General features: G+C 35.9%; 55 protein-coding genes, 2 tRNA genes and 3 rRNA genes (2 of these 60 only partly in view). 32 read left to right on the plus strand and 28 right to left on the minus strand.

Features of this window, described 5'->3' with window-relative positions:
- The 3 genes from CEP47_RS07780 to hslU all read left to right on the plus strand — a co-directional run.
- Positions 1-1,072: the 3' end of a S6 family peptidase gene (locus CEP47_RS07780; protein WP_261920177.1), read on the plus strand. Its footprint begins 8,339 nt before the window's first position; 1,072 of the gene's 9,411 nt are visible here — the last part of the coding sequence; its start codon lies beyond the left edge, outside the window; its stop codon occupies positions 1,070-1,072.
- Positions 1,073-1,158: 86 nt separating this feature from the next.
- Positions 1,159-1,689 (plus strand): ATP-dependent protease subunit HslV, encoded by a 531-nt coding sequence (hslV, locus tag CEP47_RS07785; RefSeq protein ID WP_261920176.1) that lies wholly within the window; start codon positions 1,159-1,161, stop codon positions 1,687-1,689.
- Between the two features lie 9 nt (positions 1,690-1,698).
- Complete coding sequence (gene hslU, locus CEP47_RS07790) at positions 1,699-3,033, plus strand: HslU--HslV peptidase ATPase subunit (RefSeq protein WP_261920175.1); 1,335 nt, start codon at positions 1,699-1,701, stop codon at positions 3,031-3,033.
- A 129-nt stretch (positions 3,034-3,162) separates the two neighbouring features.
- Here hslU and udp read toward each other — a convergent pair whose 3' ends face one another.
- Positions 3,163-3,921 carry a uridine phosphorylase gene (udp, locus tag CEP47_RS07795; RefSeq protein WP_261920174.1) on the minus strand — a complete coding sequence of 253 codons (759 nt, stop codon included), beginning with the start codon at positions 3,919-3,921 and terminating at the stop codon, positions 3,163-3,165.
- Positions 3,922-3,939: 18 nt separating this feature from the next.
- A complete protein-coding gene (gene asnC / locus CEP47_RS07800; protein ID WP_261920173.1) occupies positions 3,940-4,413 on the minus strand; it encodes a transcriptional regulator AsnC in 474 nt (157 codons plus the stop codon).
- Between the two features lie 360 nt (positions 4,414-4,773).
- On the opposite strand from asnC, the gene CEP47_RS07805 reads away from it, so the two are divergent.
- A complete protein-coding gene (locus CEP47_RS07805; protein ID WP_261920172.1) occupies positions 4,774-6,117 on the plus strand; it encodes an ammonium transporter in 1,344 nt (447 codons plus the stop codon).
- Positions 6,118-6,187: 70 nt separating this feature from the next.
- On the opposite strand, the gene slyD is transcribed toward CEP47_RS07805, so the two are convergent.
- Both slyD and CEP47_RS07815 read right to left on the minus strand, forming a co-directional pair.
- Positions 6,188-6,763, minus strand: coding sequence for a peptidylprolyl isomerase (gene slyD / locus CEP47_RS07810; protein ID WP_261920171.1), 576 nt, complete (start codon positions 6,761-6,763; stop codon positions 6,188-6,190).
- 87 nt (positions 6,764-6,850) lie between these two features.
- On the minus strand, positions 6,851-7,549 hold the full coding sequence (locus tag CEP47_RS07815) for an SIMPL domain-containing protein (protein WP_261920170.1): 699 nt from the start codon (positions 7,547-7,549) through the stop codon (positions 6,851-6,853).
- A 104-nt stretch (positions 7,550-7,653) separates the two neighbouring features.
- Here CEP47_RS07815 and rppH point away from each other — a divergent pair, with 104 nt between their 5' ends.
- Genes rppH through CEP47_RS07835 form a run of 4 tightly spaced genes read left to right on the plus strand, consistent with a single transcriptional unit; the run spans position 7,654 to position 10,802 of the window.
- Positions 7,654-8,289: an RNA pyrophosphohydrolase gene (rppH, locus tag CEP47_RS07820; protein WP_373463105.1), complete on the plus strand. Its 636-nt coding sequence runs from the start codon at positions 7,654-7,656 to the stop codon at positions 8,287-8,289.
- A 36-nt stretch (positions 8,290-8,325) separates the two neighbouring features.
- On the plus strand, positions 8,326-9,123 hold the full coding sequence (locus tag CEP47_RS07825) for a sulfite exporter TauE/SafE family protein (protein WP_261920169.1): 798 nt from the start codon (positions 8,326-8,328) through the stop codon (positions 9,121-9,123).
- Between the two features lie 12 nt (positions 9,124-9,135).
- Entirely contained in the window at positions 9,136-9,942 is an 807-nt protein-coding gene (lgt, locus tag CEP47_RS07830; RefSeq protein WP_261920168.1) for a prolipoprotein diacylglyceryl transferase, read from the plus strand.
- An 8-nt stretch (positions 9,943-9,950) separates the two neighbouring features.
- Positions 9,951-10,802 (plus strand): thymidylate synthase, encoded by an 852-nt coding sequence (locus tag CEP47_RS07835; RefSeq protein ID WP_261920167.1) that lies wholly within the window; start codon positions 9,951-9,953, stop codon positions 10,800-10,802.
- Positions 10,803-10,895: 93 nt separating this feature from the next.
- Here CEP47_RS07835 and CEP47_RS07840 read toward each other — a convergent pair whose 3' ends face one another.
- Complete coding sequence (locus CEP47_RS07840) at positions 10,896-11,690, minus strand: TatD family hydrolase (protein WP_261920166.1); 795 nt, start codon at positions 11,688-11,690, stop codon at positions 10,896-10,898.
- 78 nt (positions 11,691-11,768) lie between these two features.
- Positions 11,769-13,313, minus strand: a complete 1,545-nt coding sequence (locus CEP47_RS07845; RefSeq protein WP_261920165.1) for a carbon starvation CstA family protein — start codon at positions 13,311-13,313, stop codon at positions 11,769-11,771.
- A gap of 353 nt (positions 13,314-13,666) precedes the next feature.
- Between CEP47_RS07845 and tig the strand changes: the two genes are divergently transcribed.
- The 3 genes from tig (at position 13,667) to clpX (ending at position 16,940) form a co-directional block, all read left to right on the plus strand.
- Positions 13,667-14,965, plus strand: coding sequence for a trigger factor (gene tig, locus CEP47_RS07850; protein ID WP_261920164.1), 1,299 nt, complete (start codon positions 13,667-13,669; stop codon positions 14,963-14,965).
- 137 nt (positions 14,966-15,102) lie between these two features.
- Positions 15,103-15,699 carry an ATP-dependent Clp endopeptidase proteolytic subunit ClpP gene (gene clpP / locus CEP47_RS07855; RefSeq protein WP_261920163.1) on the plus strand — a complete coding sequence of 199 codons (597 nt, stop codon included), beginning with the start codon at positions 15,103-15,105 and terminating at the stop codon, positions 15,697-15,699.
- Positions 15,700-15,701: 2 nt separating this feature from the next.
- A complete protein-coding gene (gene clpX, locus CEP47_RS07860) occupies positions 15,702-16,940 on the plus strand; it encodes an ATP-dependent protease ATP-binding subunit ClpX (protein ID WP_261920162.1) in 1,239 nt (412 codons plus the stop codon).
- A gap of 34 nt (positions 16,941-16,974) precedes the next feature.
- On the opposite strand, the gene aroE is transcribed toward clpX, so the two are convergent.
- The 4 genes from aroE to rraB are packed head-to-tail and all read right to left on the minus strand — an operon-like array spanning position 16,975 to position 19,330.
- Positions 16,975-17,781, minus strand: coding sequence for a shikimate dehydrogenase (aroE, locus tag CEP47_RS07865; RefSeq protein WP_261921039.1), 807 nt, complete (start codon positions 17,779-17,781; stop codon positions 16,975-16,977).
- Positions 17,782-17,793: 12 nt separating this feature from the next.
- Complete coding sequence (locus tag CEP47_RS07870) at positions 17,794-18,348, minus strand: Sua5/YciO/YrdC/YwlC family protein (RefSeq protein WP_261920161.1); 555 nt, start codon at positions 18,346-18,348, stop codon at positions 17,794-17,796.
- Entirely contained in the window at positions 18,341-18,892 is a 552-nt protein-coding gene (locus tag CEP47_RS07875) for a DNA topoisomerase family protein (RefSeq protein WP_261920160.1), read from the minus strand. The genes CEP47_RS07870 and CEP47_RS07875 overlap by 8 nt, the downstream gene beginning before the upstream one ends.
- Before the next feature lie 42 nt (positions 18,893-18,934).
- Positions 18,935-19,330: a ribonuclease E inhibitor RraB gene (gene rraB / locus CEP47_RS07880; RefSeq protein ID WP_261920159.1), complete on the minus strand. Its 396-nt coding sequence runs from the start codon at positions 19,328-19,330 to the stop codon at positions 18,935-18,937.
- Between the two features lie 259 nt (positions 19,331-19,589).
- Between rraB and recA the strand changes: the two genes are divergently transcribed.
- Together recA and infA are read left to right on the plus strand one after the other, a co-directional pair.
- A complete protein-coding gene (gene recA, locus CEP47_RS07885; RefSeq protein ID WP_261920158.1) occupies positions 19,590-20,678 on the plus strand; it encodes a recombinase RecA in 1,089 nt (362 codons plus the stop codon).
- A gap of 288 nt (positions 20,679-20,966) precedes the next feature.
- A complete protein-coding gene (gene infA / locus CEP47_RS07890) occupies positions 20,967-21,185 on the plus strand; it encodes a translation initiation factor IF-1 (RefSeq protein WP_005627617.1) in 219 nt (72 codons plus the stop codon).
- Positions 21,186-21,259: 74 nt separating this feature from the next.
- Here infA and lnt read toward each other — a convergent pair whose 3' ends face one another.
- From lnt to mioC, 16 genes are all read right to left on the minus strand, one after another.
- Entirely contained in the window at positions 21,260-22,822 is a 1,563-nt protein-coding gene (gene lnt, locus CEP47_RS07895) for an apolipoprotein N-acyltransferase (protein WP_261920157.1), read from the minus strand.
- Between the two features lie 66 nt (positions 22,823-22,888).
- Positions 22,889-23,797 (minus strand): CNNM family magnesium/cobalt transport protein CorC, encoded by a 909-nt coding sequence (corC, locus tag CEP47_RS07900; protein WP_261921038.1) that lies wholly within the window; start codon positions 23,795-23,797, stop codon positions 22,889-22,891.
- 131 nt (positions 23,798-23,928) lie between these two features.
- Positions 23,929-25,236, minus strand: a complete 1,308-nt coding sequence (locus tag CEP47_RS07905; RefSeq protein ID WP_261920156.1) for an anaerobic C4-dicarboxylate transporter — start codon at positions 25,234-25,236, stop codon at positions 23,929-23,931.
- Positions 25,237-25,366: 130 nt separating this feature from the next.
- On the minus strand, positions 25,367-25,756 hold the full coding sequence (locus tag CEP47_RS07910) for a YbaN family protein (RefSeq protein ID WP_261920155.1): 390 nt from the start codon (positions 25,754-25,756) through the stop codon (positions 25,367-25,369).
- A gap of 125 nt (positions 25,757-25,881) precedes the next feature.
- Positions 25,882-26,307: a F0F1 ATP synthase subunit epsilon gene (locus tag CEP47_RS07915; RefSeq protein WP_261920154.1), complete on the minus strand. Its 426-nt coding sequence runs from the start codon at positions 26,305-26,307 to the stop codon at positions 25,882-25,884.
- A 35-nt stretch (positions 26,308-26,342) separates the two neighbouring features.
- Positions 26,343-27,716 (minus strand): F0F1 ATP synthase subunit beta, encoded by a 1,374-nt coding sequence (gene atpD, locus CEP47_RS07920; protein WP_261920153.1) that lies wholly within the window; start codon positions 27,714-27,716, stop codon positions 26,343-26,345.
- Positions 27,717-27,733: 17 nt separating this feature from the next.
- Positions 27,734-28,597 carry a F0F1 ATP synthase subunit gamma gene (atpG, locus tag CEP47_RS07925; protein WP_261920152.1) on the minus strand — a complete coding sequence of 288 codons (864 nt, stop codon included), beginning with the start codon at positions 28,595-28,597 and terminating at the stop codon, positions 27,734-27,736.
- Between the two features lie 26 nt (positions 28,598-28,623).
- Complete coding sequence (atpA, locus tag CEP47_RS07930; RefSeq protein ID WP_261920151.1) at positions 28,624-30,165, minus strand: F0F1 ATP synthase subunit alpha; 1,542 nt, start codon at positions 30,163-30,165, stop codon at positions 28,624-28,626.
- A 13-nt stretch (positions 30,166-30,178) separates the two neighbouring features.
- Positions 30,179-30,712, minus strand: coding sequence for a F0F1 ATP synthase subunit delta (atpH, locus tag CEP47_RS07935; RefSeq protein ID WP_261920150.1), 534 nt, complete (start codon positions 30,710-30,712; stop codon positions 30,179-30,181).
- A gap of 13 nt (positions 30,713-30,725) precedes the next feature.
- Positions 30,726-31,196, minus strand: a complete 471-nt coding sequence (gene atpF, locus CEP47_RS07940) for a F0F1 ATP synthase subunit B (protein ID WP_261920149.1) — start codon at positions 31,194-31,196, stop codon at positions 30,726-30,728.
- A 64-nt stretch (positions 31,197-31,260) separates the two neighbouring features.
- A complete protein-coding gene (atpE, locus tag CEP47_RS07945) occupies positions 31,261-31,515 on the minus strand; it encodes a F0F1 ATP synthase subunit C (RefSeq protein ID WP_261920148.1) in 255 nt (84 codons plus the stop codon).
- 49 nt (positions 31,516-31,564) lie between these two features.
- Positions 31,565-32,374, minus strand: a complete 810-nt coding sequence (atpB, locus tag CEP47_RS07950; RefSeq protein WP_261920147.1) for a F0F1 ATP synthase subunit A — start codon at positions 32,372-32,374, stop codon at positions 31,565-31,567.
- A 34-nt stretch (positions 32,375-32,408) separates the two neighbouring features.
- The gene (locus CEP47_RS07955) at positions 32,409-32,801 is read right to left on the minus strand and encodes an ATP synthase subunit I (protein WP_261920146.1); all 393 of its coding nucleotides are present in this window, start codon (positions 32,799-32,801) and stop codon (positions 32,409-32,411) included.
- A 156-nt stretch (positions 32,802-32,957) separates the two neighbouring features.
- On the minus strand, positions 32,958-33,602 hold the full coding sequence (gene rsmG / locus CEP47_RS07960; RefSeq protein ID WP_261920145.1) for a 16S rRNA (guanine(527)-N(7))-methyltransferase RsmG: 645 nt from the start codon (positions 33,600-33,602) through the stop codon (positions 32,958-32,960).
- Positions 33,599-35,488 carry a tRNA uridine-5-carboxymethylaminomethyl(34) synthesis enzyme MnmG gene (mnmG, locus tag CEP47_RS07965; protein ID WP_261920144.1) on the minus strand — a complete coding sequence of 630 codons (1,890 nt, stop codon included), beginning with the start codon at positions 35,486-35,488 and terminating at the stop codon, positions 33,599-33,601. Before mnmG ends, rsmG begins: the two co-directional genes overlap by 4 nt.
- Before the next feature lie 409 nt (positions 35,489-35,897).
- Entirely contained in the window at positions 35,898-36,347 is a 450-nt protein-coding gene (gene mioC, locus CEP47_RS07970; RefSeq protein WP_261920143.1) for an FMN-binding protein MioC, read from the minus strand.
- 116 nt (positions 36,348-36,463) lie between these two features.
- On the opposite strand from mioC, the gene CEP47_RS07975 reads away from it, so the two are divergent.
- The 16 genes from CEP47_RS07975 to CEP47_RS08050 all read left to right on the plus strand — a co-directional run bounded on the left by CEP47_RS07975 (position 36,464) and on the right by CEP47_RS08050 (position 52,206).
- Positions 36,464-36,781 (plus strand): BolA family protein, encoded by a 318-nt coding sequence (locus CEP47_RS07975; protein WP_261920142.1) that lies wholly within the window; start codon positions 36,464-36,466, stop codon positions 36,779-36,781.
- A gap of 339 nt (positions 36,782-37,120) precedes the next feature.
- A complete protein-coding gene (locus CEP47_RS07980) occupies positions 37,121-38,464 on the plus strand; it encodes a Na(+)-translocating NADH-quinone reductase subunit A (RefSeq protein ID WP_261920141.1) in 1,344 nt (447 codons plus the stop codon).
- Between the two features lie 2 nt (positions 38,465-38,466).
- Complete coding sequence (locus CEP47_RS07985; RefSeq protein WP_261920140.1) at positions 38,467-39,708, plus strand: NADH:ubiquinone reductase (Na(+)-transporting) subunit B; 1,242 nt, start codon at positions 38,467-38,469, stop codon at positions 39,706-39,708.
- Positions 39,701-40,468: a Na(+)-translocating NADH-quinone reductase subunit C gene (locus CEP47_RS07990; RefSeq protein ID WP_261920139.1), complete on the plus strand. Its 768-nt coding sequence runs from the start codon at positions 39,701-39,703 to the stop codon at positions 40,466-40,468. Before CEP47_RS07985 ends, CEP47_RS07990 begins: the two co-directional genes overlap by 8 nt.
- Positions 40,461-41,090, plus strand: coding sequence for an NADH:ubiquinone reductase (Na(+)-transporting) subunit D (locus CEP47_RS07995; protein WP_261920138.1), 630 nt, complete (start codon positions 40,461-40,463; stop codon positions 41,088-41,090). Before CEP47_RS07990 ends, CEP47_RS07995 begins: the two co-directional genes overlap by 8 nt.
- A 4-nt stretch (positions 41,091-41,094) precedes the next feature.
- Entirely contained in the window at positions 41,095-41,691 is a 597-nt protein-coding gene (gene nqrE / locus CEP47_RS08000; RefSeq protein ID WP_261920137.1) for an NADH:ubiquinone reductase (Na(+)-transporting) subunit E, read from the plus strand.
- A 12-nt stretch (positions 41,692-41,703) separates the two neighbouring features.
- Positions 41,704-42,927 carry an NADH:ubiquinone reductase (Na(+)-transporting) subunit F gene (gene nqrF / locus CEP47_RS08005; protein WP_261920136.1) on the plus strand — a complete coding sequence of 408 codons (1,224 nt, stop codon included), beginning with the start codon at positions 41,704-41,706 and terminating at the stop codon, positions 42,925-42,927.
- Positions 42,928-42,957: 30 nt separating this feature from the next.
- Positions 42,958-44,001, plus strand: coding sequence for an FAD:protein FMN transferase (locus CEP47_RS08010; RefSeq protein WP_261920135.1), 1,044 nt, complete (start codon positions 42,958-42,960; stop codon positions 43,999-44,001).
- A 9-nt stretch (positions 44,002-44,010) separates the two neighbouring features.
- Entirely contained in the window at positions 44,011-44,238 is a 228-nt protein-coding gene (gene nqrM / locus CEP47_RS08015) for a (Na+)-NQR maturation NqrM (RefSeq protein WP_261920134.1), read from the plus strand.
- Positions 44,239-44,288: 50 nt separating this feature from the next.
- Positions 44,289-45,443 (plus strand): tRNA 2-thiouridine(34) synthase MnmA, encoded by a 1,155-nt coding sequence (gene mnmA, locus CEP47_RS08020; protein WP_261920133.1) that lies wholly within the window; start codon positions 44,289-44,291, stop codon positions 45,441-45,443.
- A gap of 468 nt (positions 45,444-45,911) precedes the next feature.
- Positions 45,912-47,449 (plus strand): 16S ribosomal RNA (locus CEP47_RS08025).
- A 71-nt stretch (positions 47,450-47,520) separates the two neighbouring features.
- Positions 47,521-47,597: transfer RNA gene (locus CEP47_RS08030), tRNA-Ile, on the plus strand.
- A 34-nt stretch (positions 47,598-47,631) separates the two neighbouring features.
- Positions 47,632-47,707 (plus strand) — tRNA-Ala (locus tag CEP47_RS08035).
- Between the two features lie 338 nt (positions 47,708-48,045).
- Positions 48,046-50,945 (plus strand): 23S ribosomal RNA (locus tag CEP47_RS08040).
- A gap of 191 nt (positions 50,946-51,136) precedes the next feature.
- Positions 51,137-51,252: ribosomal RNA gene (rrf, locus tag CEP47_RS08045) — 5S ribosomal RNA — on the plus strand.
- The 16S, 23S and 5S rRNA genes sit together here with 2 tRNA genes alongside, the layout of an rRNA operon.
- Before the next feature lie 318 nt (positions 51,253-51,570).
- Entirely contained in the window at positions 51,571-52,206 is a 636-nt protein-coding gene (locus tag CEP47_RS08050; protein WP_261920132.1) for a TfoX/Sxy family protein, read from the plus strand.
- 70 nt (positions 52,207-52,276) lie between these two features.
- On the opposite strand, the gene narL is transcribed toward CEP47_RS08050, so the two are convergent.
- Positions 52,277-52,909 (minus strand): two-component system response regulator NarL, encoded by a 633-nt coding sequence (narL, locus tag CEP47_RS08055; protein ID WP_261920131.1) that lies wholly within the window; start codon positions 52,907-52,909, stop codon positions 52,277-52,279.
- A gap of 108 nt (positions 52,910-53,017) precedes the next feature.
- Positions 53,018-55,483, minus strand: coding sequence for a class I adenylate cyclase (locus tag CEP47_RS08060; RefSeq protein ID WP_261920130.1), 2,466 nt, complete (start codon positions 55,481-55,483; stop codon positions 53,018-53,020).
- A 161-nt stretch (positions 55,484-55,644) separates the two neighbouring features.
- Here CEP47_RS08060 and hemC point away from each other — a divergent pair, with 161 nt between their 5' ends.
- The 3 genes in view from hemC to CEP47_RS08075 are tightly spaced (at most 18 nt apart) and all read left to right on the plus strand, a layout consistent with a single transcriptional unit that may run on beyond the window.
- Positions 55,645-56,571, plus strand: a complete 927-nt coding sequence (gene hemC / locus CEP47_RS08065; protein ID WP_261920129.1) for a hydroxymethylbilane synthase — start codon at positions 55,645-55,647, stop codon at positions 56,569-56,571.
- Between the two features lie 9 nt (positions 56,572-56,580).
- Positions 56,581-57,339 carry a uroporphyrinogen-III synthase gene (locus CEP47_RS08070; protein WP_261920128.1) on the plus strand — a complete coding sequence of 253 codons (759 nt, stop codon included), beginning with the start codon at positions 56,581-56,583 and terminating at the stop codon, positions 57,337-57,339.
- 18 nt (positions 57,340-57,357) lie between these two features.
- On the plus strand, positions 57,358-57,671 hold the beginning of the coding sequence (locus tag CEP47_RS08075; protein WP_265482648.1) for a uroporphyrinogen-III C-methyltransferase. The gene runs 1,057 nt beyond the window's last position; 314 of the gene's 1,371 nt are visible here — the first part of the coding sequence; it begins with the start codon at positions 57,358-57,360; the stop codon falls past the right edge of the window.

Consider the following 57,671-nt stretch of genomic DNA (forward strand, 5'->3'; position numbering starts at 1 on the left):
GCACGGGAAAATTATCATTGCCTTAAATGATAAAACTAACCAAGTGCTTAACATTAAGAAAACCGATAAAAATGTTGATGTCGAGTTAGTTGCTACAAAAGAAACCTTAACCTATTTAGCTAGCAATGGGATTAAAATCGCTAATCTCCCTACTCAACTTAATATCTTAAATGAAGAGCAGCTCACTAAAGGCAACTATGACTTAACCAATGTAAATGGCATGATTAAGTTATTATTAGCCCCTAACTTGATGTCTAAAATCTTGCGTTTAACTGAAATTCATCAGTTAAATCAGTTACACACCAATGAACCGTTTATTGAGGGCGTAACCGTTAAAGCAAATTATAGTAATGGGAAAATCAAAGAAAAATTCTTAAAAGACTACCGTAATACCCTCTTTAAATCTCAAGCCAATACCTCAGGGATTACCATTAATCTGGGCAAAACTTATGGTCGCTTCACTGGAAAATTAACCCTAAAAGCCCTGAATACCGATTTCCAATCTGAGGTTAATCATAAAACTCAGCAGGATAAATTAAAAACCCTTGCCGCAGAAACTGGTATCAAAGTAGAGTATAAACCTGGCTATGGTGCAACACTCTCTGCGGGTATACTCCAATCTTCTTTCAAGCAAGGGAAATATGCCTTACTCAATGGCAACCTCAGCCTGTATGCCAACCCTCGCTATCCGATTGGTAAGGGTGTATTAACCTTAGAAAATGAACTCTCTGTCAGATATACCCCTATCCTCTCGCAAGCATTACCAGCGGATGAAATGGCTAAATTAACCAATCCATTCGCTTACGCCCATCGCTTAGGGCTCAATTATCAGTATCAGAAGTTTGATTTTAACTTGGCAACAAAAGTGACTTTTGATAACACCCAACTGACCTATATCCGAAAAGAGGCGCAAGTTAACAGTGATTTAATTAAAGGGCTGAGTTATCAACTGTCTGCTGGAGTGAAATACCACTTCACCCAAAAACTGAACCTCTCACTCACCTCAGACACCACGTTTAGTAAAAACAGCTCCCAATTTGGGGCTAAAATAGGGGTGACTTATAACTTTTAGTGGAGGCTTTTGGTTTAAAACTTGAAAGAGTGATACTTGCCCCCATTTGATGGATACACTGATAAAAACTATTGAAGGAAAAAGATATGACTACAATTGTAAGTGTCCGTCGTGATGGTAAAGTAGTAGTTGGTGGTGATGGCCAAGTATCACTGGGTAATACCGTAATGAAAGGCAATGCTCGTAAGGTACGCCGTTTATACAGAGACAAAGTCTTAGCAGGATTTGCTGGTGGTACGGCTGATGCTTTCACTTTATTTGAATTATTTGAACAAAAATTAGAAATGCATCAAGGTCATTTACTCAAAAGTGCGGTTGAATTAGCCAAAGAGTGGCGTACTGATCGTGCATTACGCAAATTAGAAGCAATGTTAATTGTTGCTGATGAAAATGAATCTTTAATTATCAGTGGGTTAGGTGATGTTATTCAACCTGAAGAAGATCAAATCTTAGCGATTGGTTCTGGTGGTAACTATGCACTTTCTGCAGCCCGAGCTTTAGTAGAGAATACGCAACTTTCAGCACGTGAAATCGTTGAAAAATCATTAAAAATTGCTGGTAATATTTGTGTTTATACCAACACTAACTTCACTATTGAGCAATTACCGAATAAATAAGGAAATATTATGTCTGGAATGACACCTCGTGAAATCGTATCTGAATTAGATCGCCATATTATAGGTCAAGCCGATGCCAAACGTGCGGTAGCCATTGCATTAAGAAACCGTTGGCGAAGAATGCAATTAGCTGAACCATTACGCCACGAAGTTACCCCTAAAAATATTTTAATGATCGGGCCAACTGGTGTGGGTAAAACTGAAATTGCACGCCGATTAGCAAAATTAGCAAATGCTCCTTTTATTAAAGTAGAAGCAACAAAATTTACCGAAGTAGGTTATGTTGGTAAAGAAGTAGATTCCATTATTCGTGATCTCACTGATGTTGCGATGAAATTAGTTCGCCAAACAGAAGTGGAAAAAAATCGTTACCGTGCAGAAGAAGCGGCGGAAGAACGAATTTTAGATGCCTTACTACCACCAGCCAAAGATCAATGGGGTAATACTGAAAATAGTGATACTCAGAGTAATACACGTCAAATCTTCCGTAAAAAATTGCGTGAAGGTCAACTTGATGAGAAAGAAATAGAAGTTGATGTTTCTGCTGGTGCCTCCGTTGGTGTTGAAATTATGGCACCACCGGGTATGGAAGAAATGACAAATCAACTGCAATCAATGTTCCAAAATCTTTCTAGTGGACAGACTAAAAAACGCAAAATGAAAATCAAAGATGCGATGAAAGCATTAACTGAAGATGAAGCAGCAAAACTAGTCAATCCAGAAGAATTAAAACAGAAAGCGATTGAAGCGGTTGAACAAAATGGAATTGTGTTCATTGATGAAATTGACAAAATTTGTAAACGTGGCAATAGTTCTGGACCAGATGTCTCAAGAGAAGGGGTACAACGTGATCTCTTACCATTAGTTGAAGGTTCAACCATCAACACCAAACACGGTATGGTAAAAACAGATCATATTCTATTTATTGCCTCTGGTGCATTCCAAATCGCTCGTCCATCTGATTTAATCCCCGAATTACAAGGACGCTTACCAATTCGTGTCGAGTTAGGTGCTTTAAGTGCAAAAGATTTTGAACAAATTCTTACTGAACCTAAAGCCTCTTTAACTGAACAATATCAAGCACTAATGAAAACTGAAGGGGTTGATATTGAATTTACGCAAGATGCAATTGCAAAAATTGCAGAAGCGGCATTTAAGGTAAATGAAAAAACAGAAAATATCGGTGCAAGAAGGCTGCACACCGTGTTAGAACGTTTAATGGATAAAATCTCTTTTGATGCTTCAGAAATGAGTGGTCAGAAAGTTATTATCGATGAAAACTATGTGAAAAATGCGTTAGGTGAAGTGGTTGAAAATGAAAATTTAAGCCGTTTCATTTTATAAACAAAAAATTGATTGAAAAAAGGCTGATCTTCAAAATTTTGAATTCAGCCTTTTTTATTTGTAGTGGTTTATTCTGTGCTTGTCTGTTAAATGAAAAATACCAGCTAAAATTCTATCAGCGGTCAAAAATTATAATAAATAACCTGCTGCCTTAACCACAATCTTCACTGCATTTTCTTCAATTGCTTTCATCGTTGTTTCATTTGGAATCTCTTGCTGAGTACGGTTTACAATCGCACCAGCGATCATTCCAGCCCGCAAACCTAATGCAGAACACATTGTAAATAGGGTTGCTGATTCCATTTCAAAATTCATAACATTTAGCTCTTGCCACTGTTTTAAAGAACCTTGATAATGCCGCCAAACCTTACCTGAATAGGTATCATAACGCTCTTGCCCCGGATAAAAAGTATCGGAAGAAGCAGTAATACCAACATAGGTATTATTTGGATTAATTTCGGTTGCTGCTTTATATAAAGCATTCGTACATTCAAAATTTGCTACAGCAGGATATTCTAACGGTGCAAAATGCAAGCTCGCACCATCTAAGCGTACTGCACCTGTTGTCAGCAGAATATCTCCAACATTAATATGGGGTTGAATTGCACCAGTTGTACCAATACGCAGAAAAGTACGCACGCCTAATTGAGCCAATTCTTCAACCGCAATAGAAACCGATGGTCCACCAATCCCAGTTGAACAAACAACAACTGCTTTATCTCCGATATAACCTAACCAAGAAGTAAACTCTCGTGTAGATGCCAAAAATTTGGGGCGATCTAATAGTTTTGCAATAACCTCTACTCGCTCTGGTGCTCCGGGTACAATTGCCAAAGTCGCACCTGCTAAATCTGTTTTTTTAAGCCCTAAATGAAATACATCAGACATACATAACTCCTGTTATTTCTATGGTTTAATATCACGCAGAATTGGATTCTGCATTGAAATCAACGTTTCTGTTGATTGAATCTCATCAATTAACTGAATTTTAGTTGCCAATACATGGTGCAATTCTTCGATAGTATGAGTCATTACTTTGATAAAAATCGAGTAATTCCCCGTGGTGTAGTAGGCTTCTACCACCTCATCAAACTCTCTCAATCGATTAATTACTTTTTCATAATCTTTTGCACTTTTCAGAATAATGCCAATAAAACAACAAACATCAAAGCCTAATTTCCGTTCATTAATTCGCACTTTCGTCCCTTCTATAATCCCTGACTGCCGCATTTTTTCAACCCGAACATGGATCGTTCCGGGGCTTACCCCAAAATTTTTTGCCATTTCCGCATAGGGGGTTCGAGCATCTTGAGTAAGGACACGTAAAATTTCTTGATCAAGATGATCGATATTCACTGTTTGTGCTATGACTTGTTGCATTTCTTCCCCTTTTTAACACCATTTTTAAATAATATTTAAACTAAAGAAATATTATTTATTTTTTATTTAAAAAAAGTGTTTATTTGTTTGACGTTATAAAAAATATTCTGTTATATTTTATATACTATTAAAAATAAGCTTTATTTTTTAATAAAACATCACTTTTTTAGGATTAATTTTTAAAAAAATTTAGTGTTTTAATTAAAAAAATAGATAAGTTCTAATGCTAATAGTAAGTTACTTAAGATCGGGTTTCAAGTTAATATTAATAACGCCCCTCAAAGATAAGAATAGAATATGAGCAAGATCACAACTTTTCTTGCTGTAATAACATAAACACAACAGTTTGGTAGCAATATTATGACAATAAACAACTTCCGAAGTAACCTCTATCAAAAAACAATAAACAGCATTTCTTTCCTCACTCTACTTGTATTCTATCCACTTAATGCTTCAGCAACAGAGCTACAAAGTTGGATTAAGCCAATATCAGAACTCGATTCTGGCGATACCGCTTGGGTAATGATTTCGACTATTTTAGTACTTTTTATGACTATTCCGGGATTAGCCTTATTCTATGCTGGTATGGTACGCAAGAAAAGTGTGTTAGCAACGATGGTACAAAGTTTTGCAATTTGTGCGATGGTTGCAGTAATTTGGGTTATCTGCGGATATAGTCTGGCATTTACCCCTAATAATCCATTTATCGGAGGAACAGAACGTTTTTTCCTACAAGGTATGAATGTATTCACAAATCAACAATTATTAACCATCTATCCGGGTGCACCTACCATTCCCGAAGCTGTCTTTATGCTCTTTCAAATGGCATTTGCTATTATCGCTGGTGCAATTATTACCGGTGCTTTCGCAGAAAGAATGAAATTTAGTTCAATGTTACTTTTTATCGCTTGTTGGGAATTACTCGTTTATGTGCCAACCGCACACTGGGTTTGGAGTGATGGTGGCTGGCTAGCAAAAGATGGGGTACTTGATTATGCTGGTGGTACGGTTATTCATATCAATGCTGGTATTGCTGGGTTAGTTGCAGCCATTATCATTGGTAAACGTATTGGATATGGGAAAGAAGTAATAGTACCTCATAACCTTGTACTCACTTTAATCGGTACTGCAATGTTATGGATCGGTTGGTTTGGTTTTAATGCAGGTTCAGCATTGGCAGCAGATGCAAGAGCTGGTATGGCATTGGCTACAACCCAAGTTGCTGCAACAGCAGGTGCTTTAACTTGGATTCTAATTGAAGTACTGCGTAAACATAAACCATCTGCATTAGGGTTAGTCTCTGGTGCATTAGCAGGATTAGTAGGCATTACTCCAGCTGCTGGTTATGTTGATGTTCAAGGTGCATTATGGATTGGTTTACTCTCATCAATGATCTGCTTTTGGAGTGCCACCCATTTAAAATACCGCTTCGGTTATGATGATTCACTTGATGCTTTTGGTATTCATGGGATTGGAGGAATTATTGGGGCAATATTAACTGGTATCTTTGTTTCTGATGATATTGCTGATACAAGTACTACCCTCTGGATTCAACTGGAAAGTGTGCTTATTACCATCGCTTATAGTGGGATATGCAGTATCATTATTCTTTGGGTTATTGAGAAAACCCTTGGTTTACGAGTTGCTAAAGATGAAGAAAGACAAGGTTTAGACCTCGTACTTCACGGTGAACGGATTGAATAACTATGATGAGAGATGAAAAGGCGTAACCTCAAAGATACGCCTTTTACTTGTGTTATTTAAATTGAAAAAATTAATGTTTATGTCCGCAGCAGCCTTCGTGCTTGTCGCCGTGATCGTGATGACCACCACAGCAACATTGATGCCCTTCTTCTTCGTGATGATGGCCACAACCGCAACCACCTGCGTGATGTAAATGCCCGTGTGCAATTTCTTCTGCGGTCGCTTCACGGATAGAAATCACTTCAACCGTGAAATGCAACTCTTGTCCCGCTAACATATGATTACCATCTACCACAACTTCTTCTGCTTCAACTTTGGTAATAATCACTGGAAGTGGACCTGCATCAGTGTCTGCAATAAATCTCATTCCTTCGACTAATTCATCGACCCCAACAAAAATATCTTTTGGTACTCGTTGTACTAAATTCTCATTATACTCGCCATAACCTTCTTCAGGTTGAACACGGACTTCAAATTTTTCGCCTACTTCTTTACCTTCTAATGCTTTTTCTAAACCACTAATCAAGTTGTTATGTCCTTGTAAAAACTCTAACGGCTGATTAGCTGGTGCTTCATCGACTAAAACCCCATCTTGATTACGAACTTGATATGCAATACCTACTACTGTATTTTTTGCTACTTTCATCTGCTTTCCCTTCTTTGAGTGATAAAATAGCTTACTCCCAACACGGAAGTAAGCCTAAAGTTAACTGCTAATATTGTATAGAATTTACTACTTATCTGATAGCTCAACTGTTGCAAAAATAGATAAATTCAACAATCTTGTACCAGCAACTGGAGCAGTTTGTTCTTCTGCCACCTCATTTGCTCTTGCCGAATATGCAGCCAATACCCTCGGTTGAATATTCTCATTCGGTTGCTGAATTTCAATTTTTTGTAAACGATAATATTGACGCTGTAAATTTTTTTGAATTAAAGCCGCTTTCGCTTCTGTTTTTTCTAAAGCTGTTTTAAGTAATTCATCACCAATTTGTTGGCGTAGTTTATCTGAAATACTAAAACTCAAAGAGTTGACTGCAACATTACCACCAATTTTATCCAAAAATTGCTGCATTGCTGCAAAATCAGTGCTACTAAGATGGATATTCACCCCACTTTTCCAACCTGAAAACTTCCCATCTTTATCCGTTTTCATATACTCATAACGTTGATTTTCAAGCAAACGGATAGTTGGATATTGAGCTAAGCGAGCTAAAAGCTTCTCAACTTTTTGATCTAGTTGTTGCTTCAATTTGGCTAAATCCTTACCTTGCACTTGGGCAACCAAACGAGCATTTAGGGTATCCTGCACTACTGGTTTTTGTGCTGACACCTCAAAATTAACAACAGTATTATTACTATTTTCTGCAGCATAAAGCGGTAAACTGAATAATGCAGTAGATAATAGCAACATTTTACTTAATTTTCGCATAATCTCCTCCTAAAAAGATCTGCTATTGAGAAAAACACCAGAGTGTGAAACAATCGCTATTATTACACTGAATTGACAAAATTTAAAATTTTTAAGGTGACCAAGTGATCGATTTCGATGGTTATCGCCCAAATGTAGGTATCGTAATCTGTAATCAACACGGACAAGTGTTATGGGCAAAACGTTTTGGACAAAACTCTTGGCAATTTCCACAAGGTGGGGTTAATCCTGAGGAAACGCCAGAACAAGCTATGTATCGAGAACTTTTTGAAGAAGTAGGACTAGCAAAACAGGACGTAAAAATTCTACACGCCACTAAGCATTGGTTAAAATACAAATTACCAAAACGTTTAATCCGTTTTGAGTCCAAACCAGTTTGTATCGGACAAAAACAACGCTGGTTTTTACTCCAACTTCTAACAGATGAAAGCAAAGTGAATATGCAATCGGGATCTTCTCCTGAATTCGATGGTTGGCGATGGGTCAGTTTTTGGTATCCAGTTCGTCAAGTTGTTGCCTTCAAACGTGATGTCTATCGTAAAGTGATGAAAGAATTTGCTAGCGTACTTGCAGAGATGCCTCCATTATCATCTACAACGGTTGATATTTCCGAAAAACAGCACTGCCGACCATATACAACAAAGGAAGAAACGAAAACCATTGCTTATCGTCCCAAAAAACCTTATAAGTCAGGACATCGAGTGGGACGAAAATTCTATCCCAACACTAAAAAACGGTAGTATTTACAAAATACTTCTAACATTCACGAGGTCTATATGCTCAGCTTTTTAATATCGTGCCTATTGCTTGGTGCAATAGCTGGTTTTTTCGCTGGTTTATTTGGTATTGGTGGTGGCATAATTATTGTTCCTACCCTCACTTATTTATTACCGCACATTGGCGTTCCTTCCCAAGCTGTTATACCAACAGCACTTGGAACCTCACTAGCAACCATTATTATTACAGGATTTTCTTCTGCACAAAGGCACCATAAATTAGGCAATATCGTTTGGCCAGTTTTAACAACATTTATACCTAGTCTAATGGTAAGTATCTTTATTGCTGGATTATTTGTTAGCCACTTACCTCGTAATATTTCAAGCAAAATCTTTGCTTGTATTATGATCTACCTTTCGATCAAAATGTTCTTATCCATTAAGCCTAAGAATATCATTCAAAAAAAACTAACTAAACTCTCGTCAATAGTAGGTGGAATAATAATTGGAGCAATATCCAGTGCATCTGGTATTGGAGGAGGAAGCTTTATCGTTGCTTTTTTAAATAGTCGAGGTGTTGAAATGAAAAAAGCAATTGGTACATCCTCCGTCTGTGCTATGTTTTTAGGTATTTCAGGTACAATTAGTTATGCACTAGCAGGCCTAAGTAATAGTAATATGCCAGATTATTCTTTCGGCTATATCTATCTACCTGCAGTAATTGGCATTACACTCACTTCTTTTGTTACATCAAAACTTGGAGCTTCAACAACCAATAGGCTACCAGTAGCAACACTAAAAAAAGCCTTTTCAGTTTTGTTAGCACTTATTGTATTAAAAATGATGTTCGTAAGCTAAAAAAGGAAAGTTATGACCACAGAATTTATCCCCTATCCACAGATTGATCCCGTTATTTTTTCCATCGGACCACTTTCTCTCCGTTGGTATGGTTTAATGTATCTCCTTGGTTTTCTTTTTGCACGTTGGTTAGCTGTAAAACGTGCTAATCGCCCTAACAGTGGTTGGACGGTGAATCAAGTTGATGATTTACTCTTTAATGGTTTTCTTGGAGTATTCTTAGGTGGAAGAATAGGTTATGTTCTCTTTTATCAATTTGAACTCTTTCGCCACGATCCCTTCTATCTCTTTAAAGTGTGGGAAGGTGGAATGTCTTTCCACGGTGGATTAATCGGTGTCATTATTGCAATGTGGCTTACCTCTCGTAAACAACAACGCCAATTTTTTGCGACAGCTGATTTTGTCGCACCGCTTATTCCTTTTGGTTTAGGCATTGGGCGTCTAGGAAATTTTATTAATGACGAACTTTGGGGGCGAGTAACCGACGTGCCTTGGGCTGTACTATTCCCATCAGGAGGATATATTCCTCGCCACCCTTCACAACTTTATGAAGCTTTTTTAGAAGGGATAGTGCTATTTACCATTCTCAATCTATATATCCGTAAACCACGCCCTCTTGGCTCAGTATCAGGTATGTTTCTACTCTTCTATGGATTATTCCGTTTTCTAGTCGAATTCTTCCGAGAACCTGATCCACAACTAGGCTTATATTTTGGGCAAGAAATTTCAATGGGGCAAATCTTATCTACCCCAATGATCATCATTGGTGCAATGATGATCTGGTATAGTTATAAAAAACCACTGAAAAAGAATCTATAAGGAATATTATGCGACAGTATCTCGACTTATGTCAGCGGATTATTGAACAAGGTCAATGGGTTGAAAATCAACGCACTGGCAAACGCTGTTTAACCCTCATTAATGCAGATCTCACCTATGATGTTGCTAACCAACAATTCCCTCTGATTACCACTCGTAAAAGTTTTTGGAAAGCAGCTATCGCTGAACTACTAGGTTATTTACGAGGCTATGATAATGCTGCTGACTTTAGAAAATTAGGCACTAAAACGTGGGATGCTAACGCAAATGACAATACCGCTTGGCTAAACAATCCCGCTCGCAAAGGTACTGATGATATGGGGCGAGTTTATGGCGTGCAAGGCAGACGTTGGCAAAAACCAAATGGTGAAACCGTTGATCAACTAAGAAAGATTGTGGATAACTTAAGCAAAGGTATTGATGATCGAGGTGAAATTTTAACCTTTTATAATCCGGGTGAAATTGAGCTAGGTTGCCTACGTCCTTGTATGCATACACACACGTTTTCACTGCTAAACGATACACTCTATCTCACTAGTTACCAACGCTCTTGTGATGTCCCTCTAGGCTTAAACTTCAACCAATTACAGGTCTATACATTACTTGCCTTAATTGCCCAAATTACAGGTAAAAAAGCAGGGCAAGCCTACCATAAAATCGTTAATGCCCATATCTATGAAGACCAGTTGGATTTAATGCAAAATGTTCAATTAAAACGAGAACCATTGCCACTTCCAACTTTAGAAATTAATCCTGATATAAAATCTTTAGAAGATCTTGAAACTTGGGTAACTACTAATGATTTTAAAGTACATAACTATCAATCCCACCCAGCAATTAAATACCCATTTTCAGTTTAATCTCTATTGTAAACGCTTGATAAATTCAAGCGTTTTTCAATCTAATCTTTCGTTCCTTTAACAAACTAGAAAAACAAGAGAAATAAAAAAAGATCATTCCGATTGATTAAAAATCAAATTTGAATTTTGCCATAATATTTCCCACGCTTTTTCCCAATTCAGTTGTTTCAATTCCACTAAATGCTGATAGATCAATAAAACATTGGCTGGGTGATTTTTCTTACCTTGAAAACCAGAAGGTGGCATATCTCGACTATCAGTTTCTAAAACAAGATCTGTTATTGATAATTTAGCAATAGCTTGGCGAGTTTTATTCGCTCGCTGATAGGTAATTATTCCACCCACACCAATTTTATAACCAAGATCAACAAAACGTTTTGCTTGTTGATAACTACCTGAAAAAGCATGAACAACCCCTGTTTTAGGAAGTTGAACCTGTTTTAAACATTTCGCCAATATATCGTGGCTTTGGCGAGAATGTAAACTAACGGGTAGCTGATATTTTCTGGCTAATTCAAGTTGTGCAAGCAAGAAATCAAGCTGTTTTTGCCAAATTTTATCTACTATTAGTTCTGGGTAAAAACGATCTAATCCTATTTCGGCTATTGCTCGGCATTGCGGGTTATATTCACTAAGATGCTGTTCTAGCAAATCGAGATCTTGTAAGTGGTGGTATTGAATATAAAGCGGATGTAAACCAACACCATAAAAAAGATTACTTGATGCTTCCGCCAACTGAGGAAGTGTTACTAAACTATTTTTATCCACCCCAACACTAAGCATTTTGGTTACTTTTGCCTGTGCCACTTCGAATAAAATCTCAGCAAGAGGCATTTGAGTTTCTGTGGTTAAGTTATCAAGGTGAACGTGTGTATCAAAAAATTGCATATCCTTTTTCAATACCTTCGCTTAAAATTAAAGCGAGCCGTAACTCGCTTTAATAATTTTAACAAATGGATTAGTTAACTACACCTGTGTTACTTCTGATTCAGGATCACCATTGGCTATCGGTTTAAGCATAGTAAAGAAACATACCACTGCAATTACAGTTAATCCTGTTCCCACCCAAACTGAAAGATTATAATCCAAGCCAAAACCAATCTTCGCATAAGCTAAATAGGTTGCTGATACCATCGTCATAAAGATCGCAGGAAGAGTACAAATCCAGTGGAATTTATGATAACGGTATAAGTAAGCCGCCGCTGTCCATAACATTACCATTGCAGTAGTTTGGTTCGCCCAGCCAAAATAACGCCAGATAACTTGGAAATCAACTTTGGTAATAATAAAGCCGATGACAAAAAGTGGAATAGCAATGAAAAGACGTTTAACTAAATGGCGTTGATCAATTTTAAAGAATTCAGCGATGATTAAACGTGCTGCACGGAATGAAGTATCTCCTGAAGTAATAGGCAATATCACCACCCCTAAAACTGCCAAGATCCCACCAAAGAAACCAAGCATATGTGTAGCAGAATCATAGACCACTTTCGCCGGTGTACCAGCCTGAATTGCTGCATTCATATCTGCTGGACTATTATAGAAAGTTAAACCAACCATACACCAAATTAATGCGATTACCCCTTCACCAATCATTGCACCATAGAAAATAAAACGACCTTCTTTTTCATTTTCCATACAACGTGCCATTAATGGGGATTGTGTTGCGTGAAAACCCGATACTGCACCACAAGCAATGGTAACAAAAAGTAACGGCCAAATAGGTAAACCTGTTGGTGATAAATTCTCAAAGAATTTACTAATATTCATTTCACCAATTGAATGGAATAACGGTTTTCCTTCGAATAATAACGCAAATAACATTCCAAAGGACATAAAGAGTAATAATGCACCAAAGAGTGGGTAAACTCGTCCAATGATTTTATCAATAGGTACTAAAGTTGCGATGATATAATAAATAAAAATAACCGATGTCCAAGCAGTGAGAATGGTTGCACGATCCATATTATGTAACCACGCAAACATACCTTGATTAGCTGAATTTGCAATCTCTGCTGATGATGTTGATAAGGTACCTACCATATCTTGAGTAATATTGGTTAATAAGGCAGCTGGGCTCACCACAAACACAACACCGACTAAAATCAATAGCACTAAAGCTAATAAATTCATAAAGTGCTTAACAGGTTGCCCCAAATATTTACCAGATAAATTAGGTACTGAAGCACCGCTATTACGGACACTCAACATACCACAAAAATAATCGTGAACTGCACCTGCAAAAATACAACCAAAAACGATCCAAAGCATCGCAACAGGTCCATATAATGCACCTAAAATAGGACCAAAAATAGGACCTGTTCCAGCAATATTCAATAATTGAATTAACCAGATTTTTTTCTTCGACATTGGCACATAATCGACGCCATCTTTTAAAGCGTGTGCTGGTGTTGCACGCTGTGGATTAATTTTAAAAATCTTCTCAACAATGCTGCCATAAATAAAATAACCAGCAAGAAGAAGTACAATAGAAAATAGAAAGTATATCATAGAGATACCCTAGGCTTGATTAAAAGTGTCGCTATTCTAACAGGATAATATTATCTGTAAATGTTACTATCTATTTTCTGCAACAGATTTGTGATATTAGCCACAAATTAGCTGTTTTTTTATTCCAATTAACATAGATTTTATTGCTTTTTCACCTCTTTTTTAAATTTAAAAGTCTATTTTTTAAACAAATATGGTTTTTTATTCGTCATATTCTCGACTAAATCTGTTTTCTTGAGATATAATTCAGCGTTCTTTCATATTTATATCATTATTTTTAACAAATAATGATGGTTGAGTGTTCGGTACGATACGCGGTTCCGAGTACAACTAACTTATTTTGAGGTAGCATAATGCAATTTTCAGTAGAAACAACTCAAGGTTTAGAACGCCGTATCAATATTAGTGTGCCGGCTGAAACAATTGAAAAAAATATCAATCAAGAATTAAAAAAAGTAGCAAAAAATGCTCGTATTGATGGTTTCCGTAAAGGAAAAGTACCTGCCACAATTATTAAACAACGTTTTGGTGCGTCTGTATTACAAGATGTTTTAGGTGAAACAATGCAACGTGCATTTTTTGATGCCGTTATGCAAGAAAAATTGAACTTAGCAGGCCGCCCTACTTTCACACCAGAAAGTTATAACGAACAAGAAGCTTTCAAATTCTCCGCAACCTTTGAAGTATATCCAGAAGTAGAATTAAAAGGTTTAGAAAATATTAAAGTAGAAAAACCAGTTGTTGAAATTACTGATGCTGATATCGATAAAATGATCGATATATTACGTAAACAACAAGCGACTTGGATCGTGAGTGAAGAAGCAACTCAAGCTGACTCTCGTATTACTATCGACTTTACAGGTTCAGTTGATGGTGAAGTATTTGAAGGTGGTAAAGCAACAGATTTTGTTCTTCTTATGGGACAAGGTCGTATGATCCCTGGCTTTGAAGAAGGTATTGTAGGTCATAAAGCAGGTGAAGAATTTAGTATTGATGTGACTTTCCCTGAAGACTATCATGCAGAAAATTTAAAAGGTAAAGCAGCTAAATTCGATATCATATTGAAAAAAGTTGAAGCAATGCAATTACCTGAATTAACAGATGAATTTGCGGCTAAATTCGGCCCTAACAGCAACACTGTTGCTCAATTACGGACTGAAATTGCCAAAAATATGCAACGTGAATTAAATAATGCTGTTACTGCGAATATTAAAGCACAAGTCATTGATGGTTTATTAGCTGAAAATGAGATTGAAGTTCCTGCTGCAGCAGTTGAACAAGAAATTGATGTTTTACGCCAACAAGCCGCTCAACGTTTTGGTGCAAACCAAAAACAAGCTCTTGAATTACCGAAAGAATTATTCGAAGAACAAGCAAAACGTCGTGTAAGAGTTGGTTTATTATTAGGCGAAGTGATCACTTCTAATGAATTAAAAGTTGATGAAGAGCGTGTTAAATCAATGATTGCTAACATTGCATCTGCTTATGAGCAACCAGATGAAGTTATCGAATATTATAGTAAAAACAAAGAGTTATCTAATAATATCCGCAATGTCGTTTTAGAAGAAGAAGCAGTTGAAGCTGTATTAAATAAAGCACAAGTTTCTGATGTGAAAAAATCTTTTGATGAAATTATGAATCCACAAGCATAATTTTGCTAAAAAGATTAAAAAACGATAAATTAGCTTACTTTTAGTAAAAGTAAAACTTTAAGAAGTGCGGTTTAAACACTATGATTAAACCGCACTTTTACTATTTTTAGCTATAACGAAATAAAAAGGAAAGATATATGGCATTAGTTCCAATGGTTGTAGAACAAACTTCTCGTGGGGAACGTTCTTATGATATTTATTCTCGTCTTTTAAAAGAACGCTTAATTTTCTTAAGTGGAGAAGTCGAAGATAATATGGCGAACCTCATTGTTGCACAACTCCTATTCCTTGAATCAGAAAATCCAGATCAAGATATTTATATCTATATTAATTCACCCGGTGGTTCAGTCACTGCTGGTATGGCAATTTACGATACTATGCAATTTATTAAACCAGATATTCGTACAGTATGTATTGGACAAGCCTGTTCAATGGGTGCATTTTTATTAGCAGGCGGTACGCCCGGAAAACGTTTTGCATTGCCAAATGCTCGAGTAATGATTCACCAACCTTTAGGTGGTTTCCGTGGTCAAGCTTCAGATATTCAAATTCACGCTCAAGAGATCTTAAAAATTAAGCAGACCTTAAATGAACGCCTAGCATTCCACACTGGACAACCTATTGAGGTTATAGAAAAAGATACCGACAGAGATAACTTTATGTCGGCAGAACAAGCTAAGGCTTATGGCTTAATCGATCAGGTTTATACTAAACGTACATTGGAAACTATTTAGTGATGACAGATAACAAAGATGATGTTGTTTGCTCTTTTTGTGGCAAACCAGAAAACAAAACCAAAAAACTGATTGCTGGTGTCAAAGGATATATTTGCGATGAATGTATCCATTTATGCCAAGATTTACTCAAGCAAGAAGAAACTACTCCTGAAGAAAATCCACCAAAAACGGCTGAATCAGAAGAAAAATTACCAACCCCACATGAAATTAGACAAAATCTTGATGATTATGTTATTGGGCAAGATCAAGCTAAAAAAGTATTATCTGTTGCCGTATATAACCATTACAAACGTTTACGTAATGACAAAGTAGATGACGTTGAGTTAGGTAAAAGTAATATTCTATTAATTGGACCAACAGGAAGCGGAAAAACATTATTAGCACAATCTTTAGCTCGCCGTTTAAATGTTCCTTTTGCTATTGCTGATGCTACAACCTTGACTGAAGCGGGCTATGTTGGAGAAGATGTAGAAACTATTCTACAACGTTTATTACAAAATTGTGATTATGATCCAGCTAAGGCTGAAAAAGGCATTATCTATGTTGATGAAATAGATAAAATAACCCGTAAGTCAGATAATCCTTCATTAACACGTGATGTTTCAGGCGAAGGTGTACAGCAAGCACTCTTAAAATTAATTGAAGGGACAGTTGCTTCCGTACCACCTCAAGGCGGACGCAAACATCCACAACAAGAATTCTTACAAATTGATACATCAAAAATTCTCTTTATCTGTGGTGGAGCTTTTGCAGGTTTAGATAAAGTGATTGAACGCCGAACACATAAAAGCAGTGGTATTGGCTTTGGTGCTGAAGTAAGAAGTGAACAAGATAAAGCATCTGTTAGTGAATTATTCGCACAAGTTGAAACTGAAGATCTAGTTAAATACGGTTTAATCCCTGAATTTATTGGTCGTTTACCTGTTGTTGCATCATTAAATGAACTTGATGAAGAGGCACTGATTCAGATTTTAACTGAACCTAAAAATGCGTTAGTAAAACAATATCAAGCCCTATTTAAATTAGAAAAAGTAGAACTTGAATTTACAACTGATGCCTTAAAAGCAATTGCTAAAAAAGCACTTATCAGAAAAACTGGGGCAAGGGGATTGCGTTCTATCGTGGAAGCCGCATTGTTAGATACAATGTATGATCTACCATCATTAACTGGATTGAAAAAAGTGATTATCAATGCCGAAGTAATAGATCAAAATAGCCCTCCTGTTTTAGAATATTAACCATTCCAAAACCGTGTGATTACACGGTTTTGTTTTATTCCGCCAAGCTTTGCAAAACAGGGGTAATATCAGGCATCACGCCTTCCCATAAATGAAAAGAATGTGCCGCTTGTGCGACTAACATTCCTAGACCATCTTGACAACGTTGAATACCATACTGCTTACACAATTGGAGAAAAGGCGTATCTTGCTTACTATATTGCATATCATACGCCGCATAGCAGTGCTGTAACACTATCGGATCAATGGTAACAACCTGTCCGTGTAAACCACTTGAAGTGGCATTAATCACAACATCAAAGGATTCTACTGGAATACAATCTAAGGCTACGGCTTTAATCTCGCCATAATCAGAAAAGACTTCCGCTAAACATTCAGCATTTGCTAGTGTTCGGTTTGCTAAAGTAATTTGTTGTTGGGCTTGTAAAAGAGGTAACAGAACCCCTCGGGTTGCACCACCAGCACCTAAAATTAAAATCTTCTGCTGGGGTTTTAACCAGCCCAAACGAGCTAAGTCGGTAACCAAACCTATACCATCAGTATTATCAGCATAAAGAGAACCATCATCTAAACACTTCAAGGTATTACAAGCTTCTGCCATTAAGCACGCTTGGCTATGTTGATCTGCAAGTTGAAAAGCACGTTGTTTAAAAGGAGCAGTAATATTACAACCAATCCCACCTTGCCGAAAAAATGTTTTTAATTCCAATTCAAACTGATCCAAGCTTCCTAATTTCGCTTCATATGCAATCTTTTTTGCTGTTTGTTGAGCAAAAAGTTGATGGATAATCGGTGATTTACTTTGCTTAATAGGATTACCCCAAACTGCATAATGTCTCATTTTCTGCATAAGTTACCCCTGTCGAATAACCTGATTAGTAAAAATATCACGAATTTCCGATGGTTTTGTCGCTAAACCAACCTTGCCTTTTAAGATCGGAAACGTTTCTCCAAATTGTTGTTGTACTTCCACAACTGTTCGACAAGGCTCTAACCCTGTTAAATTAGCACTGGTAGAAGTTAAAGCAAAGCCTGTTTGTTGGCATAGTTGTCTTACTAAAGGGTGAGAACATAACCGAATCGCTATACTATTAAACTGTCCACACAAAAGGGTAGAAACATTTTCTTTAACAGGTACCACCCAAGTGGTAGGTTGAGCATAAACTTGTTCTATTTGCTTTAAATGGTGAGGTAAAAGTCGGGAAAAATCGACAAAATCCGTAAAATAAGATAATTCAGGTGCAATCAAAATTAACCCTTTTTCAATCGGTCGCTGTTTCAAAGATAACAAATTTTTTATTGCTATCTCACTGTTTGGATTACAGCCTAAACCAAAAACAGCTTCTGTTGGATAAGCGACAACCTGATCTTGTTGTAAAGCTCTCACAATTTCAATTATGTTATTCATCACTAAACTCATAACAACAACGCTTATTGGCACACTGATAAAAAGAAGTATCTGATAATTTTTTCTTTAATACTACAACTGGAAAATGGCATTTAGGACAACTTTTTGCTAAAGGAGGGCGATCCAAAGTAAAACGACATTGTGGGAAATGATCACAACCATAGAAAGTTTTACCTCTTTGCCCACGACGTGCAAGCAATTTGCCTTTACCACAACTAGGGCAAGTAACTGTTTCCTGTTCGGTATCCGTTGCTTGTAAATTATGAACAATATACTCACATTCAGGATAGTTACCACAACCAATAAACATACCAAATTGTCCTTGCCGTAATACAAGATTTGTTCCACATTCAGGGCAATTTTGTGGTAATACCTTCAATACCTGTCCTACCATCGTATTTTTTAAAGGTTTTAAATAATCGCAATTAGGGTAAGCACTACAACCTAAAAATAAGCCCTGTTTCCCACGTTTAAGTTGTAAAGGTGCATTACACTGTGGGCAATATTGTTCTATTTTCTGCTGAGTAAATAATTGTTGTGACACTATTTTTCCTATCAATATCGTTTTTATTGATTATCAGAACCTTTAATCTTCATCAAAAAATTGACCATCTTCACCATATTCATCATCTTGCGCATTAGGATCTTCAAAATAAGTTCCCCAACCATCATAAAAACCACCATTTTTTTCTACTAATGGTAATAATTCCTTCTGCTGAGCATCAATTAATTCAGCTTTTAAAGGAATTTCACTAATAATATCAAAGCAGTAAAGATCTTTACCATCAAGATCTATTTCTTCTGCTTCAGATACTTCATACCCCAATTTAAAGGCATCTAACGCAATTTTTTCTAATTTATCAAAATTCGTATGTGAAATATGATGCTCAACAATATACAATCCATTTGGATCGCTACCATCATTCAATAAATCTTCAATAATTTGACGTGTTTCCGTTTGATATTCAGTTAAATTGTGCATATTATCCTTCTTTTTAAATTATTTTTAGTTAGAATAACCCTCTCTTATTGTAGGCTTTAAGCTATTATTCTACAAGTAACACTATTCTTTAATATCTATTGATTTTTTCCTTTAAAACAACCACCTATTTAAAGAAAAGCGTCTGCTTACCAATCAATATAAAAATTAAAAAGAGTAAAAAATCCACTTGATACTGTATGATTATACAGTATAATATTTCAAAAATTGACTGACACCTATCCTTAACGAGGTTTGCACTATGAAAGAATCAAAAAAAGAAAACATTAATTCAGATGACAAACAAAAAGCTTTAGCTGCGGCTCTTGGACAAATCGAAAAACAATTTGGTAAAGGCTCTATTATGAAACTCGGTGATAACCGAGCGATGGATGTAGAAACCATTTCAACGGGTTCATTAGCATTAGACCTCGCCTTAGGCGCTGGTGGCTTACCTATGGGACGAATTGTAGAAATTTTTGGCCCTGAATCCTCTGGAAAAACAACCTTAACCTTAGAAGTTATTGCTTCAGCTCAACGTGAAGGGAAAACTTGCGCCTTTATTGATGCAGAACACGCCCTTGATCCGATTTATGCAAAAAAATTAGGGGTAGATATAGATCAACTTTTAGTTTCTCAACCCGATACTGGTGAACAAGCACTCGAAATTGCTGATGCACTAGCTCGCTCTGGTGCTGTCGATATTTTAGTTATTGATTCTGTGGCGGCATTAACACCAAAAGCTGAAATCGAAGGTGATATGGGCGATTCTCATATGGGGTTACAAGCGAGAATGTTATCGCAAGCAATGCGTAAACTAACAGGAAACCTAAAACAATCAAACTGTATGGCTATCTTCATTAACCAAATTCGTATGAAAATTGGTGTAATGTTCGGTAACCCCGAAACCACGACCGGTGGTAACGCTCTTAAATTCTATGCTTCAGTTCGTCTTGATATTCGCCGTACAGGTTCAGTTAAAAATGGTGAAGAAGTAATAGGTAATGAAACTCGTATCAAGGTGGTAAAAAATAAAATAGCAGCTCCATTTAAACAAGCAGATACTCAAATTCTTTATGGACAAGGCTTTAATCGAAATGGTGAATTAATTGATTTAGGTGTAAAACATAAATTAATTGAAAAAGCGGGTGCTTGGTATAGTTATCAAGGTGAAAAAATAGGACAAGGCAAAACCAATGTTTCTAAATTCTTAACAGATCACCCTGAAAAAGCACAGGAAATTGAGAAAAACTTACGAGAGTTACTACTTAATCCACAAACTATGGATAATATTGATTTTAATATTACTGAAGAACCAAGTATTGAATCAATTGAAGACGAAAACTTTTAATTATTAATTGATAAAAAGATAAGATCGTAAACTATTTTATTTTGAGTTTACGATCTCTCCAAATAAATTAATTCTATTTTGATTTTAGCAATGAAAATTATTAATCCGAAATATTTATCACGTTTTAATAAAAACGAGATTAAATTTGTATAAATTCCATTCAAATTTCATTCATAGATCAAAAAACTTGCCATTATTATTTGCCCTAGTATAATCTTTGGACTTTGAAGAAAAACATAGGGAAAAATTTTCACCTATTATATATATTTAAAATTATTTAGAGGATATATGGCAAAAGAAGATTGCATTGAGATGCAAGGCACTATTTTAGAAACCTTGCCAAATACAATGTTTCGTGTTGAATTAGAAAATGGACACGTTGTTACCGCCCACATTTCAGGTAAAATGCGAAAAAATTATATTCGTATCTTAACTGGTGATAAAGTTACTGTCGAAATGACTCCATATGATTTAAGCAAAGGTAGAATTATTTTCCGCAGTCGTTAACATTAAAAAACGGGTTAACTAACCCGTTTTTTCCTCTCCTATATTCCAAAATTCCAAAAAATTCTCTGATCCATCTATTTTTCATCTAACTTTGCTTGGCTAACAAGTAAAATCTTATATTTCAACCAAGTAGTTACTAAATGAAACAGAGTAAATAAAACAATAAGAATATATAAAGGGTAATTACCAAATACAGAATAGGGGGTTCTACCTACTACTGGGTAAATTTTAGCAGTTAAGGTTGTCGCTTTAAATTGTGGTGCTTGTGCAATTATCTCTCCATTTGTATCAATAAAAGCAGTTACGCCCGTATTAGTCGCACGAATTACAGGTTTTCCTAGTTCTAACGCTCGCATTTGGGCTATTTGCAAATGTTGCCATGGACCTATACTTTGTCCAAACCAAGCATCATTAGATAAGGTTAAGATAAAATGACTTTTTTTAGTCAGATTTTCTCTTATCTGCTCCCCAAAAGCAATTTCATAACAAATTGCTGGTGTTAATACAATGTCATTTGCTTTTAATCCTGATTGAAGATATTTTCCTGCCGTCATACCTGAAAATGGTAAATTAAAAATTGCACCGAGAGGACGTAATAAATTGCTTAATGGTACATATTCACCAAATGGCACTAAATGGTGTTTCAAATAACGTTGTGGATTAACTAAAGGATTTTGCTTATTAGGATCTAAGACTAAAACAGAATTATAAATATTATCATTTTGTTCATTTCTAAACACAGATCCTAACATAATTGTACTTCCACTTTCTTTCGCAAAATCTGCAAGACCAGAAATATATGGTATTAAATTATTTTCTAATGCGGGTAAACTAGATTCTGGAAGGATAATTAAATTACTTTTTCCTAAATGTGGTTTAATTAATTGTTCATAGCGATCTAAAGAATAAACTAAAAAATTAGGATCCCATTTTATTTGTTGTTCAATATTTCCCTGAATTAAAGTGATTATTTGTGGCATTTTAGTTTTATCTGTTTTAACAAAAATGGCTTTTTCAGTTAATGCTGCAATTAAAAGTAATATCAACAATAAAGCACTTTGACTAATCCAAATGAGTTTTTTTCTTTTCTGTTGTATAGAACGCAAAATAGTAACAACTAAACCACAACTCCAAATCATAAAAAAGCTAATGCCTTGTACACCAAATAATGGTGCTATTCCTTTAAAAGGCGAATTAATCTGGCTATAACCAAGCTCCAACCAAGGAAAACCAGTAAATAAATGAGCACGAAGATATTCTGTTAATGTCCAAACACAAGCAAATATCACACCACTTTGAATCTGAAATTTAGTGATAATCCAACCAAATAACAACGGATAACAAGCAAGATAAGCAGATAATAGAAAAACAAGTAAATAGCCAAAAACTAATGGTGTACCACCAAATTGGTTAATGCTGATGTTAATCCAATTTATCCCAATAAGAAAAAACGATATCCCCCATAAAAATGCTGATGTTAATGCGATTTTCTTAATCGGATTAGTTACTCCCCATAATAAAATAAAGACGGAAAGATAAGCTATCCACCACTGTTCATAAGGTGAAAAAGCAAAAACGGCTATCCCCCCTCCAATACAGGCAAGGATATAAAAAATAGGCAGTTGCAATAATTTCATATTATTTACCATAAAAAAATAGGCGTATTACTACGCCTTGTTTATCCTAAAAAAATACACATTAAATTATATATTTTCATCAACAACTTGTTGCTGTTTGTCAATTAATAACAACTGTTCGTCAGATAAACATACTCTCAACTGGATTAAACGTCGGCTATCTGCTGCTGTTACTTTAAATTCTATACCATCTAGCAGAATACTTTCACCCCGTTTTGGTAAATATCCAAAAGCTTGCATAATCAAGCCACCAATAGTATCAACTTCTTCTTCATCAAAAGTAGTTGCAAAACGCTGATTAAAATCTTCTATACCAGTTAATGCTCTTACTGCATAAGTATGTTTTGATAATTGACTAATATCAGCGATCTCATCTTCATCAAATTCATCTTCAATATCGCCAACAATCTGTTCCAGAATATCTTCAATGGTGATAAGCCCTGAAACAGCTCCAAATTCATCTACAACAATCGCCATATGAAAACGTTCTGAACGAAATTCTTTTAACATACGATCAACTCTTTTACTTTCAGGTACTATTACAGCAGGTCGTAGAATCTTTTCAATATCAAACTGTTCTGAATTAGATCGTAAAAATTTCAATAAGTCTTTGGCTAACAATAAACCAGCAATATTATCTCGTTCATCAGTAATGACAGGAAAACGGGAATGGGCTGAATCAATAATAATATCTAGACATTCATCAAGGCTACGCTCAATATCAATAAAAACAATCTGTGAACGAGGGATCATTAAATCTCTGACTCTCAATTCAGAAATTTCTATTACTCCTTCAATCATTGCTCGAGTTTCTTGATTGATAATATCATTTTGTTCTGAATCTCGAATCGTTTCAACAAGGTCTTCCCTATTTTTAGGTTCTGTAGGAAAAAGACCACCCAAAAGGCTATGGAAAAAACGTTTTTTAGTAGGTGTTTCTGCTTGATTCGTATCCGAATGTTCTTCGTTCATAATTTAATTTTGTTTGTGTCTTTATACTTATGTGAATAAAATTTGAAAATGATTATATTAAACTAACTCTCGCTAGTTATCCACTTCAAATAATCCTTCTACTTAAAAAGCAGAAGGATTATTTAATCTATTCATTAAATTGATAATACTATACCACCCCAAAGAAAACCTAATCCAACTGATAACACAATTGCAATTAATCCGGGTAGGATAAATGAATGGTTGAATACAAATTTACCAATTCGGGTAGAGCCTGTATCGTCCATTTCAACCGCAGCAAGTAAAGTTGGATAAGTTGGTAATACAAATAATGCTGATACCGCTGCAAAAGCAGCAATAGCTGAAAGTGGAGAAACACCTAATGCGATTGCTGCTGGATAAAGTGCTTTTGCTGTTGCAGCTTGAGAGTAAAGCAACGTACTAGCAAAGAATAAAACAACCGCTAACATCCAAGGGTAATCATTTAATAATGTTGATGATGCTTGTTTTATTTCTTCAATATGCCCACCAACGAATGTGTTACCTAACCAAGCAACCCCCATGACACAAATTGAAGCTGACATACCTGATTTAAATGTAGCAGCAGATGTAATTTGATCAACATCGACCTTACAGAAAACAACGATTACAGCGGCGGCTGCAAGCATAAAGCTAATAATAGCTTCATTTCTAGGTAATACAGGATGCTCAATTAATCCCACTGTTTTACTTATTAAGGTGGCATAAAACATCACAATAATGACGGTTAAAAGAAATATACCAACCGAACGTTTTGCATATGGTTTAATCTCAATTTGAGTCTGACCACGAAGTTTAATTAATCCTTCTGATAAACGGCGTTGATATTCAGGATCGTCTTTCAATTCTTTACCTAAGAAATTACAGATAAACGCTGTAATCATACAAGCTACAAATGTTGTAGGAATCCAAATAGCCAATAATTGGAGATAACCAATACCGAAATTTTTCTCTAATTCTCCCGCTAGATAAACAACAGCAGCAGAAATTGGTGAAGCAGTAATCGCAATCTGAGAGGCAATTGTGGTAATAGATAGAGGACGTGAAGGACGAACACCTTGCTCTTTAGCGACTTCTGCAATTACAGGCAATATTGAAAATGCAGTATGGCCTGTTCCTGCACACAAAGTCATAAAATAACCGACTGTTGGTGCTAAATAAGTAATATACTTCGGATGTTTTCTTAATAAATTTTCTGCCCATCTAACCAGAAAATCCATTCCACCAGCAACTTGCATAGCTGAAATAGCCATAATAACTGCCATAATAATGGAAATAACATCAAAAGGAATTGATCCCGGCGCTAAACCAAATAAGGCTAAAACAACAACTCCCAGCCCTCCAGCAAAACCAATACCAATACCTCCTAATCTAGTACCTAAAAAAATAAAGACTAATACAATAAAAAAATGTAACCAAATCATAAGTTATCCTTTTATCAGCAAGTAGTTGATACAACAATTTTATTAAGAAAATCAAATACAGTCTAAGCAGTAATACCAGTAAAAATATTGAGCTAAAACAAAAATATCAATTTTATTCCTAGAAATATTGTTATTTTTCCTCATCAACCTCGTTTACTTCTTCAGGTATTGTTTTAATCCAAAAGAAGAAAAACCAATATTCAATTAATAAGAGAACAATAATTGCAACTCTACCAATAACGCTAGGTGAAAAATAGAAAGATATCCCCATCATTATGCTAGATAATGTTAAAATTGATAGTTTAGATTGCTTAGTTAATGCTCTTTGTTCATTAAAACTTTTTAAATATTTGTGATATATCTTGGTGTTAATAAACCAATTATGTAGGCGTGATGAGCTTTTACCAAAAAAGAATAAAGTACAAAGTAAAAAAGGGGTTGTAGGTAAAATAGGTAAAAAAGCACCTAAGATCCCTAGACCTAGAAATAAAAAACCAAGAAAGATATAAAAATATCGCATAAAGTATTCAATATTCTGAAAAAATAATCGTTTTTCATAGTATCAACTATATGATGAAAATCAAACTTTTTTCAAAAAAAGAAAGGCTGAATAAATATCAGCCTTTCTAATCGCAAAGTTTTATTTTAACGCTTTGTTTTTACCAGTTTCTCAGTAAGTTCATAAGCACGTAATTTCGCTAACTCTTTCTCTAATTTCGCAGCCATTACCGTATAATCCTCATCTTTATGATGATTTTTAATGTTCTCTTCTGCTTGACGTTTTGCCGCTAAAATACGTTCTTGATCTAATTCAGCCCCTCGAATCGCTGTATCAGCCAATACTGTAACAATATTTGGCTGTACTTCAAGAAAACCACCAGAAACATAAATAACTTCTTCTTGGTTATCACTAACAATTTTTACAATTCCCGGTTTTATGGCTGTTAGTAATGGCGTATGCCCAGCTAAAATCCCTAATTCACCATCAATACCAGAAACTTGGATACTGCTAACTTTTCCAGAAAAAAGTTTCTTTTCTGCACTCACAACCGTTAAATCAAATGTTTTCATCTCATCTCCTTGGGTTTCGTTGCCTTAGGAGCAAATTACATTTTCTTCGCTTTTTCTAATACTTCATCTATTGAACCAACCATATAGAACGCCTGTTCAGGAATATGATCGTATTCACCATCTAAAATACCTTTAAAGCCACGAATTGTTTCTTTCAATGGAACATATTTACCAGGAGATCCCGTAAAGACTTCTGCCACAAAGAATGGTTGTGATAAGAAACGTTCAATCTTACGAGCACGTGCAACCACTAATTTATCTTCTTCAGAAAGTTCATCCATACCAAGGATAGCGATAATATCTTTCAATTCTTTATAGCGTTGTAAAATAGATTGTACACCACGAGCAACATCATAATGTTCTTGACCTACAACTTGTGGATCTAATTGACGAGACGTGGAATCTAACGGATCTACTGCAGGATAAATCCCTAATGAAGCAATCTGACGACTTAATACGACTGTTGCATCTAAATGCGCAAAAGTTGTTGCTGGAGATGGGTCGGTTAAGTCATCTGCTGGAACATATACCGCTTGAATAGAAGTAATCGAGCCAGTTTTAGTTGAAGTAATACGCTCTTGTAATACCCCCATCTCTTCTGCTAATGTTGGTTGATACCCTACTGCTGATGGCATCCGACCTAATAAAGCAGAGACTTCGGTACCAGCTAAAGTATAACGGTAAATATTATCCACGAAGAAAAGAACATCACGACCTTCATCACGGAATTTTTCCGCCATAGTTAAACCTGTTAAAGCAACACGTAAACGGTTACCTGGTGGTTCATTCATTTGTCCATACACAAGTGATACTTTATCAAGTACATTTGATTCTTGCATCTCATGGTAAAAATCATTTCCTTCACGGGTACGTTCACCTACCCCAGCAAAAACAGAATACCCCGAATGCTCAATCGCAATGTTACGGATTAATTCCATCATATTTACTGTTTTACCTACACCAGCACCACCGAATAAACCGACTTTTCCTCCTTTTGCAAAAGGGCAAACTAAGTCAATAACTTTAATACCAGTTTCAAGTAATTCTGTGCTATTAGCTTGTTCTTCATAGCTAGGTGGAGCACGATGGATAGACCAAAGTTCATCAGCACCAATAGGACCACGTTCATCAATTGGTTCACCTAATACATTCATAATACGTCCTAAGGTTTTTGTTCCGACTGGAACAGAAATAGGATTCTGTGTATTAGTGACAGATAAACCTCGCTTTAAACCATCGGAAGAGCCCATTGCTATACAACGTACAACTCCACCACCTAATTGTTGTTGAACTTCTAAAACTAACCCTGTTTCCACATTTAAAGCATCATAAACTTTTGGTACTTCATTCTGTGGAAATTCAACATCAATGACAGCTCCAATGATTTGTACAATTTTTCCAGTTGCCATTATCGATCCTCTTATCTTTAAATTGCTGCAGCACCAGCAACAATTTCATTTAGTTCATTTGTAATACTTGTTTGACGTGCTTTATTATATACAAGCTGTAAATCAGCAATTAAATTACCTGCATTGTCTGTGGCAGCTTTCATTGCAACCATTCTAGCGGCTTGTTCAGACGCTAAATTTTCTACCGTAGCCTGATATATTTGCGACTCTAAATAACGCACTAACAAACTATCTAATAAAAACTTAGGATCTGGTTCATAGATATAATCCCAAATTCCTGTTTGTAAATGATCATTTTCCATCTCAGGTAAAGGTAATAACCTATCAATAACTGGTTTTTGTGACATAGTATTAATAAATTTATTAAAGACTAAGTACACTTCATCTATTTCTCCATTACGATAAGCATCAATCATTGTATTGACTGAACCAATTAATTGTTCAACAGAGGGTGTATAGCCAATTCCAGTTTTTTGAGAAATTACCTCCATTCCTAAAGAATGGAAAAAATTTGTCGCTTTTGAGCCGATCAAACTAAGTTGAATACCAACCCCTTTTTCTTTGAAGTTTTTCATTTCCTGTAGGACAGATTTAAACAAATTAATATTTAATCCACCACATAACCCTCTATCCGTAGAGATTATGATATATCCGACATTTTTAACTTCTCGTTGTACTAAAAAAGGGTGTCTATATCCAATATTACCTTTTGATACATGGCTAATTACGTTGCGTATTGTTTCAGAATACGGACGTGAAGAAGACATAAGGTCTTGCGTTTTACGCATTTTTGAGGTTGCAACCATTTCCATCGCTTTAGTAATTTTTTGTGTACTTTGTACACTTGCGATCTTGGTTCTTATCTCTTTAGCACCTGCCATTTCATCTCTCCGTTAATATGCAATAATTACCATGCACCGTTTTTCTTAAAGGTATCTAAAATCGTTTTAAAAGTATCTTTTACGGTATCGTTATAATCACCCGTAGCCGTTAACTCTTGCATAAAGTCTGCATAATTATTTTTTACAAAATCTAATAATGCCGCTTCAAAAGCCCCGATCTTTTCTAATACAATATCGTCAAGATAACCAAACTCAACCGCAAATAAAATTAAAGATTGTTGTCCAACTGACATTGGTGAGTATTGCTTTTGTTTCAACAATTCCGTTACTTTTTGCCCATGAGATAATTGTTTGCGTGTAGCATCATCAAGATCTGAAGCAAATTGAGCAAAAGCAGCTAATTCACGATATTGAGCAAGGGCTGTACGAATACCACCTGATAATTTTTTCATTACTTTCGTTTGTGCTGCACCACCGACTCGAGATACGGAAATACCCGGGTTAACAGCAGGACGAATACCAGAATTAAATAAATTCGATTCTAAGAAAATTTGTCCATCAGTAATTGAAATTACGTTAGTAGGAACAAACGCTGAAACATCACCAGCCTGTGTTTCAATAATAGGTAATGCTGTTAATGAACCTGTTTGACCTTTTACCTCACCATTGGTAAAACGTTCAACATATTCAGCATTTACTCGAGCTGCACGTTCTAATAAACGAGAATGTAAATAGAACACATCACCAGGGAAAGCTTCACGACCAGGCGGACGGCGTAATAATAATGAAATTTGGCGATACGCTACGGCTTGTTTCGAAAGATCATCATACACAATTAACGCATCTTCCCCACGATCACGGAAATATTCTCCCATTGCACACCCAGCATAAGGTGCTAAGTATTGCAACGCAGCAGACTCTGATGCAGAAGCGACAACCACGATAGTATTAGCTAAAGCACCATGTTCTTCTAATTTACGCACAACATTGGCGATGGTAGAAGCTTTCTGACCAATGGCTACATAAACACACTTAATACCTGATTCTTTTTGATTAATAATAGTATCAATAGCTAAAGCAGTTTTACCTGTTTGGCGATCGCCGATAATCAACTCACGTTGACCTCGTCCGATTGGAATCATTGAATCTACTGCCTTATAACCAGTTTGAACAGGCTGATCAACAGATTTACGATCAATAACACCTGGCGCAATAACTTCTACTGGTGAGAAACCATCATGCTTAATCTCACCTTTACCATCTATCGGTTGCCCTAGAGTATTGACAACACGACCTAATAAACCACGACCAACAGGCACTTCTAAAATACGGCCTGTACATTGAACTTCCATACCTTCTGCTAGATCGGTATAAGGCCCCATTACTACGGCACCTACCGAATCTCGTTCTAAGTTCAATGCGATAGCATACTTATTACCCGGTAATGCTATCATTTCGCCTTGCATAACATCAGTTAAACCGCTAATACGAATAATTCCATCACTAACAGAAACAATGGTACCAGTATTATGCGCTTCACTAACCACATTAAAATTTGCAATTCGTTTTTTAATTAAATCACTAATTTCAGTAGAATTTAGTTGCATATTTTATTCCTCGTTACAGTTGTAATTCATTCGCTAAACGTGCTAATTGCCCTCGGCTACTACCATCAATGACAAACTCATCAGTACGAATAATTACACCCGCAATTAATGTGCTATCCACACTACAATTTAATTTCACTTTACGGGAGAGTTTCCGTTCCATTGCAACAGAAATTTTCTCTTGCTGGCTATCTTTTAAAGGGAATGCTGAAATCACCTTTACTTCAACCATTTCTTTATATTCATTTACATATTCAGCAAACAGTTGAAGTACAGTAGGCAATAGATGTAAACGTTTATTTTCAGCCATTAAACGGATTAAATTCTGCCCATATTGATCAAGTTGATCACCACAAATAGTAATCACCATCTCAGCAATTTTTGAAGATGATAAAGAACTTGTTAAATAATTTTGTACCGTATTGTCTTCAACAACAGCAGTAGCAAAAGTTAACATTTCTTGCCATTGTTCAAGCTGTTGATGCTCGATGGAAAAATCAAATGCGGCTTTAGCATAGGGGCGAGCTATAGTTGTATATTCAGACATAAGCCCCACCTACCTATAATTCAGCAACTAATTTATCAATAATTTCATTGTTCGCCGCTTCATCTATCGTACGACTAACAATTTTTTCAGCACCAGCAATTGCTAATCCTGCAACTTTAAGACGTAATTCAGCTTGAACACGTTTGCGTTCTGCTTCAACTTCAGCATAACCTTGTTCAATAATTTTAGCTTTAACAGACTCAGCCTCCGCCTGTACTTCAGCTAAAATTTCATTACGGCGTTTATTCGCCGCATCAATGATTGCTTGAGCTTGTGTTTTTGCTGCATTAATTTCTTTTTCAGCCAACACTTTAATATCAGCTTGCTCTTTTTTAGCTGTCTCAGCAGCAGCTAACGCATCTGCTATCTGTTGTTGACGGGTTTCAATAGCATTGATAATTGGTGGCCAAACATATTTAACACAAAACCATACAAAAAGGATAAATGCTATTGTTTGTCCGATTAATGTTGCGTTGATATTCACAACGAACCTCCTCTAGTAAGTCGGTTAATTACTCTAATCTAAACCGTAGAGTAACCGCTGTGTCTTAACCTAATAATGAAATAAATGGATTTGCAAAAGTGAAGTACAAACTAATACCTACTGCAATCATAGCAATCGCATCTAAAAGACCTGCAACAATGAACATTTTGGTCATTAATGAATTCGCTAATTCAGGTTGACGAGCAGCTGATTCAAGGTATTTACCACCTAAAATAGCAAAACCAATAGCGGTACCTAAAGTTGCAAAAGAGAACATAATTGCAACAGCAATGATAGTTGTACTAATAATAGTTTCCATAGTTTTCTCCAAGTTAATAAAAAAACAGCAAAAGCTGGGTTAAGAAAAATTAATGTTCAGATTTATTATAAGCTAAGCTTAAATAAACCACGGTTAACATCATAAAAATAAAAGCTTGTAAGGTAACCACTAATATATGAAATATCGCCCAAATAAGATGTAACGATATACCAAAAGCGGCAATTAAATGATCGGCCGAATACATTAAAGCAATCAAAATAAAAATTAATTCCCCTGCATACATATTACCGAACAACCGTAATGCTAAAGAAACAGGTTTAGCCATTAAAGTAACAGTTTCTAAAATAAAGTTAACAGGAATTAAAGCCCAATGATTAAAAGGATGTAGTGTATATTCTTTAACTAAACCTTTAACCCCTTTTGACTTAATTGTAAAAAATAAAATCAAGAAAAAGACGCCAAGCGCTAATGAAAAGGTAATATTAACGTCCGTAGTAGGTACCGCTCGAAGATAAATATGATCATCACCAGATAAAATTGCGGCTAATTTGGGCAAATAATCAACAGGGATTAAATCAATGGTATTCATTAAAAATACCCATACAAAAATACTTAAAGCCAGTGGAGCAACAACATTTCTATTCCCTTGAAAATTTTCAACAACAATCCCATTAATCCACTCGACCAGTATTTCAACAGCGGCTTGTAATTTGGTTGGTACGCCAGTTGTAACACGTTGTGCAACTTTATAAAACACATATAAAAAAGCGACACCACATAATACTGAGAAGAATAGAGAATCAAAATGGACTGTCCAAAAACCATTACCTATTGTTAAATTACCTAGGTGATGATTAATGTAATCCGTAGAAGTAAGAGGTAGATCTTGAGCAGACATTTTTTTTCCTACTATAAATGAATGATAAACTTTATTAAATCAGTCTATTTAACCGACTGAAAAAAAATGGCAATGTAGAATTACATACTATTGCTATTAAGTAACCAACAAAAAAAACTATAGGTTGAGTTGGTTTAAACCATAAAAAAAGCAAAGCAAATAAAAAAATATTTAATCCTATTTTCAATGCTTCACTTTGATATAAAAGTTTTACTCTATCTTGAATGCTCTTTTTTTCAACAAAATAGAAAATGTATCCTATAAATCCAAGTTGAGAAATAAATGCAACCAAAAAACCTAAGAAAAAAGGCAATGCAAATTTATAATTAAATAAAACTATCCCAACATAAAAAATAATTAAAATTAAACTTTCTGCTAAAATTGCTCGTTGATAAATTTTTTTTGAATGCCGAATAACTCTAGACATAGATTAACCAATTACAAAAAATGTTGTTCTTCGGTAAAACAATACCAAATTATATGTAGGTTCAAATTTAATGCAATAGTTTATAACAATAAAACAGCAATATATTTAACATTTATGTAAAAATTTTAACATTTTAAAAGAAACACCTAAAAATAGTTACATAATCCCATCTTCTTTAATTTTCATTAAACACAATAAATGACGTTCTCCAACTAAATTAGGTACATTTAATTTAACCGTTTTTGTTAAAGTAAAACGTTGTGCTAACGCATCAATTTCAGATTGATGATATCCACCTTTTAAAGCGTAAAAAATTCCTTGTTTATTAGGTAAATGCTCACACCACTGTGTCATATCTGTCAAAGAAGCAAAAGCACGACTTAAGACACCATCAAATTTTAAATCTGGGGTATATTCTTCTACTCGACTTAACACAGGTTCAACGTTTTCTAATCCTAATTCTCTGATCGCATTTCGAATAAAGCTGATCCTTTTTCCTAAACTGTCTAATAAAACAAAATGTTTATCAGGATTAACAATTGCTAGAGGTAACCCGGGTAATCCGGGACCTGTACCAACATCAATAAAATGTTTTCCAACTAAATAAGGACTGACAACAATGCTATCCATAATATGTTTTACTAACATTTCTTGCGGATCTCTGACTGAAGTGAGGTTATATGCTTTATTCCATTTGCTTAATAACCCAACTAATTTTACCAGTTGAGATTTTTGCTGATCAGTCAACAAAAGCGTAGTTTGCTTTAATAAATCATTTAATTTACTGATTAACTCCATCATTCACCACGCTTTAACATACCTTGTTTTTTTAAATAAACGAGCAAAATAGAAATAGCCGCTGGTGTAATGCCTGAAATTCTTGATGCTTGTCCAATAGAAACGGGGCGGTGTTGCTCCAATTTCGTTCTTACTTCATTAGAAAAACCTGATACCTTTGAATAATCAAAATCAACTGGAATTAATGTATTTTCGTGCCGTTTGTGTCGTTCTATTTCCTGTAATTGATGATGAATATATCCTTGATATTTAATTGAAATTTCAACTTGTTCAACAGCTTCTTGATCCTCCATCGCTGGTTTAAATGGTGTTAATTTAGTCAAACTTTGATAATCCATATCAGGACGACGTAATAGATCTTCACCACTTGCTTCTCGGCTCAAAGGTGATGATAAAGCTGCATTAACTTCTGTTAAATATTCAGATTTAGGGTGAATCCAAATTTGTCTCAAACGTTGGCGTTCTTTTTCAATATTTTCTAATTTTTGATTAAACCTTGCCCAGCGCTGATCATTAACTAAACCGTATTTTCGACCAATTTCTGTTAATCGAATATCTGCATTATCCTCTCTGAGTAATAATCGATATTCTGCTCGAGAAGTAAACACTCGATAAGGTTCTTTTGTTCCCAAAGTACAAAGATCATCTACTAACACACCAATATATGCTTGATCTCGACGAGGATACCAAGCTTCTTTTTCTTGAACATATAATCCTGCATTTAACCCAGCAAGTAAGCCCTGTGCAGCAGCTTCTTCATACCCAGTAGTACCATTGATCTGTCCTGCAAAAAATAATCCATTAATAGCTTTAGTTTCTAAAGAAGGCTTGAGATCTCTAGGATCAAAATAGTCATATTCAATCGCATAACCCGGTTTAATAATTCTCGCTTTCTCTAACCCTTTCATAGAATTAACAATCCCCATTTGAACATCAAAAGGCAGACTTGTAGATATACCATTAGGGTAGATTTCATTACTAGTTAATCCTTCTGGTTCTAGGAATATTTGATGTCCATTGCGATCTCCAAATCGCATTACTTTATCTTCAATAGATGGGCAGTAACGAGGTCCAACACCTTCAATAATTCCTGTGTACATCGGGCTACGATCTAAATTATTACGAATGAGATCATGAGTGTGTTGATTGGTATGAGTTATATAACAAGGCACTTGTTTTGGGTGATCATTAACAGATCCCATAAAGGAAAAAACAGGTAAATTTTCATCTCCGTATTGAGGTTGTAATACAGAAAAATCTATTGTTCTAGCATCTAAGCGAGGTGGTGTACCTGTTTTTAAACGATCTACTCGTAGGTTTAGATCCCTTAATTTACTAGCTAATGAAGTAGCAGCAGGATCTCCAGCACGTCCCCCTTCATAATTTTCCAAACCTATGTGGATCTTTCCTGCTAAAAAAGTACCAGCAGTTAAAACCACAGCACTTGCTTTAAAAACTAATCCCATTTTAGTTACAACACCGCAAGCACGATTATTTTCAATTAAAATATCAATAACTTCTTGTTGAAATATATCTAAATTTTCTTGATTTTCTAATGCAACTCTTACAGTTTGACGATATAAAACTCTATCTGCTTGTGCTCTTGTTGCTCTTACTGCAGGACCTTTACTGCTATTTAAAGTGCGAAATTGAATACCTGCTTTATCTGCTGCATGAGCCATTAAACCACCAAGTGCATCAACTTCTTTAACTAAATGCCCTTTTCCTATCCCACCTATGGCAGGATTACATGACATTTGACCTAAAGTATCTACGTTATGCGTTAATAGTAGTGTTTTTAGTCCCATTCTAGCTGGTGCTAATGCGGCTTCAGTTCCAGCGTGCCCTCCGCCTACAACGATAACATCATATTTCTCTGTATAAAACATGGTTGAACCTAGAAGATCTTTTTAAATTAATAATAAAAATAGCGGATATTCTACCTAAAATTGATCTTTAGGTAAAAGCCTATTTCAAGCTAAGTAAGTTTTGGATCTTAAAAAATCATGTGGCTAATAAAAAAAGATCTTTATATAGATCTAAAGATCTTATTTTTACTATTAGATCCTAAGATCTTTGTGGATACTTTAAAAAAATAAATAGATCTCAATTAATTAGGATCTTTTTTTCTTGTTAAAAAATTCTTTTATTGTTTAAATTTTAGTGTGGATAAAAGTGGTTTTTATCCACAAAAGATTTTCTTAATGAATTTATACCGATCTATATACATAAGACTAAAGATCTTTTAACCTTTTTATCCACAGGCAAAGGGGAATGAATATTTGTAGATCTCTAAGATCAATTGAGTTGTTGTAAGAAAGTAGGCAACCAATTTTCAGAGACTTGTTCAGGATCTAGGTGTTCTAATATATTGATCTTTAGGTTATTACAGATCTGTTTAGCACCAAGAGATTGCATTTGCTGATGAATTAGATCTACAGCACCACAAAAAGTATCATAATCAGAATTGCCTAATCCGATGATCGCATATTGAATAGTCGTGAGATCTGGTTTTTTTTCAGCTAGCTGTTGAAAAATAGTATGTAAATTCTCTGGAAGATCTCCTGCACCATATGTCGAAGTAACAAATAACCAAATTTTTTGTTGTAGCAATGGATTGAAATCAATAGGTCCGTGAAAAAGGTGGGTTTTTATATTTTGCTGTTGGAATAACGTTTCTAAATGTTCGGCAACATATTCAGCTGTGCCTAATGTACTACCACTAATAATATTAATAGCTGTATTCATAAATGCTCCCATAATTATTTTTAAATTGAACACCATTATATTGTGCTATAGGTTAAGTTAAATCGTTTATAATCAAATTACTATAGCTTATGCTAAATTTGACAAAAGGAAATAGTATGAATAGTAATAAAAAGAAATATTTAGTTGAGTTACTTACTAAACATTTAAATCCTTTTTATTTAGATGTTATTAATGAAAGTCATTTACATGCGTCTAATAAAGGAAATAATTCTCATTTTAAATTAATAATTGTGAGCGAAAAATTTAAAGGAATGCAATTAATTCAGCGACATAGGTTAATTTACCAGCTTTTATCAGAAGAATTATCTACTTTTATTCATGCTTTAGCTTTACATCTTTATACCTTGGAAGAATGGAAAGCTTGTAATGAAAAAGCACCTTTATCTCCTAATTGTGGTGGTGTAGGGAAGTGATATTAACGTTAAGAAAGTAATAAAAGATTAAAATTTTTTGATTAATGTCTAAATTTTAAAAGTTTTTTAAAAAAAATTTAAAAAAAAACCGGTTAAGGTAGAAATTTTATCTTAATTTTAGTTAGAATAAGCCGTTTTTTTATAGCGAATTATTCCCTTTTTGTTGCGAATTTATTATGCAAAACGACATTTTATGTTATCTGGATTATTCTGGAAATATAAGGGAAAACAGAATTTGAGTCTTAAATATTAAGTAGTTAATACAAACTACTGCTCAAAAAACGAGATTATGACTTTATGTCATAATTATAATATTAATCAACCAACAGTAGAAACGATATGATTACATTAAAAAAAGGCTTGGATCTCCCTATTGCAGGGCAACCAGCACAAGTAATCCATGATGGTCCAACTATCACTGAAGTTGCTATGCTTGGCGAAGAGTATATCGGTATGCGTCCTTCTATGCGTGTACGTGAAGGTGATGTTGTAAAAAAAGGACAAATTCTTTTTGAAGATAAAAAGAATCCAGGAGTATTTTTTACAGCACCAGCAGCCGGTACTATTACTGCGATTAACCGTGGAGCTAAACGGGTTTTACAATCTGTAGTAATTAAGGTTGAGGGAAATGAACAAGAAACATTTGCTAAGTATAATGTTGAAGAACTCAATCAGCTAAGTGTAGATAAAATTAAACAAAATTTACTTTATTCTGGATTATGGACAGCGTTACGTTCTCGTCCATTTAGTAAAATTCCTTCACCTGAAGATAAGCCTTCTTCTATTTTTGTCAATGCAATGGATACTAATCCATTAGCGGCTGATCCTGCATTAATTATTAAAGAAAAAGCAGATGCTTTTCAGCATGGTTTAACCGTATTAAGTCGTTTAAATGAAGGAAATTTATTTGTCTGTAAAGCTGCTGGTGCAGATATACCTGTTTCAAAGGCAAGTAATATAGTTGTCGAAGAATTTTCAGGCCCGCATCCTGCAGGATTAAGTGGTACACATATTCATTTCTTAGATCCTGTTAGCATTAATAAATCAGTATGGTATATCAATTATCAAGATGTAATTGCAATTGGTTTATTGTTTACTACTGGTGAATTGAACACAGACAGAGTAATTGCTGTTGCGGGACCACAAGTAAAAAATCCTCGTTTAGTCAGAACTTGTCTTGGTGCAAGTTTAGTTGAATTAACTGCAGGTGAATTAGCTGAGGGAGAAAACAGAATTATTTCAGGTTCTGTTTTAAGTGGTACAAAAATCAATGATGCCATTGCTTATTTAGGGCGTTATCACCTTCAAGTAAGTGTTTTATTAGAGGGACGTGAGAAAGAACTGTTTGGCTGGATTGCACCAGGGAAAAATAAATATTCTATCACTCGAACAACAATTGGATATTTCTTAAAAAATAAATTATTCAATTTTACAACAACGACTAATGGTAGCGAGCGGGCAATGGTGCCAATAGGCACTTATGAAAGAGTAATGCCGTTAGATATTTTGCCAACAATGTTATTACGTGATTTAGTTTCAGGGGACACAGATAGTGCACAAGCTCTAGGCTGTTTAGAGTTAGATGAAGAAGATCTGGCTTTATGTACTTATGTTTGTCCGGGAAAATATGAATACGGTCCTATCTTGCGTAATGCTCTCACCAAGATTGAAAAGGATGGTTAAAAATGGGTTTAAAACATTTATTTGAAAAAATGGAACCTGCATTTTTACCGGGTGGTAAATATGAAAAATTCTTTGCTATCTATGAAGCTACAGCAACAATTTTTTATACACCTGGCAGTGTAACAAAAAATGCGTCTCATATTAGAGATGCAATTGATTTAAAAAGAATGATGATCATTGTTTGGTTAGCCGTTTTTCCAGCTATGTTCTGGGGTATGTACAATGTAGGCAGCCAATCAATTGATGCTTTACACCATATGTATTCAGGTGATGCATTACAAAAAATTATTGCAGGTAATTGGCATTACACGCTTGCTCAATATCTAGGTGGGAGTTTAGCTATTGATGCGGGTTGGGGAAGTAAAATGTTGTTAGGTGCAACTTTCTTCTTACCTATTTATTTAACCGTATTTGCAGTTGGTGCTTTCTGGGAAGTTTTATTTGCAATGGTAAGAGGACATGAAATCAATGAAGGCTTCTTTGTTACCTCTATTTTATTTGCTTTAATTGTTCCACCAACCTTACCTTTATGGCAAGCAGCACTAGGAATAACCTTTGGTGTTGTGGTCGCAAAAGAAATTTTTGGCGGAACGGGTAAAAATTTCTTAAACCCTGCATTAGCTGGTCGTGCCTTTTTATTCTTTGCTTATCCTGCGCAAATTTCTGGGGATATGGTTTGGACGGCAGCTGATGGTTTTTCAGGTGCTACTGCACTATCTCAATGGAGTGCAGAAGGACAAAATGGGTTGATACATATTGCAACTAATACACCTATTACTTGGATGGATGCCTTTATAGGAAATATTCCGGGTTCAATTGGTGAAGTATCTACTTTAATGTTATTGATCGGTGGGATTATTATAGTTGGTGCCAGAATTGCTTCTTGGCGAATTATTGCTGGTGTAATGATTGGTATGATCCTAACTTCATCTTTACTAAATTTAGTAGGTTCTAGTTCTAATCCAATGTTCTCAATGCCTTGGTATTGGCACTTAGTTTTAGGTGGCTTTGCTTTTGGTATGATTTTTATGGCAACAGATCCTGTTTCAGCTTCTTTTACTAACAAAGGGAAATGGTGGTACGGCGGTTTAATTGGGGTGATGAGTGTTTTAATCCGTGTTGTAAACCCAGCTTATCCAGAAGGTATGATGTTAGCCATCTTATTTGCAAACTTATTTGCTCCATTGTTTGATTACATTGTCGTACAAGCAAATATTAAACGTAGGAGATCAAGAAATGTTTAAGAAAGATAGCGTTGGTGGAACATTACTTGTTGTTGTTTTACTAAGTTTGATCTGTTCTGTAATTGTTGCTGGTTCTGCAGTTATCTTAAAACCTTATCAGCAAGAACAAAAAGTGTTAGATAAACAAAAAAATATTTTAAGTGTTGCTGGACTTTTACATCAAGGTGAAAATGTTAAAGCTGCTTTTAATAAATATATTGAACCGCGTCTTGTAGATTTAAATAGCGGGGATTTTATTACATCTAATACTGAATTTGATGCGGCTAAAGCAGTAAAAGATCCTAACGAAAGTATTGCTTTAAGTGCAGAAGATGATGTTGCTAAAATTCGTCGCCGAGCAAATTTTGCTGAAGTTTATTTAGTAAAAAAAGATGGCAAAGTAACACAGGTTATTTTACCTATCTATGGTACTGGATTGTGGTCGATGATGTACGGTTTTATTGCTATTCAACCTGATGGAAATACTATTGATGGTATTACTTATTATGATCAGGGGGAAACACCGGGATTAGGTGGTGAAATTGAAAATCCTAAATGGCAAGCTCAGTTTGTCGGTAAAACCATTTTTGATAGTAATAATAAATTTGCATTACATGTTAGCAAAGGCGGTAGTGCAGATAAAGGACATGGTATCGATGCTTTATCGGGTGCGACTTTAACCAGTAAAGGGGTACAAAATACCTTTAAATTCTGGTTTGGTCCTAAAGGATTTGGTCCTTTCTTAGAAAAACTCAAAGAAGGAGAGCTAAATAATGGCTAAGAATTTAAGTAAAAAGGATCTATTAACATCGCCAATAGTTCATAATAACCCTATTGCTCTCCAAATTTTAGGTATTTGTTCAGCATTAGCTGTAACAACTAAAATGGAAACAGCAATTGTAATGGGAATTTCAGTGAGTTTAGTTACTGCGTTCTCAAGTTTTTTCATCTCTTGTATCCGTAACTATATCCCAAATAGCGTACGTATTATTGCACAAATGGTTATCATTGCCTCGTTAGTAATTCTTGTTGACCAAGTTTTAAGAGCTTTTGCGTATGGTATTTCAAAACAGTTATCTGTTTTTGTCGGGTTAATCATTACTAACTGTATCGTAATGGGACGTGCGGAAGCGTTTGCTATGAAAGAGAAACCATTAGATAGTTTTCTTGATGGAATTGGTAATGGTTTAGGTTATGGTGCAATTCTTATTGCGGTTGCGTTTTTAAGAGAGCTGATTGGTTCAGGTAAATTATTTGGAATAACTGTATTACAACCAATACAAGATGGTGGTTGGTACTTACCTAACGGTTTATTTTTACTTGCACCAAGTGCCTTTTTTATTATCGGTTTTATTATTTGGGGTCTTAGAACCTTAAAACCAGAACAGGTAGAGAAGGATTAATACAATGGAACATTATATCAGTTTATTTGTAAAATCCATATTTATTGAAAATATGGCACTTTCCTTCTTTTTAGGAATGTGTACGTTTCTAGCAGTATCGAAAAAAGTATCTACTGCTATTGGTTTAGGGATTGCTGTTACTGTAATTTTAGGTATTTCTGTTCCAGTAAATAATGTTGTTTATAACTTAATTTTAAAAGATGGTGCTTTAGTTGCAGGTGTTGATTTAAGTTTCTTGAACTTTATTACCTTCATTGGTGTTATTGCCGCTTTAGTTCAAATCTTAGAAATGGTTTTAGATAAGTTTTTCCCTTCTCTTTATAACGCTTTAGGGATCTTTTTACCATTAATTACCGTAAACTGTGCGATTTTTGGTGGTGTTTCATTTATGGTTCAACGTGATTATAACTTTAGTGAGTCGATTGTTTATGGCGTTGGTGCTGGTCTCGGGTGGATGTTAGCAATAGTTGCACTTGCAGGCATTACTGAAAAAATGAAATATTCAGATGTTCCTAAAGGCTTAAAAGGTTTAGGAATAACATTTATTACAGTCGGTTTAATGGCACTTGGATTTATGTCATTTTCTGGAATTCAATTGTAAAGGGGACAGGCAATGGAAATTACGCTAGGTATAGCGATGTTCACCGTGATCATTTTAGTTTTAGCTGTTTTAATTCTTTTTGCTAAATATAAATTGGTTAATACGGGTGATATCACTATTACAATTAATGATGATCCAGCAAAATCAATTGAATTACCAGCTGGAGGTAAATTATTAGGTGCACTTGCAAGCAAAGGGATCTTTGTGTCATCAGCTTGTGGTGGTGGTGGCTCATGTGGTCAATGTATTGTTAAAGTGAAAAGTGGTGGTGGAGATATTCTTCCAACAGAACTTTCTCATATTAATAAAAAAGAAGCCGCTGAAGGTTATCGCTTAGCTTGTCAGGTAAATGTTAAAAATAGTATGGACATTGAATTACCAGAAGAAATTTTTGGTGTAAAAAAATGGCAATGTACTGTCATTTCTAATGATAATAAAGCGACCTTTATTAAAGAGCTGAAATTAGCCATTCCTGAAGGAGAAGAAGTTCCTTTCCGAGCAGGTGGTTATATCCAAATTGAAGCTGATCCACATACAGTTAAATATGCTGATTTTGATATTCCAGAAGAATATCGTGATGATTGGAATAAATTTAATCTATTCCGCTATGTTTCTAAGGTCGATCACCATATCACCAGAGCTTATTCAATGGCATCTTATCCTGAAGAAAAAGGGATTATTATGCTTAATGTACGGATTGCTACACCACCACCTAATAATCCAGATGTACCACCGGGACAAATGTCATCTTACATTTGGTCATTAAAAGCAGGTGATAAGGTAACTATTTCAGGGCCATTTGGTGAATTCTTTGCTAAAGATACTGATGCTGAGATGGTCTTTATCGGCGGTGGCGCAGGTATGGCACCGATGCGTTCGCATATTTTTGATCAGTTAAAACGTTTACATTCAAAACGTAAAATTTCTTTCTGGTATGGTGCAAGATCAAAACGTGAAATGTTCTATGTTGAAGATTTTGATACCTTACAGCAAGAAAATGATAACTTTAAATGGCATGTTGCATTATCTGATCCATTACCTGAAGATAATTGGGACGGCTATACAGGATTTATTCATAATGTTCTTTATGAAAATTATCTAAAAAATCATGAAGCACCAGAAGATTGTGAGTATTATATGTGTGGACCACCAGTGATGAATGCGGCGGTCATTAAAATGCTGAAAGATCTAGGTGTTGAAGATGAAAATATTTTATTAGATGATTTCGGTGGTTAATAACCCTACAAACATAGGATAAAATAATTCATGTTATTAAAAAAATTAACCCATTGGTTGGCCCTTATAGGGCTAGCCTTTTTTCTTATAGGTTGTGGTGATAAAGCTGAAATAGTTTCTTTAAGTGGCAAAACTATGGGAACAACATATCATATTAAATATATTGATAATGGTTCAAATGTTTCGATGGAAAAAGCCCATGAAGAAATAGATCTTTTATTAAAAGAAGTAAACAATCAGATGTCTACTTATCAAAAAGATTCTGAATTAAGTTTATTTAATCAATATGAAGAGATCGATAAACCTTTTCCTATTTCTGCTGATTTTGCCAAAGTTGTTAAGGAAGCTATTAGATTAAATAAGATAACAGAAGGTGCATTGGATATTACCGTTGGTCCTTTGGTTAACTTATGGGGATTTGGTCCAGAAAAACAGCCTGATAGAGAACCTACACAAGCTCAAATAGATGAACGAAAAGCTTGGACTGGTATTGATAAGCTAAGTCTTATTGAAGAAGAAGGAAAGGCAAAATTAGTTAAACATATTCCACAACTATATGTTGATCTATCATCAATTGCTAAAGGTTTTGGCGTTGATAAAGTGGGAGAATATCTAGAAAGTATAGGTATTAACAATTATCTAGTCGAAATAGGTGGAGAAATAAGGGCTAGAGGTGTCAATGAAAAAGGACTACCTTGGCAAATAGCAATTGAAAAACCTGAATTTGATGGTTCACGAGTTATTGAACAAATCATAGGTTTAAAAGATGCTACAATAGCGACATCAGGGGATTACCGTAATTATTTTGAAGAAAATGGTAAACGTTTTTCTCACGAAATAGATCCAACCACAGGGTATCCTATTCTACATCGTCTAGCTTCAATTAGTGTTATTGCTCCTTCGTGCATGACTGCTGATGGATATGCAACAGGTTTATATGTTTTAGGTGCTGATAAAGCATTAGAAATTGCTGAACAACAAAATTTAGCGATTTATCTTATTATCATGACTGATAAAGGATTTGAGGTAAAAATGTCTTCAGCGTTTAAAAAAATACTCGAAACAAGTAAATAGGAGTAGCTTATGCAAGTTTTTCTTTTCACATTTGGTTTTTTTCTACTAATAATTCTTGCTATGGCGGTAGGTTACATAATCAAAAGAAAAACAATAAGTGGAAGTTGTGGGGGCATTTCTTCTTTAGGCTTAGAGAAAGTTTGTGATTGCCCGGAACCTTGTGATAAGCGTAAGGCAAAGATGGTAGAAGAAGCGGCACGTCAAGCTAGACTTCAACAATCGGAACGGATTTTATAATATAAATAAAAAATAAGAGGTGGTTCGCCTCTTTTCACTTTGGAAAAAAGATGATTTTAAAAAGTAAAACTTTTGAAAAAATTTCAACTATTTCAGTACAAACTAAACAAGAAAATCAAAAAAAGAAAGTTATAGTTGGTATGTCTGGTGGAGTAGATTCTTCTGTTTCTGCTTATATATTGCAGCAGCAAGGTTATCAAGTAGAAGGCCTCTTTATGAAAAATTGGGAGGAAGATGATGGGACAGAATATTGTTCTGCCGCAGCTGACTTAGCCGATGCTCAGGCTATTTGTGATAAATTAGGTATCCATTTACATAAAATTAATTTTGCAGCAGAGTATTGGGATAATGTTTTTGAATATTTCTTACAGGAATATAAGGCGGGTCACACACCTAATCCAGACATTCTTTGTAATAAAGAAATTAAGTTTAAGGCTTTTTTAGAATATGCGGCAGAAGACTTAGGCGCTGATTATATTGCAACGGGACATTATGTTCGTGGTAGAGATGTAAATGGAAAAGCACAATTATTACGTGGTTTAGATAGTAATAAAGATCAAAGCTATTTTTTATATACCTTAAGCCATCAACAAATTGAACAAAGTCTATTTCCTGTTGGTGAGTTAGATAAACCCGTAGTTCGTCAAATAGCAGAAGAATTAGATTTAATTACAGCTAAAAAGAAAGATTCAACTGGGATTTGTTTTATTGGCGAACGTAAGTTTAAAGATTTTTTAGCACGTTATTTACCCGCACAACCAGGAAATATTAAAACAGTCGATGGGGAAATAATCGGGCAACATGATGGTTTAATGTATTATACCTTAGGGCAGCGTAAAGGGTTAAAAATAGGGGGGCTAAAAAATGCTGGAGATGAAGCTTGGTATGTAGTGGATAAACATCTTCAACTTAATGAATTAATTGTTGCTCAAGGCCATAATCACCCACGTCTTTTTTCTAAAGGTTTAATTGCTGAACAATTACATTGGGTTGATAGAACAGTTTTATCAGAACCTTTATTTTGTACAGTGAAGACTCGCTATCGCCAACAAGATGTCGCTTGTAAAGTTATTCCTTTAGATCAAGAAACGTTAGAAGTCCATTTTGAACAACCTCAAATAGCAGTAACACCAGGACAGTCTGCTGTTTTTTATCTTAATGAGGTTTGTTTAGGAGGTGGAATAATTCGGGAAGCAATAAAATAAATTTATTCTTATCAATTATAAGAACTGAAATCAAATTATATTGATTTCAGTTCTTTATTTTTTATTGAGTATAAAATAATAATTTGTGTATTAACTAAAATAAAACTAATTGTAGTAAGGTTGATCTTTGCAGATACACTTTTTTATTAAAGATATAGAAGAAAAAATAGCATTTAGTTTTAAAAAAAGTAGAAAATAACATCATTTTGTTTTCTTTATAAGCATATTAATTAAAATATTAAAATTTTTTTCAAAAAAGAGTTGCAAGTTGATTAGATATGCCTATAATACGCAGCACAACGACACGCCGTTGAAGAGATGAGAGAGTCAAGCGTGTCGTTTTTTGTTCTTTAAAAAGTCATCAGACAATCTGTGTGGGCACTTGGAGACGTTGAGGCGTCCGAGAGTGCTGAAGAAGAAGTCAGTAAGAGCGGATGTCGATTCAAGAATTGAAAGATTAAAAAGATTAAATTGAAGAGTTTGATCATGGCTCAGATTGAACGCTGGCGGCAGGCTTAACACATGCAAGTCGAACGGTAGCAGGTAAGTACTTGTACTTACGCTGACGAGTGGCGGACGGGTGAGTAAAGCTTGGGAATCTGGCTTATGGAGGGGGATAACCATTGGAAACGATGGCTAATACCGCATAGTATCGAGAGATTAAAGGGTGGGACTTTTAGCCACCTGCCATAAGATGAGCCCAAGTGAGATTAGGTAGTTGGTGGGGTAAGGGCCTACCAAGCCGACGATCTCTAGCTGGTCTGAGAGGATGGCCAGCCACACTGGGACTGAGACACGGCCCAGACTCCTACGGGAGGCAGCAGTGGGGAATATTGCGCAATGGGGGGAACCCTGACGCAGCCATGCCGCGTGAATGAAGAAGGCCTTCGGGTTGTAAAGTTCTTTCGGTGATGAGGAAGGTGTATTGTTTAATAGATAATGCAATTGACGTTAGTCACAGAAGAAGCACCGGCTAACTCCGTGCCAGCAGCCGCGGTAATACGGAGGGTGCGAGCGTTAATCGGAATAACTGGGCGTAAAGGGCACGCAGGCGGATGGATAAGTGAGATGTGAAAGCCCTGGGCTTAACCTGGGAACTGCATTTCAGACTGTTCATCTAGAGTTTTGTAGAGAGGGGTAGAATTCCACGTGTAGCGGTGAAATGCGTAGAGATGTGGAGGAATACCGGAGGCGAAGGCGGCCCCTTGGACAAGAACTGACGCTCATGTGCGAAAGCGTGGGGAGCAAACAGGATTAGATACCCTGGTAGTCCACGCTGTAAACGATGTCGATTTGGGGGTTGGACATAGTTCTGGCTCTCGTAGCTAACGTGATAAATCGACCGCCTGGGGAGTACGGCCGCAAGGTTAAAACTCAAATGAATTGACGGGGGCCCGCACAAGCGGTGGAGCATGTGGTTTAATTCGATGCAACGCGAAGAACCTTACCTACTCTTGACATCCTAAGAAGGTCTTAGAGATAAGACTGTGCCTTCGGGAGCTTAGAGACAGGTGCTGCATGGCTGTCGTCAGCTCGTGTTGTGAAATGTTGGGTTAAGTCCCGCAACGAGCGCAACCCTTATCCTTTGTTGCCAGCGATTAGGTCGGGAACTCAAAGGAGACTGCCGGTGACAAACCGGAGGAAGGTGGGGATGACGTCAAGTCATCATGGCCCTTACGAGTAGGGCTACACACGTGCTACAATGGCGTATACAGAGGGAGGCGAAGCTGCGAAGTGGAGCGAACCCCAGAAAGTGCGTCGTAGTCCGGATTGGAGTCTGCAACTCGACTCCATGAAGTCGGAATCGCTAGTAATCGCGAATCAGAATGTCGCGGTGAATACGTTCCCGGGCCTTGTACACACCGCCCGTCACACCATGGGAGTGGGTTGTACCAGAAGTAGATAGCTTAACTGCGAGGGGGGCGTTTACCACGGTATGATTCATGACTGGGGTGAAGTCGTAACAAGGTAACCGTAGGGGAACCTGCGGTTGGATCACCTCCTTACCGAAAAGAGGTCTTTGGGTGCTCACACAGATTGTTTGATGGGAAGTAAAGATAACGATAACCAACACATTGGGTCTGTAGCTCAGGTGGTTAGAGCGCACCCCTGATAAGGGTGAGGTCGGTGGTTCAAGTCCACTCAGACCCACCACTGAGACATTCAGTGAGGAAGCAATGTGGGAATTGGGGATATAGCTCAGCTGGGAGAGCGCCTGCCTTGCACGCAGGAGGTCAGCGGTTCGATCCCGCTTATCTCCACCAATTTAGTTATTGCTAAGCATTTTTGTATTCTATGGTTTTCTTTTTTATGTTTTTTCTAGAAAGAGAAGAAAAAACAGAAAGGCAAAAACAAATAAAGAAAGAAAACTGAAATTGAAAAAATGAAAAAAGAAGAAAAAGCTTAGCAATAATTAAATGATACGTTGTTATTGTTTAACCTGTTCTTTAAAAATTTAGACACAAGCTAAGAAACGAGAAGAGTACTCAAGCGACCGAGAGGTTGTGAAGTATTTGAGAGAAGAAGTATTGAAGCGAAAGGCGATACTTCTGATAAGCATCAACCGCAAAGGCAAAGCAAATCAAAGCATTTGAGGTTGTATGGTTAAGTGACAAAGCGTACACGGTGGATGCCTAGGCAATCAGAGGCGAAGAAGGACGTGCAAATCTGCGAAAAGCGTGGGAGAGTCGATAAGAGGCGCTATCATCCCACGATATCCGAATGGGGAAACCCGATAGATGAAGAATCTATCATTCCTTTGTGAATCCATAGCAAAGGAAGGCAAACCGGGAGAACTGAAACATCTAAGTACCCCGAGGAAAAGAAATCAACCGAGATTCCGTCAGTAGCGGCGAGCGAACGCGGAAGAGCCGTTAGAGATAATAATAAAGCTAAAAGAAGTGGCTGGAAAGCCAAACCAAAGAGGGTGATAGTCCCGTATTTGAAAGCGTTATTATGGTACTAAGCTAACAACAAGTAGAGCGGGACACGTGATATCCTGTTTGAAGATGGGGGGACCATCCTCCAAGGCTAAATACTCCTGATTGACCGATAGTGAACCAGTACCGTGAGGGAAAGGCGAAAAGAACCGTGGCGAACGGAGTGAAATAGAACCTGAAACCGTGTACGTACAAGCAGTGGGAGCCCCTTTTAGGGGTGACTGCGTACCTTTTGTATAATGGGTCAGCGACTTATATTTTGTAGCAAGGTTAACTGAATAAGGGAGCCGAAGGGAAACCGAGTCTTAACTGGGCGATAAGTTGCAAGGTATAGACCCGAAACCCGGTGATCTAGCCATGGGCAGGTTGAAGGTTGGGTAACACTAACTGGAGGACCGAACCGACTACTGTTGAAAAAGTAGCGGATGACTTGTGGCTGGGGGTGAAAGGCCAATCAAACCGGGAGATAGCTGGTTCTCCCCGAAATCTATTTAGGTAGAGCCTTGAATGAATACCTTTGGGGGTAGAGCACTGTTTCGGCTAGGGGGCCATCCCGGCTTACCAACCCGATGCAAACTCCGAATACCAAAGAGTAATGTTCAGGAGACACACGGCGGGTGCTAACGTCCGTCGTGGAGAGGGAAACAACCCAGACCGCCAGCTAAGGTCCCCAAGTCTATATTAAGTGGGAAACGAAGTGGGAAGGCTTAGACAGCTAGGATGTTGGCTTAGAAGCAGCCACCATTTAAAGAAAGCGTAATAGCTCACTAGTCGAGTCGGCCTGCGCGGAAGATGTAACGGGGCTAAATATAGCACCGAAGCTGCGGCATCAGACATCTGTCTGTTGGGTAGGGGAGCGTTGTGTAAGCCGTTGAAGGTGAATCGAGAGGTTTGCTGGAGGTATCACAAGTGCGAATGCTGACATAAGTAACGATAAAGGGGGTGAAAAACCCCCTCGCCGGAAGACCAAGGGTTCCTGTCCAACGTTAATCGGGGCAGGGTGAGTCGGCCCCTAAGGCGAGGCTGAAAAGCGTAGTCGATGGGAAACGGGTTAATATTCCCGTACTTGGATAAACTGCGATGTGGGGACGGAGTAGGTTAGGTTAGCGTACTGCTGGATATGTACGTTTAAGTTGGTAGGTGGGTGAACTAGGCAAATCCGGTTCACCGCTAACACTGAGAAATGATGACGAGACACTAAGGTGTTGAAGTAACTGATACCACACTTCCAGGAAAAGCCACTAAGCTTCAGGTTTATCTAAACCGTACTGAAAACCGACACAGGTGGTCAGGTAGAGAATACTCAGGCGCTTGAGAGAACTCGGGTGAAGGAACTAGGCAAAATAGCACCGTAACTTCGGGAGAAGGTGCGCTGGCGTAGTGTGAAGTTCTTCGCGAATGGAGCATGAACCAGTCGAAGTGACCAGCTGGCTGCAACTGTTTATTAAAAACACAGCACTCTGCAAACACGAAAGTGGACGTATAGGGTGTGACGCCTGCCCGGTGCTGGAAGGTTAATTGATGATGTTATCGCAAGAGACGCATCTGATCGAAGCCCCAGTAAACGGCGGCCGTAACTATAACGGTCCTAAGGTAGCGAAATTCCTTGTCGGGTAAGTTCCGACCTGCACGAATGGCGTAATGATGGCCAGGCTGTCTCCACCCGAGACTCAGTGAAATTGAAATCGCCGTGAAGATGCGGTGTACCCGCGGCTAGACGGAAAGACCCCGTGAACCTTTACTATAGCTTGACACTGAACATTGAATTTTAATGTGTAGGATAGGTGGGAGACAATGAAGATGAGACGCCAGTCTTGTTGGAGTCAACCTTGAAATACCACCCTTTAACGTTTGATGTTCTAACGAAGCACCCGCACAGGTGCTCGGACAGTGTCTGGTGGGTAGTTTGACTGGGGCGGTCTCCTCCCAAAGTGTAACGGAGGAGTACGAAGGTTTGCTAATCACGGTCGGACATCGTGAGGTTAGTACAATGGTATAAGCAAGCTTGACTGCGAGACAGACACGTCGAGCAGGTGCGAAAGCAGGTCATAGTGATCCGGTGGTTCTGCATGGAAGGGCCATCGCTCAACGGATAAAAGGTACTCCGGGGATAACAGGCTGATACCGCCCAAGAGTTCATATCGACGGCGGTGTTTGGCACCTCGATGTCGGCTCATCACATCCTGGGGCTGAAGTAGGTCCCAAGGGTATGGCTGTTCGCCATTTAAAGTGGTACGCGAGCTGGGTTTAGAACGTCGTGAGACAGTTCGGTCCCTATCTGCCGTGGGCGTTGGAGAATTGATTGGGGTTGCTCCTAGTACGAGAGGACCGGAGTGAACGCACCGCTGGTGTTCGGGTTGTGTCGCCAGACGCATTGCCCGGTAGCTAAGTGCGGAAGAGATAAGTGCTGAAAGCATCTAAGCACGAAACTTGCCAAGAGATGAGTTCTCCCAGTCTATAAGACTGTAAGGGTTGTTTAAGACTAAGACGTAGATAGGCGGGGTGTGTAAGTGTAGTGATACATTGAGCTAACCCGTACTAATTGCCCGAGAGGCTTAACCATACAACGCTCAAATGTTTTGGGGAGTGGGTACTCTTGAGTAGCTTGTGGCTAAATAACTTAACGAATGTTAAGTCGTTAACTGGTGAGTTTAACGTTATCTTTATCAACAAATAAAGAAAATTAACAAACTCATGAAAGAACGAAACAAACAAAGAACAAAAAATAACAAACAACAAGATAAAAAGAATTTTCCCGGCGGTCATAATGCAGTGGTACCACCTGATACCTTGCCGAACTCAGAAGTGAAACGCTGTGATGCCGATGGTAGTGTAGGGTCTCCCTATGTGAGAGTAGGGTACCGCCGGGGGTAATCAAATTAGAGAGAAAAAGCACAAACATAGGTTTGTGCTTTTTTTGTGCCTGTTGAAATGTAATCTATTTTACATTCTTTGAAGATAAATTTTTAATTATAATAAGAAATTCATATTATTTTTATTCTATATAAAAATATTTTTTAGTTTTTAGATCAAGATCGCAAAATAAAACTATTTTTAACTTTTTATTAATAATAAATGTTATTATTCATTTCGTAACTCATTATGGGTATGTGTTTATGAGTTAAAATCCGGTTCTCTAGTTTTTGTTGAGAATATCTAACTGGTCGCATATAAAAAGGAAGTTTTTTATGAACATTACTAATGAGAAAACTGTTGTGATTAGAAATAAGATTGAAGCATTAATTGGTACTGTAACTGCAAAAAATATTTTTGGTGGATATGGAATTTTTAAAGATAAGAAGATGTTTGGTATTTATCACAATAATAAATTTTATTTACGTGCTACTGGTGAATTTATTAATACTTTGTATCAGTTAAAAGGAAAGAAATATAAATCTTCTATGAAGGAGATTGCTTATATTTCTATTCCTATTAAGGTGATGAAAAATACAGAATATTTTAAAAATCTTATTTTATATTCTATTTCTCAAATAAAATCAGAGAATAAAAAAATTGTTAAGAATAAAAAATCTCAGATTAAAGAGTTAGCAAACCTTAATTTTAAATATGAAAGATTATTAAATAAAATAGGGATTAATGGTGTAAAAGAATTTAGACGTTATGGTGCTATTCATACTTATATATTATTATTGAAAGCAAATGTTGAGCTTAGCTTAGACATATTTTGGCGTTTGATTGCTGCAATTGAAAATAGACATTATTCTTTATTAACAATAGAAGAAAAGAAAAAACATTTAAAAGTATTAAATCATCATCTTCGACTTTCAGGTATAGAAGAGATTAAAGAAAGTAGTCTTTATTAAAGTTTTTTTAATTGCCTTAAATAAAAATTTAAAGCGAGATTAAAATCTCGCTATTTTTATAGAATCTCTGTTATTGGTTTTTATTTTTTTGTTCAAAATAAAGTACTGTTGCTGCAACTCTAGAATGTACATTTAATTTTCTTAATAAATTACGAATATGCACTTTAACAGTTTCTTCAGAAATATAGAGTAAAGTTGCAATTTGTTTATTTGACATACCTTTAGCAATTAATTTTAGTACATCAAGTTCTCTTTCCGTCAAGGATTTTAGAGGATTTTTGTCTGAATGTTGTTCGATTAAACGCTCTTTGGCTGCATCACTTAGAATTATTTCACCTTCTGCAATTTTTTTCAGCTGATTAAGTAGTAAATCAGGTTCAGTATCTTTTAATAAATAGCCATCAGCACCAGCATCAACTAAAGCGAATATATCAGAACGAGAATCTGAAACGGTTAGAATAACAATTCTTGAATCAATATGTTCGGCTCTTAATGCTTTTAAAACATCTAATCCTGACATCCCTTTCATATTGAGATCGAGGATAATCATATCTGGAGAAAACTGTTCTGCAAGGGCTACTCCTTCAGCACCGTTACTACTCTCTCCAATAATGTGAAAAGCAGGATCTAATTCAAGTAATTGTTTTATACCTCTACGCATCAGAGGATGATCATCAATGATTAATATAGTATTTTTTTTCATTTTGTTACCAAATTATTGGGTTAATATTTAAGTACATAGTATCATATAAAACAGTATTAAAAACGTTTAAAATTCTATAAGCTAAAATTTAAATATAATTTATATTTCTTATTTATTTACTAATTTATGATAAGGAATAATTTTTGTTTCATTTTTTTGATGTATTAATTGATAAAATTGAGGGAAATTAAAATTATGTTTTAATAGTTGAATTTTATTCGTATTATTTTTATCTGCTGTATTATATATTCGATTAATTTCAGTTATTTTTTCATTTTTTTGTCCAGAACAATTATAATATGTTTCTAAATTGTTTTCTTCATCAAGAATATATACATTAAAACTTGAATCTGAGTTATCCTCAAAGAAAAATTGTAAAAAACCTTCATTTGCAAATGATTCTATTTGTTGAGGATAATTTATTTTATTTTTCGTTTTAATTCTATTAGCCTCTTTTTCTTGTGTTTTAGGGTGTTTTTTATATTGATTAAATAAACTATTCCACGCATCACTCACAATATTAAAACGATTAATTTTATTTTCTTGTAATAAACGGCTAAAACGACTGTTAATACATTTTCCAACTAAATAGCTTACTACTTGTTGTAATTCATTACAATAATTTTGACTATAGCAAAAAATATTCACAGATTGGGGTGGAAGTAAACTACGATATATTTTGTTTGAGAGCACCTTTAATGCGGTAAAAATAGCATTTTCTCCTTCAAAATGTAAGGTGCGAATTTCATTCCATAGATTACGATAAGTAAGATCTATACTACCAATTAAATTTGTTTTATTACTAAAATTAAATAAATTATTAGGCTGAATATTAGTTTGAAAATGATTATTCTTATTTATTTTAGTGGGATCATTGCTTAAATTTATTGCAATAAATAACTGTTTTATTTCACAAGGATGATTCAACTCTTCATTTTTTGCAGGTGGTACTTGAAGATGAAAAGATAGTCTTAAGTCTGTCACAAATTGGCGTAAAGTTTCAATATTTACATTTGGACTTTTTATATAGAGTTGCGTATTAGCGGTTAATAATCCGTTAAAATATGCCCAACACACTAATTTATTTAAATTTCGATTATATTCAATATGGCGATATTTAGCGTATAGCAGTGGTGTTTTTGGAGCTTGATTTAGGATATACCAGCCAGCTTTGATACTATTATTCCCTTTACTTTCAATGAAAGTTAAATTTTCTTCAACAATATCTTGTGATATTTGTGGGTTAAATAGGGTAATCTTTCCGGGTAGTTCTTCAAAAACAGCATAAAGCTTTCGAGTTAAAATACAGATATCTTCAGGCATAATACTTGCTTTAATATTATATTTTTGCCCAAAATTCATTAAATTACGATAGCTTTGCATTAATAATGTGACTAATTGTTCATACGTTTTTTTTACTTGTTTAACTTTCCAATATTGACGATGGTTGAGTGTTTCAATTTCATCTTGTTGCCAACCCCATTGTTGTGCTAATCCAGTTAATTGTTTTAAACGCCAGTTATTTTGTAATGATGGGGTTAAGATATCTTCACAAGATTTAATGTAAAAACAGCGTCTTACTTGTTCTAGTCGAGTGAGATCATTCAAACGATATAGGTAAGTGCTAACACGTTCTAACATAGCAAAATAAGGATCATAATTATGGACTTGTGGTTGGTTGCGTAGTAAATCTTGTTTAAATTGTAAGGAGATAAGCTTGGTATTAGGGTATTCCCAAGAATAACATTCAACTAAAAGGATTTTTAATGCAGATTTGTAGGGCGAGTCAATACCTTTGTAGAGATGCCATAGTGTGGCACCAAAATATTCATTTGCGGATAGTGATCCTAAGCCTCCAAAATCTACCCATTCATTAGGATCTATTTTGTTTTCATTAATTAAATTTTCGACATATTCTTCGTAATATTTATCATCAATATCAAGGTGGAGCCAAAGTAGAGGTTTCCCTGCTAAACGAATAACGGAGCGGTAAAATTCATCAAGTAGTAACATGGATTGGCTCGATCCGCAGTTATCACTAGTAATTGAATCATGATAGAGATGTAAACCTCGAAAACGTTGTTGGGTGAGGAGGTAAAAATTAATATCAACACCGAAATTTTTTGCCCAAACTTGAATAGCGGTGGTTTTTTGAGTCAGTTTAGTTTGTTGATCTGGCGTTAAATTGGGTTGGATACAAATCCAAATATCTAAATCAGAACGTGATGTTTGTGTGATAGATCCTGTGCTACCCATTGCATATACCCCTAAAATAGGGGGATTTTCTGCTTTATTTAAAGGTATATTACTTGTTGTTTCTGTTTCTATAGGAGAAGGTGAAACAGGAATAATAGAGGAGAGGTATTTTTGTTGATAGGTATTTGGTTTAAATTGGCAGATTCCTGAAGGGGCGTTAATAACATATCCGGGTAATGCGGGATTATTGAAATGCAATAATAAAGAAAGTAATTGAAAAACATGCTGAAACTCTTGATCAGAACCAGCTAAAGCCCGTTCGAATCGAAGCTGATCTATTTGAGATACTTTCTTTTTTGCAATATTTAATTCACACATAGATTTTGCTGAGATGTCTTTGTTATAAGCATAAAACTCTAGCACTTTCATTAAAATAGGTAAAGATCACTGTTCTTATAATCGCTAAAATTAAGGCAAGCACTGACAATTAATCTTATCAATGATAGGATATAATAAATTTCACAGAGATAAAAATAGTTATGGAACAAAACAAATTACGCATTGCAACTCGTCAAAGTCCTCTTGCATTATGGCAAGCTTATTATATTCGAGATCGTTTACTTTCAATTTACCCAGAATTACAGGTAGAACTGGTTACGATGGTAACTAAAGGTGATGTTTTATTAGATACACCTTTAGCTAAAATCGGGGGTAAAGGGTTATTTGTTAAGGAACTAGAATTAGCATTATTAGAGAATCGTGCTGATATTGCAGTCCATTCAATGAAAGATGTGCCTATGCAATTTCCTGATGGATTACATTTAAGTGTTATTTGTCAACGAGAAGATCCAAGAGATGCTTTCGTTTCTAATCACTATCAAAAATTAGAGGATTTGCCAGCAGGAGCTATTGTGGGAACTTCAAGTTTACGTCGTCAATGCCAATTAAAAGCATTGCGTCCTGATTTACAGATCAAAACTTTGCGAGGTAATGTTGGCACACGTTTATCTAAATTGGATAATGGTGAATATGATGCAATTATTCTTGCTGCAGCTGGTTTAATTCGTTTAAAGCTGGTAGAGAGAATAAATAGTTTTTTACCAACAGAAGTATCTTTACCCGCAGTAGGTCAAGGTGCAGTTGGGGTAGAATGTCGGCAGCAGGATTCTTGGGTGAACCAGTTGTTGTTGCCTCTTTTAGACCAAGATACTTGGGATTGTGTTATGGCTGAGCGTGCTATGAATAATCGTTTACAAGGTGGTTGCCAAGTCCCAATTGCTGGTCATGCTGTTTTACAAGGAAATAACTTGTCTCTAAGTGCATTGGTAGGTTCATTAGATGGTGAGCATATTATTCGATCAGAACTAACAGATATACGCCAAAATGCAACTATACTTGGTGAAAAGGTCGCCAATGATCTACTGGCTCAAGGTGCAAAATCGTTATTAGATGCAATTTATTCATAAAAAAATAAAATGGGAATATTGATTACTCGTCCAGGAGTGAGAGGGGAAACGCTAACTACAATGTGTAATCAAGCAGGGTTAGCGGCTATTCATTTACCTTTTTTTAATTTAGAAGAAGGAAGTGAACTTAATCTATTACCTCAAAAATTACAGAGTTTATCTGCGGGGGATTATGTTTTAGCTGTATCGCATTATGCAGTTAGCTATGCGAATTCTGTATTACAGAATGTTGGATTTGAATGGCGACAAGATCTGCATTATTTTGCGGTAGGCAGAAAAACGGCTGCTGAATTTTCTGAAATAACAGAGCAGACAGTTGTTTATCCTGCTTTAGTTGAAAATAGTGAAGGTATATTAGCGTTACCACAATTTTCTAGCCCTAATCTTACTGGTAAAAAATTGTTATTATTGCGAGGAAATAGTGGTCGAGAATTGTTACAAAATACGATACCACAACGTGGTGGGGAGGTAGAACTTTTAACTTGCTATCACCGAACACCACTTGAACAACAAGCCGATCCTTTTCTATTTTGTCGAGCAGGCATTGATACGATTATTGTGAGTAGTGGTGAAATTTTAACAGCATTGCTGGATTTTATTCCTAAAAATGAACATAATTGGTTATTTTCTTGTCGTTTGATTGTTATTAGTCAACGTCTTGCTGATCTAGCCATTCAAGCTGGCTGGCAAATAGAAAATATTGTGGTTACAGATAAAGCGGATAATAATACGCTATTTCAAACTGTATTATCATTTTCCTATTCTTAGATAAATATAGGTGTAAAAATGAAAGATCTGCCAGAAAATCCAAATATCCCCACTTCAAATCTTGATCAGAATCATCGTGTATCAAGAAACACTAATGAAAAGACCGAACAATCATCACAAATTGGACAAGATAACGCTATGAAACAAGATTCTACCGTATCATCTGTTAATCAACAGAATAAAGCTTCTATTGAACAAGAAACCTTTGACTTATCAGGGCAACAACAACGAAAAGAAGCAAAAATGGAGAAAAAAACATCAAGTGGTGGGAAGGGATTGGCTTTACTAGCACTTTTTGTCGCATTAGGAATGGGCGGAATAGGCTATTTTTT

Origin of the sequence: Mergibacter septicus (genome assembly GCF_003265225.1) — a bacterium.
Taxonomy (GTDB): domain Bacteria; phylum Pseudomonadota; class Gammaproteobacteria; order Enterobacterales; family Pasteurellaceae; genus Mergibacter; species Mergibacter septicus.

Bases quoted from the DNA above. Each gene is read 5' to 3' on its own strand.
- CEP47_RS08070 (WP_261920128.1), top strand. From the start codon at position 56,581: ATGGGAATATTGATTACTCGTCCAGGAGTGAGAGGGGAAACGCTAACT.
- nqrE (WP_261920137.1), top strand. From the start codon at position 41,095: ATGGAACATTATATCAGTTTATTTGTAAAATCCATATTTATTGAAAAT.
- hslV (WP_261920176.1), top strand. From the start codon at position 1,159: ATGACTACAATTGTAAGTGTCCGTCGTGATGGTAAAGTAGTAGTTGGT.
- lnt (WP_261920157.1), bottom strand. From the start codon at position 22,822: ATGAAATTATTGCAACTGCCTATTTTTTATATCCTTGCCTGTATTGGA.
- nqrM (WP_261920134.1), top strand. From the start codon at position 44,011: ATGCAAGTTTTTCTTTTCACATTTGGTTTTTTTCTACTAATAATTCTT.
- atpB (WP_261920147.1), bottom strand. From the start codon at position 32,374: ATGTCTGCTCAAGATCTACCTCTTACTTCTACGGATTACATTAATCAT.
- CEP47_RS07815 (WP_261920170.1), bottom strand. From the start codon at position 7,549: ATGCGAAAATTAAGTAAAATGTTGCTATTATCTACTGCATTATTCAGT.
- mioC (WP_261920143.1), bottom strand. From the start codon at position 36,347: ATGAATACAGCTATTAATATTATTAGTGGTAGTACATTAGGCACAGCT.
- CEP47_RS07825 (WP_261920169.1), top strand. From the start codon at position 8,326: ATGCTCAGCTTTTTAATATCGTGCCTATTGCTTGGTGCAATAGCTGGT.
- CEP47_RS07840 (WP_261920166.1), bottom strand. From the start codon at position 11,690: ATGCAATTTTTTGATACACACGTTCACCTTGATAACTTAACCACAGAA.
- CEP47_RS07990 (WP_261920139.1), top strand. From the start codon at position 39,701: ATGTTTAAGAAAGATAGCGTTGGTGGAACATTACTTGTTGTTGTTTTA.
- CEP47_RS08050 (WP_261920132.1), top strand. From the start codon at position 51,571: ATGAACATTACTAATGAGAAAACTGTTGTGATTAGAAATAAGATTGAA.
- rraB (WP_261920159.1), bottom strand. From the start codon at position 19,330: ATGCACAATTTAACTGAATATCAAACGGAAACACGTCAAATTATTGAA.
- asnC (WP_261920173.1), bottom strand. From the start codon at position 4,413: ATGCAACAAGTCATAGCACAAACAGTGAATATCGATCATCTTGATCAA.
- CEP47_RS07915 (WP_261920154.1), bottom strand. From the start codon at position 26,307: ATGAAAACATTTGATTTAACGGTTGTGAGTGCAGAAAAGAAACTTTTT.
- udp (WP_261920174.1), bottom strand. From the start codon at position 3,921: ATGTCTGATGTATTTCATTTAGGGCTTAAAAAAACAGATTTAGCAGGT.
- CEP47_RS07995 (WP_261920138.1), top strand. From the start codon at position 40,461: ATGGCTAAGAATTTAAGTAAAAAGGATCTATTAACATCGCCAATAGTT.
- CEP47_RS08060 (WP_261920130.1), bottom strand. From the start codon at position 55,483: ATGTGTGAATTAAATATTGCAAAAAAGAAAGTATCTCAAATAGATCAG.
- CEP47_RS07980 (WP_261920141.1), top strand. From the start codon at position 37,121: ATGATTACATTAAAAAAAGGCTTGGATCTCCCTATTGCAGGGCAACCA.
- infA (WP_005627617.1), top strand. From the start codon at position 20,967: ATGGCAAAAGAAGATTGCATTGAGATGCAAGGCACTATTTTAGAAACC.
- mnmG (WP_261920144.1), bottom strand. From the start codon at position 35,488: ATGTTTTATACAGAGAAATATGATGTTATCGTTGTAGGCGGAGGGCAC.
- slyD (WP_261920171.1), bottom strand. From the start codon at position 6,763: ATGAAAGTAGCAAAAAATACAGTAGTAGGTATTGCATATCAAGTTCGT.
- CEP47_RS07835 (WP_261920167.1), top strand. From the start codon at position 9,951: ATGCGACAGTATCTCGACTTATGTCAGCGGATTATTGAACAAGGTCAA.
- clpX (WP_261920162.1), top strand. From the start codon at position 15,702: ATGACAGATAACAAAGATGATGTTGTTTGCTCTTTTTGTGGCAAACCA.
- CEP47_RS07905 (WP_261920156.1), bottom strand. From the start codon at position 25,236: ATGATTTGGTTACATTTTTTTATTGTATTAGTCTTTATTTTTTTAGGT.
- lgt (WP_261920168.1), top strand. From the start codon at position 9,136: ATGACCACAGAATTTATCCCCTATCCACAGATTGATCCCGTTATTTTT.
- hslU (WP_261920175.1), top strand. From the start codon at position 1,699: ATGTCTGGAATGACACCTCGTGAAATCGTATCTGAATTAGATCGCCAT.
- recA (WP_261920158.1), top strand. From the start codon at position 19,590: ATGAAAGAATCAAAAAAAGAAAACATTAATTCAGATGACAAACAAAAA.
- clpP (WP_261920163.1), top strand. From the start codon at position 15,103: ATGGCATTAGTTCCAATGGTTGTAGAACAAACTTCTCGTGGGGAACGT.
- tig (WP_261920164.1), top strand. From the start codon at position 13,667: ATGCAATTTTCAGTAGAAACAACTCAAGGTTTAGAACGCCGTATCAAT.
- mnmA (WP_261920133.1), top strand. From the start codon at position 44,289: ATGATTTTAAAAAGTAAAACTTTTGAAAAAATTTCAACTATTTCAGTA.
- atpE (WP_261920148.1), bottom strand. From the start codon at position 31,515: ATGGAAACTATTATTAGTACAACTATCATTGCTGTTGCAATTATGTTC.
- narL (WP_261920131.1), bottom strand. From the start codon at position 52,909: ATGAAAAAAAATACTATATTAATCATTGATGATCATCCTCTGATGCGT.
- CEP47_RS07955 (WP_261920146.1), bottom strand. From the start codon at position 32,801: ATGTCTAGAGTTATTCGGCATTCAAAAAAAATTTATCAACGAGCAATT.
- nqrF (WP_261920136.1), top strand. From the start codon at position 41,704: ATGGAAATTACGCTAGGTATAGCGATGTTCACCGTGATCATTTTAGTT.
- atpA (WP_261920151.1), bottom strand. From the start codon at position 30,165: ATGCAACTAAATTCTACTGAAATTAGTGATTTAATTAAAAAACGAATT.
- aroE (WP_261921039.1), bottom strand. From the start codon at position 17,781: ATGAGACATTATGCAGTTTGGGGTAATCCTATTAAGCAAAGTAAATCA.
- atpD (WP_261920153.1), bottom strand. From the start codon at position 27,716: ATGGCAACTGGAAAAATTGTACAAATCATTGGAGCTGTCATTGATGTT.
- CEP47_RS08010 (WP_261920135.1), top strand. From the start codon at position 42,958: ATGTTATTAAAAAAATTAACCCATTGGTTGGCCCTTATAGGGCTAGCC.
- rsmG (WP_261920145.1), bottom strand. From the start codon at position 33,602: ATGATGGAGTTAATCAGTAAATTAAATGATTTATTAAAGCAAACTACG.
- CEP47_RS07910 (WP_261920155.1), bottom strand. From the start codon at position 25,756: ATGCGATATTTTTATATCTTTCTTGGTTTTTTATTTCTAGGTCTAGGG.
- CEP47_RS07975 (WP_261920142.1), top strand. From the start codon at position 36,464: ATGAATAGTAATAAAAAGAAATATTTAGTTGAGTTACTTACTAAACAT.
- atpG (WP_261920152.1), bottom strand. From the start codon at position 28,597: ATGGCAGGTGCTAAAGAGATAAGAACCAAGATCGCAAGTGTACAAAGT.
- hemC (WP_261920129.1), top strand. From the start codon at position 55,645: ATGGAACAAAACAAATTACGCATTGCAACTCGTCAAAGTCCTCTTGCA.
- CEP47_RS07845 (WP_261920165.1), bottom strand. From the start codon at position 13,313: ATGATATACTTTCTATTTTCTATTGTACTTCTTCTTGCTGGTTATTTT.
- CEP47_RS07870 (WP_261920161.1), bottom strand. From the start codon at position 18,348: ATGAATAACATAATTGAAATTGTGAGAGCTTTACAACAAGATCAGGTT.
- atpH (WP_261920150.1), bottom strand. From the start codon at position 30,712: ATGTCTGAATATACAACTATAGCTCGCCCCTATGCTAAAGCCGCATTT.
- CEP47_RS07985 (WP_261920140.1), top strand. From the start codon at position 38,467: ATGGGTTTAAAACATTTATTTGAAAAAATGGAACCTGCATTTTTACCG.
- CEP47_RS07805 (WP_261920172.1), top strand. From the start codon at position 4,774: ATGACAATAAACAACTTCCGAAGTAACCTCTATCAAAAAACAATAAAC.